At 67.6% G+C, this 47,541-nt stretch carries 43 protein-coding genes, 1 pseudogene and 1 riboswitch; of the genes and pseudogenes, 27 read left to right on the plus strand and 17 right to left on the minus strand.

Annotated features, from left to right (window positions below):
• Window positions 1-437: hypothetical protein (locus tag CRO07_RS16430; protein WP_235841067.1), on the plus strand; the 437-nt coding region annotated here is incomplete at its 5' end.
• Window positions 434-1,159, plus strand: coding sequence for a hypothetical protein (locus CRO07_RS16435; protein WP_097031742.1), 726 nt, complete (start codon window positions 434-436; stop codon window positions 1,157-1,159). The genes CRO07_RS16430 and CRO07_RS16435, both read left to right, overlap by 4 nt.
• A gap of 309 nt (window positions 1,160-1,468) precedes the next feature.
• Here the strand turns inward: CRO07_RS16435 and mtnA are convergent, their stop codons facing one another.
• From mtnA to CRO07_RS16450, 3 genes are all read right to left on the minus strand, one after another.
• Window positions 1,469-2,554 (minus strand): S-methyl-5-thioribose-1-phosphate isomerase, encoded by a 1,086-nt coding sequence (gene mtnA, locus CRO07_RS16440; protein ID WP_097031743.1) that lies wholly within the window; start codon window positions 2,552-2,554, stop codon window positions 1,469-1,471.
• 96 nt (window positions 2,555-2,650) lie between these two features.
• On the minus strand, window positions 2,651-3,085 hold the full coding sequence (locus tag CRO07_RS16445) for a DUF1178 family protein (RefSeq protein ID WP_097031744.1): 435 nt from the start codon (window positions 3,083-3,085) through the stop codon (window positions 2,651-2,653).
• A 73-nt stretch (window positions 3,086-3,158) separates the two neighbouring features.
• Window positions 3,159-3,665, minus strand: a complete 507-nt coding sequence (locus CRO07_RS16450; RefSeq protein ID WP_097031745.1) for an NUDIX hydrolase — start codon at window positions 3,663-3,665, stop codon at window positions 3,159-3,161.
• A gap of 254 nt (window positions 3,666-3,919) precedes the next feature.
• On the opposite strand from CRO07_RS16450, the gene CRO07_RS16455 reads away from it, so the two are divergent.
• Genes CRO07_RS16455 through thpR form a run of 3 tightly spaced genes read left to right on the plus strand, consistent with a single transcriptional unit; the run spans window position 3,920 to window position 6,119 of the window.
• On the plus strand, window positions 3,920-4,450 hold the full coding sequence (locus CRO07_RS16455; RefSeq protein ID WP_097031746.1) for a glutathione peroxidase: 531 nt from the start codon (window positions 3,920-3,922) through the stop codon (window positions 4,448-4,450).
• Window positions 4,447-5,568, plus strand: coding sequence for an acetoin utilization protein AcuC (locus tag CRO07_RS16460; protein ID WP_407919641.1), 1,122 nt, complete (start codon window positions 4,447-4,449; stop codon window positions 5,566-5,568). The genes CRO07_RS16455 and CRO07_RS16460 overlap by 4 nt, the downstream gene beginning before the upstream one ends.
• Complete coding sequence (gene thpR / locus CRO07_RS16465) at window positions 5,565-6,119, plus strand: RNA 2',3'-cyclic phosphodiesterase (RefSeq protein ID WP_097031748.1); 555 nt, start codon at window positions 5,565-5,567, stop codon at window positions 6,117-6,119. Before CRO07_RS16460 ends, thpR begins: the two co-directional genes overlap by 4 nt.
• A gap of 176 nt (window positions 6,120-6,295) precedes the next feature.
• Here the strand turns inward: thpR and CRO07_RS16470 are convergent, their stop codons facing one another.
• Together CRO07_RS16470 and CRO07_RS16475 are read right to left on the minus strand one after the other, a co-directional pair.
• Entirely contained in the window at window positions 6,296-6,853 is a 558-nt protein-coding gene (locus CRO07_RS16470; protein WP_097031749.1) for an NnrU family protein, read from the minus strand.
• 307 nt (window positions 6,854-7,160) lie between these two features.
• On the minus strand, window positions 7,161-8,384 hold the full coding sequence (locus tag CRO07_RS16475) for a 3-deoxy-D-manno-octulosonic acid transferase (RefSeq protein ID WP_097031750.1): 1,224 nt from the start codon (window positions 8,382-8,384) through the stop codon (window positions 7,161-7,163).
• Window positions 8,385-8,554: 170 nt separating this feature from the next.
• Here CRO07_RS16475 and CRO07_RS16480 point away from each other — a divergent pair, with 170 nt between their 5' ends.
• The 6 genes and pseudogenes from CRO07_RS16480 (at window position 8,555) to CRO07_RS16510 (ending at window position 15,285) form a co-directional block, all read left to right on the plus strand.
• The gene (locus tag CRO07_RS16480) at window positions 8,555-9,598 is read left to right on the plus strand and encodes a cytochrome-c peroxidase (protein ID WP_097031751.1); all 1,044 of its coding nucleotides are present in this window, start codon (window positions 8,555-8,557) and stop codon (window positions 9,596-9,598) included.
• A gap of 197 nt (window positions 9,599-9,795) precedes the next feature.
• Window positions 9,796-9,994, plus strand: a riboswitch (cobalamin riboswitch).
• 182 nt (window positions 9,995-10,176) lie between these two features.
• Window positions 10,177-12,038 (plus strand): annotated as a pseudogene (locus CRO07_RS18505) (TonB-dependent receptor plug domain-containing protein).
• Window positions 12,013-12,888 carry an ABC transporter substrate-binding protein gene (locus CRO07_RS16495; RefSeq protein ID WP_097031752.1) on the plus strand — a complete coding sequence of 292 codons (876 nt, stop codon included), beginning with the start codon at window positions 12,013-12,015 and terminating at the stop codon, window positions 12,886-12,888. The pseudogene CRO07_RS18505 and the gene CRO07_RS16495 overlap by 26 nt, the downstream one beginning before the upstream one ends.
• The gene (locus tag CRO07_RS16500; protein ID WP_097031753.1) at window positions 12,885-13,874 is read left to right on the plus strand and encodes a FecCD family ABC transporter permease; all 990 of its coding nucleotides are present in this window, start codon (window positions 12,885-12,887) and stop codon (window positions 13,872-13,874) included. The genes CRO07_RS16495 and CRO07_RS16500 overlap by 4 nt, the downstream gene beginning before the upstream one ends.
• Window positions 13,871-14,620 (plus strand): ABC transporter ATP-binding protein, encoded by a 750-nt coding sequence (locus CRO07_RS16505; protein WP_097031754.1) that lies wholly within the window; start codon window positions 13,871-13,873, stop codon window positions 14,618-14,620. Before CRO07_RS16500 ends, CRO07_RS16505 begins: the two co-directional genes overlap by 4 nt.
• Window positions 14,617-15,285: an adenosylcobinamide amidohydrolase gene (locus CRO07_RS16510; RefSeq protein ID WP_097031755.1), complete on the plus strand. Its 669-nt coding sequence runs from the start codon at window positions 14,617-14,619 to the stop codon at window positions 15,283-15,285. Before CRO07_RS16505 ends, CRO07_RS16510 begins: the two co-directional genes overlap by 4 nt.
• A gap of 80 nt (window positions 15,286-15,365) precedes the next feature.
• Here CRO07_RS16510 and CRO07_RS16515 read toward each other — a convergent pair whose 3' ends face one another.
• Both CRO07_RS16515 and CRO07_RS16520 read right to left on the minus strand, forming a co-directional pair.
• A complete protein-coding gene (locus CRO07_RS16515; RefSeq protein WP_097031756.1) occupies window positions 15,366-17,147 on the minus strand; it encodes an ATP-binding protein in 1,782 nt (593 codons plus the stop codon).
• A gap of 42 nt (window positions 17,148-17,189) precedes the next feature.
• Window positions 17,190-17,510 carry a DUF6476 family protein gene (locus CRO07_RS16520; protein WP_097031757.1) on the minus strand — a complete coding sequence of 107 codons (321 nt, stop codon included), beginning with the start codon at window positions 17,508-17,510 and terminating at the stop codon, window positions 17,190-17,192.
• Here CRO07_RS16520 and CRO07_RS16525 point away from each other — a divergent pair.
• The 4 genes from CRO07_RS16525 to CRO07_RS16540 all read left to right on the plus strand — a co-directional run bounded on the left by CRO07_RS16525 (window position 17,509) and on the right by CRO07_RS16540 (window position 21,290).
• The gene (locus CRO07_RS16525; RefSeq protein ID WP_097031758.1) at window positions 17,509-18,558 is read left to right on the plus strand and encodes an RluA family pseudouridine synthase; all 1,050 of its coding nucleotides are present in this window, start codon (window positions 17,509-17,511) and stop codon (window positions 18,556-18,558) included. The genes CRO07_RS16520 and CRO07_RS16525 overlap by 2 nt on opposite strands.
• 248 nt (window positions 18,559-18,806) lie before the next feature.
• Complete coding sequence (gene rpoH, locus CRO07_RS16530; protein ID WP_097031759.1) at window positions 18,807-19,703, plus strand: RNA polymerase sigma factor RpoH; 897 nt, start codon at window positions 18,807-18,809, stop codon at window positions 19,701-19,703.
• A gap of 415 nt (window positions 19,704-20,118) precedes the next feature.
• Window positions 20,119-20,694, plus strand: coding sequence for a DUF2585 domain-containing protein (locus CRO07_RS16535; protein WP_097031782.1), 576 nt, complete (start codon window positions 20,119-20,121; stop codon window positions 20,692-20,694).
• 155 nt (window positions 20,695-20,849) lie between these two features.
• Window positions 20,850-21,290, plus strand: a complete 441-nt coding sequence (locus CRO07_RS16540; RefSeq protein ID WP_097031760.1) for a host attachment protein — start codon at window positions 20,850-20,852, stop codon at window positions 21,288-21,290.
• A gap of 24 nt (window positions 21,291-21,314) precedes the next feature.
• On the opposite strand, the gene CRO07_RS16545 is transcribed toward CRO07_RS16540, so the two are convergent.
• From CRO07_RS16545 to CRO07_RS16555, 3 genes are read right to left on the minus strand one after another with little or no spacing between them, the layout of a single operon-like run.
• The gene (locus CRO07_RS16545) at window positions 21,315-23,135 is read right to left on the minus strand and encodes a M3 family oligoendopeptidase (protein WP_097031761.1); all 1,821 of its coding nucleotides are present in this window, start codon (window positions 23,133-23,135) and stop codon (window positions 21,315-21,317) included.
• Between the two features lie 51 nt (window positions 23,136-23,186).
• On the minus strand, window positions 23,187-24,788 hold the full coding sequence (locus tag CRO07_RS16550) for an ATP-dependent DNA ligase (protein WP_097031762.1): 1,602 nt from the start codon (window positions 24,786-24,788) through the stop codon (window positions 23,187-23,189).
• Window positions 24,785-25,825, minus strand: a complete 1,041-nt coding sequence (locus tag CRO07_RS16555; protein ID WP_097031763.1) for a ligase-associated DNA damage response exonuclease — start codon at window positions 25,823-25,825, stop codon at window positions 24,785-24,787. Before CRO07_RS16555 ends, CRO07_RS16550 begins: the two co-directional genes overlap by 4 nt.
• A 198-nt stretch (window positions 25,826-26,023) precedes the next feature.
• Between CRO07_RS16555 and CRO07_RS16560 the strand changes: the two genes are divergently transcribed.
• The 4 genes from CRO07_RS16560 to CRO07_RS16575 are packed head-to-tail and all read left to right on the plus strand — an operon-like array spanning window position 26,024 to window position 29,934.
• On the plus strand, window positions 26,024-27,415 hold the full coding sequence (locus tag CRO07_RS16560) for a circularly permuted type 2 ATP-grasp protein (RefSeq protein ID WP_097031783.1): 1,392 nt from the start codon (window positions 26,024-26,026) through the stop codon (window positions 27,413-27,415).
• 7 nt (window positions 27,416-27,422) lie between these two features.
• On the plus strand, window positions 27,423-28,373 hold the full coding sequence (locus CRO07_RS16565; protein ID WP_097031764.1) for an alpha-E domain-containing protein: 951 nt from the start codon (window positions 27,423-27,425) through the stop codon (window positions 28,371-28,373).
• Entirely contained in the window at window positions 28,370-29,179 is an 810-nt protein-coding gene (locus CRO07_RS16570; protein WP_097031765.1) for a transglutaminase family protein, read from the plus strand. The genes CRO07_RS16565 and CRO07_RS16570 overlap by 4 nt, the downstream gene beginning before the upstream one ends.
• A 29-nt stretch (window positions 29,180-29,208) precedes the next feature.
• Window positions 29,209-29,934: a proteasome-type protease gene (locus tag CRO07_RS16575; protein WP_097031766.1), complete on the plus strand. Its 726-nt coding sequence runs from the start codon at window positions 29,209-29,211 to the stop codon at window positions 29,932-29,934.
• A 114-nt stretch (window positions 29,935-30,048) separates the two neighbouring features.
• Here CRO07_RS16575 and CRO07_RS16580 read toward each other — a convergent pair whose 3' ends face one another.
• Both CRO07_RS16580 and CRO07_RS16585 read right to left on the minus strand, forming a co-directional pair.
• The gene (locus CRO07_RS16580) at window positions 30,049-30,990 is read right to left on the minus strand and encodes an alpha/beta hydrolase (RefSeq protein ID WP_097031767.1); all 942 of its coding nucleotides are present in this window, start codon (window positions 30,988-30,990) and stop codon (window positions 30,049-30,051) included.
• Entirely contained in the window at window positions 30,987-31,271 is a 285-nt protein-coding gene (locus tag CRO07_RS16585; protein ID WP_097031768.1) for an SCP2 sterol-binding domain-containing protein, read from the minus strand. Before CRO07_RS16585 ends, CRO07_RS16580 begins: the two co-directional genes overlap by 4 nt.
• 109 nt (window positions 31,272-31,380) lie before the next feature.
• Here CRO07_RS16585 and CRO07_RS16590 point away from each other — a divergent pair, with 109 nt between their 5' ends.
• From CRO07_RS16590 to CRO07_RS16610, 5 genes are all read left to right on the plus strand, one after another.
• Window positions 31,381-31,908 carry a tetratricopeptide repeat protein gene (locus CRO07_RS16590; RefSeq protein ID WP_407919642.1) on the plus strand — a complete coding sequence of 176 codons (528 nt, stop codon included), beginning with the start codon at window positions 31,381-31,383 and terminating at the stop codon, window positions 31,906-31,908.
• A gap of 9 nt (window positions 31,909-31,917) precedes the next feature.
• Window positions 31,918-34,767 carry a helicase-related protein gene (locus CRO07_RS16595; RefSeq protein ID WP_097031770.1) on the plus strand — a complete coding sequence of 950 codons (2,850 nt, stop codon included), beginning with the start codon at window positions 31,918-31,920 and terminating at the stop codon, window positions 34,765-34,767.
• A gap of 29 nt (window positions 34,768-34,796) precedes the next feature.
• Window positions 34,797-35,075: an RNA-binding S4 domain-containing protein gene (locus tag CRO07_RS16600; RefSeq protein WP_097031771.1), complete on the plus strand. Its 279-nt coding sequence runs from the start codon at window positions 34,797-34,799 to the stop codon at window positions 35,073-35,075.
• A 54-nt stretch (window positions 35,076-35,129) separates the two neighbouring features.
• Window positions 35,130-35,468, plus strand: a complete 339-nt coding sequence (fdxA, locus tag CRO07_RS16605; protein ID WP_096785256.1) for a ferredoxin FdxA — start codon at window positions 35,130-35,132, stop codon at window positions 35,466-35,468.
• 278 nt (window positions 35,469-35,746) lie between these two features.
• The gene (locus tag CRO07_RS16610) at window positions 35,747-36,256 is read left to right on the plus strand and encodes a CarD family transcriptional regulator (RefSeq protein ID WP_097031772.1); all 510 of its coding nucleotides are present in this window, start codon (window positions 35,747-35,749) and stop codon (window positions 36,254-36,256) included.
• Between the two features lie 64 nt (window positions 36,257-36,320).
• Here CRO07_RS16610 and cobS read toward each other — a convergent pair whose 3' ends face one another.
• Window positions 36,321-37,076 (minus strand): adenosylcobinamide-GDP ribazoletransferase, encoded by a 756-nt coding sequence (cobS, locus tag CRO07_RS16615; RefSeq protein ID WP_097031773.1) that lies wholly within the window; start codon window positions 37,074-37,076, stop codon window positions 36,321-36,323.
• A gap of 81 nt (window positions 37,077-37,157) precedes the next feature.
• Between cobS and cobT the strand changes: the two genes are divergently transcribed.
• A complete protein-coding gene (cobT, locus tag CRO07_RS16620; RefSeq protein ID WP_097031774.1) occupies window positions 37,158-38,174 on the plus strand; it encodes a nicotinate-nucleotide--dimethylbenzimidazole phosphoribosyltransferase in 1,017 nt (338 codons plus the stop codon).
• A gap of 433 nt (window positions 38,175-38,607) precedes the next feature.
• Here cobT and CRO07_RS16625 read toward each other — a convergent pair whose 3' ends face one another.
• Both CRO07_RS16625 and CRO07_RS16630 read right to left on the minus strand, forming a co-directional pair.
• Entirely contained in the window at window positions 38,608-40,479 is a 1,872-nt protein-coding gene (locus tag CRO07_RS16625; RefSeq protein WP_097031775.1) for a cation:proton antiporter domain-containing protein, read from the minus strand.
• A 409-nt stretch (window positions 40,480-40,888) separates the two neighbouring features.
• Window positions 40,889-43,720 carry a translation initiation factor 2 gene (locus CRO07_RS16630; RefSeq protein ID WP_235841073.1) on the minus strand — a complete coding sequence of 944 codons (2,832 nt, stop codon included), beginning with the start codon at window positions 43,718-43,720 and terminating at the stop codon, window positions 40,889-40,891.
• Between the two features lie 241 nt (window positions 43,721-43,961).
• Here CRO07_RS16630 and CRO07_RS16635 point away from each other — a divergent pair, with 241 nt between their 5' ends.
• Window positions 43,962-44,651 (plus strand): SIMPL domain-containing protein, encoded by a 690-nt coding sequence (locus CRO07_RS16635; RefSeq protein WP_097031777.1) that lies wholly within the window; start codon window positions 43,962-43,964, stop codon window positions 44,649-44,651.
• Between the two features lie 58 nt (window positions 44,652-44,709).
• On the opposite strand, the gene CRO07_RS16640 is transcribed toward CRO07_RS16635, so the two are convergent.
• Together CRO07_RS16640 and CRO07_RS16645 are read right to left on the minus strand one after the other, a co-directional pair.
• The gene (locus CRO07_RS16640; RefSeq protein WP_097031778.1) at window positions 44,710-46,002 is read right to left on the minus strand and encodes an O-acetylhomoserine aminocarboxypropyltransferase/cysteine synthase family protein; all 1,293 of its coding nucleotides are present in this window, start codon (window positions 46,000-46,002) and stop codon (window positions 44,710-44,712) included.
• An 87-nt stretch (window positions 46,003-46,089) separates the two neighbouring features.
• Entirely contained in the window at window positions 46,090-47,085 is a 996-nt protein-coding gene (locus tag CRO07_RS16645) for a hypothetical protein (protein ID WP_097031779.1), read from the minus strand.
• Window positions 47,086-47,340: 255 nt separating this feature from the next.
• Here CRO07_RS16645 and CRO07_RS19225 point away from each other — a divergent pair, with 255 nt between their 5' ends.
• Window positions 47,341-47,484, plus strand: a complete 144-nt coding sequence (locus CRO07_RS19225) for a hypothetical protein (RefSeq protein ID WP_235841075.1) — start codon at window positions 47,341-47,343, stop codon at window positions 47,482-47,484.
• The last annotated feature ends 57 nt before the right edge of the window (window positions 47,485-47,541 follow it).

Below are 47,541 nucleotides of genomic sequence, written 5' to 3' on the forward strand. Positions count from 1 at the left end.
TCTCCCGACGCGTCAGGCCGCTGCTCAGCGCAAGCCGCACCGCTTCACGCCGAAACTCCGGCGTCGGTCTGTTCCCGTTCCCCATAGAACACCTCCTGGTTCCTCAGATGGTGCTCTCCACATTTCCCGGGCAAGTCCAGTTCGAGGTGCTGGGGCCTTCGCTCATCGTGCCGTTCCTCCTGGCCTTCGGCGGGGCGGAACTCTACCTCGCGAAGGATCCGAAGGGCCGCTCGCGCCTTGAGGCGCTGGTGGGCCACGAGAAGGCCGCCGGGCTGGCGGAAAAGGTGGGGGATCTGAAGATGCGCATCCCGCTTGCAAAGCCGTGGCTCGCGGCGGTCTTCGCATGGCAGGGCGAGTCCACGGCCCAGATCGCACGCCGCCTGCATGTGATCGATTTGTCGGTGCGGAGGTGGCTCCGGGCAGCGGGGATGCGATGAGCCGCCGCGCCCGGATCACGGATGCCTTGACCGAGGCCCGGCCGATCGCCGCGCTTCTCGTCACCGCCCGTGACCGGGCCGCGCGCCTTGCCGACGAGCTGCAACGGGCCGTTGAAGAGGATGTTGAACGGGGTGTTGAAGCCCTGCCTGAACCGTCCGCGCCGCCCTGCGATCACCGTCGCGAGCATCGCTCCGGCATCCCGGCGAAGATCGACAACGACCCGGAGCTTCAGGCCTTCATCCGGGCGCGGATCGACCGCATGACGTTCGAGCAGTGCGCCGCCGCGGTGGCCGCCCACTTCCCGCCCGAACGGCACGTCAGGAAGTCGGCAATCCACCGACTGGTGGCGCCGCGACCGAGCCGCCCGCAAGCCCCGCTTGCGGGGTGGGCACCCCGAACCAGCCCGTTCTGGCCGGGGCGCAGGGTGAAGAAAAAATCTTCCCACGCGCGGAACCGGCTTTGTCCAAGGACGTTTCACCCCCGACAGGAGGGCTATGGCATGTATTTCATGATGATTCTGGTGTTTGTCGCGCTGCTGGCGCTGTGCTGGTTCGGCTTCATGGGCACCACGCGACAGGCAGGCATCCATGCACCAAACCGCGAGCGGGCCGCGACGCCGCCCGCCCCGGCCCCCGGCGCCACGACCGAGCGCAGCACCTCCGTCGAACCCGCGAAACCGGGTCCGGGCAAGCCGGCCTCGCCCGCCCCGGACAACGCCTGACGTTTCCCCGTTCCCGGGCGCCCAGTCCCTTGCCCGGGCATTCCGGGCGCAGCCTTCCCCCCGAAGGATGCGTTCTTTTCATGCGATGCCTGACGTTTCCGCGGTTCCCGGGCGCCCAGTCCCTTGCCGGGCATCCCGGGCGCAGCCTTCCCCCCGGAGGCTGCGTTCTTTTGATGCGATGCCTGACGTTTCCGCGGTTCCGGGGCGCCCAGACCCTTGCCCGGGCACCCCCGGCGCAGCCTTCCCCCGGAGGCTGCGTTCTTTTCATGCGACGTGCGGGCGGGACCGCCCCGCCCGACCGTTCCGCTGTCAGCGAGCGAGATCGGGGAACATCGCCGCCATCGCTGCCGGGTCCGCCGCACAGATCCCGCGTTCGGTGATCAGGCCTGTGACCAGCGCGGCCGGCGTCACGTCGAAAGCCGGGTTCCTTGCGCCGGTGCCGTCGGGCGAGATCTGCACCGACAGCACGGTGCCATCCGGCGCCTTGCCCTGAACATGGGTGACCTCGGCGGGGCTGCGCTCCTCGATCGGGATTTCCTTGACGCCATCCCGCACCGTCCAGTCGATGGTGGGCGAGGGCAGCGCCACATAGAACGGCACCCCGTTCGCCTTTGCCGCCAGCGCCTTCAGATAGGTGCCGATCTTGTTGCAGACGTCGCCCTGCGCGGTGGTGCGGTCGGTGCCGACGATCACCATGTCCACCTCGCCGTGCTGCATCAGATGGCCGCCGGCATTGTCCACGATCAGGTCGTGGCTGACGCCGTGCCAGTTCATTTCGCAGGCCGTCAGCAGCGCGCCCTGATTGCGGGGGCGAGTTTCGTCCACGAAAACATGGACATCGATGCCGTCTTCGATGGCATGATAGATCGGCGAGGTGGCGGTGCCCCAATCGACCGTCGCCAGCCAGCCCGCGTTGCAATGGGTCAGGATGTTCACCCGGCCCTGCTTGCGCGCGGCGATCTGGCGGATCACCTCAAGCCCGTGCAGACCGATGCGGCGGTTGATCTCTACATCCTCGTCGCAGATCTCGGCCGCCCGTTGCGCCGCGGCCGCCGCACGGGTCGCGGCTGGCAGCGGGGACAGATGGCGCTTCATCTCGTTCAGGGCCCAGCGCAGGTTGATCGCGGTGGGGCGGGTTTCGTGCAGCACCTCCCATGTCTCGGCCAGCGAGGCATCGGACGGATCCTGCGCCATCTGCACCGCCATCCCCCAGGCGGCGGTGGCCCCGATCAGCGGCGCACCGCGCACCCACATGTCGCGGATCGCGGTGGCAAAATCGGCGCGGTCGCGTAGGGGGACGATGCGCAGCTCGTGCGGAAGCCAGCGTTGGTCGATGATGCGGACCTCACCCTCCTCGAACCAGATCGAGCGGAAAGGGGTGCCGTTGATCTTCACGGGATGTCTCCTGTTGGCGCGGGAACGGGGGCGACAGAAGGCCCCGGCCGCGCCCGCGCGTCAAGGCGCCCGCGGTGGGGCGCGACGATCCGCGCGTCAGTTCACCTTGCGTGTGGGCAGGAACGGCAGCGGCGCCACCGGCACGCCGTCTTCCAGCAGGCGGCGGGCCTCTTCAAATTTCGCCTCGCCGTGGATCGAGCGTTCCGGGGCCTCGCCGGCATGGATCCTGCGCGCCTCGGAGACGAAGTTCATCCCGACATATTCCGAGTTTTCCTCGATCTGGCGGCGCAGCGCGACAAAGGCTTCCTCGATCTCGGATGCGGGCGTGGACAGCGGCTTTTCCGCCGGCGCCTCGGCCCCCTTGCGCGCGGGGCGGACGGCGGGGGCCATCAGCGTCTTGCCCACCTCGGCCGAGCCGCAGACCGGGCAGGCCACATGCCCCGCCGCGGCAAGGCTGTCGAAGGCATCGGCCGACTGGAACCAGCTTTCGAAGCTGTGTTCGGCATCGCAACGAAGGGTATAGCGGATCATGTCAGGCACCCGGCGGCACCGCGAGAGCCTCGCGGCAGGTCAGTCTTGCATTTGAACGACCCGCCGGCAGGCTTCAATAGGGCCGCAGCGGCAAACTGTCCGGATTGGTGTCGGCGGGCGGCGAAAATGAGGCAAGGAGCGCCGAAAGATCGGGCTCGCAGACCCGAAGGGCGGCCGCGGCCGGGGTGAACCAGCGCCGGTCGCGCTGTCCTTCCTCGGGGAAGCGGTCGCGGATTTCCTGCACCTTCAGCGCGAACACCGCCACGTCGCAATCGACATCCGAACCGCTGCGCAGCCCCTTGCGATAGGTATAGTGCCCCAGCGGCGTCTCGAGGACCGTGCCGCGCACGCCGGCTTCTTCCCAGGCTTCCTGTGCGGCCGAGCCGGGATCGTCCAGCCCGTCGATCTGACCGCCCTTCGGGATCACCCACCGCCCGGTGTCGCGGCTGGTGACCAGAAGCACCTGCACCTCGTCCGCCTCGCGCCGCCAGCAGATCGCGCCGCACTGGCTGCGGATCTCGCGCGGGCCGCGCATCCGGAAAACGTTTCCTCCTGCCATCATGAAATGCCCGTCGGCCATTTGCCTCTCCCGCCGGGCCTGAAAGCCCGTTTCTCTCTGATTGATCTCCTCCGGCCCGGGCCGGTCGGAACGTAACGCGCCGATCGGTGCCCCGGTTTGTTCACATTGGCATGGCCGGTGGAAAAATCCACCGCCAAGCGGAAAAATTCGCGCAGATTTGACGAATTGTTCAAACCGACTATCCTGAACGGGCAGGCGGCCCACGGCGCGGGGGCCGTCGCGGGGGGCAGGGTTCGACGCGCCAGGAGGCTGCCATGTTCCTTCGTCTGTTTGCCTTCCTGTGTCTTGCACCCGTGGCGCTTTCGGCCCAAGCGGCCGAGCTGCCCGCCTTCCGTTTCGATGCGATCGAGGGCGGAGAGATCCGGCTGGACGATCTGCGCGCCCACGGCCCGGTTCTGGTGGTCAATACCGCGTCGCTGTGCGGATATACCCCTCAATATGACGATCTTCAGGCCCTGGCCGACCGCTTTGGCCCGCGCGGCCTGACGGTGCTGGCAGTGCCCTCGGATGATTTCCGGCAGGAACTGGCCAATGCCGATGAGGTGCGCGACTTCTGTGCGGTGAATTTCGATCTGACCATTCCGATGACGACCATCACCCCGGTGACGGGCAAGGGGGCGCATCCGTTCTATCGCTGGCTGGCCGAGCGGCACGGCTTCGTTCCCGGCTGGAACTTTCAGAAGGTGCTGCTGTCGCCCGCGGGCGAGGCGGTGGCGACATGGGGCTCGCCGGTTCGGCCGACCTCGGGTGCGATCACCGATCGGGTCGAGGCGTTGCTGCCGTGACCGTGACCGTGACCGCGGGCGCCGGGCCGCTGTTCATCGGCTCTGACATCTATCGCGGGTCGAGTTATGGCGCGCACCATCCGCTGCGGGTGCCGCGGGTGTCGGTGGTGATGGATCTGGCGCGCAGCCTTGGCTGGCTGCCGCCTGCGCGCTTTCGCTGCGCGCCGCGGGCCAAACCGGCGGCGCTGACGCTGTGGCACGACCCCGGCTATCTTTCGGTGCTTCAGGCGGCCGAGAACGGGGCGGCCGATCCGTCGGCGCTGGCCGGGTTCGGGCTTGGCACGCTCTCCAATCCGGTATTCCCCGAGATGTTCCGCCGCCCTGCCACCGGCGCCGGCGGCGTGATGCTGGCGGCCGAGCTGTTGCGTGATGGCGGCGCGATCCATGTGCCGGGGGGCGGCACGCATCACGGCATGCCGGGGCGGGCCAACGGCTTTTGTTACCTGAACGATCCGGTGCTGGGGATGCTGGTGCTGCGCCGGATGGGGCTGGGGCGGGTGGCCTATGTCGACATCGACGCCCACCATTGCGACGGGGTGGACCACGCCTTCGCGGGCGATCCGGCCATGCTGCTGATCTCGGTGCATGAGGAAGGGCGCTGGCCGTTTACCGGCCGGCTGGACGATGACGGTGGCGGCAACTGCTTCAACCTGCCGGTGCCGCGGGGGTTCAACGATACCGAGATGCGCGCGGTTCTGCATCGGCTGATCCTGCCGAGGCTTCAGGCATTCCGGCCCGATGCGCTGGTGGTGCAATGCGGGGCCGATGCGCTGGCGGAAGATCCGCTGTCGCGGCTGTCGCTGTCCAACAACGCCTATTTCGAGGCGGTGTCGGCGCTGCGTCCGATGGCGCCGCGGGTTCTGGTGCTGGGCGGCGGCGGCTATAATCCATGGTCGGTCGGGCGCTGCTGGGCCGGGGTCTGGGCGGTGCTGTCGGGGCAGGAAATCCCCGACCGCCTGCCCGCCGAGGCGCAGGCCGTGCTTGCGGCGCTGGACTGGGGCAGCGGCACCCGGCCCGCGCCCGCGCCCCACATGATCGACAGCCTGCGCGATCCCCCGCGCGAAGGCCCGATCCGCCCCGAGATCCACGAGCGGCTTGCCCGCCTTGCCGCCCGATGATCCGCGCCTTTGTCGCCATTCCCTTGCCCGAAGCCGTCCGCTCGGCGCTGGCGGTGCAGCAGTTCCTGTTGCCGCTGCCGCGCAAGGTCGAGCCAGAGACCTTTCACCTGACGCTGTGCTTTCTGGGCGAGGTGCCCGATGCGGTGCTGGAAGCCGCGCATGAGGGGTTTGCCGCGATCGTGGCGCCCTCGTTCCCGCTGGAGATCGCCGGGCTTGGGATGTTTGGCGGCGAGCGTCCCCGCGTGGTCTGGGCCGGCGTGCGCGCGGGCCAGCCGCTGGAGCGGCTTCAGGCCAAGGTCGAACGCGCCGCCCGCGTTGCCGGGGCCGAACCCGACAGCCGCAAGTTCACGCCTCACATCACGCTGGGCCGCTTTGCCCCACCCCCGCCCGAGGACCGGATGCGGCTGGAGCGCGCGGTCGCCGCAGGGGCGGGGTTTCACGCCGGCGGGTTCGAGGTCAACCAGTTCGTGCTTTACCGCTCTGATCCTGGGGGCAAGGGGCCGCGTCATCAGGAACTGGCGCGCTATCCGCTGGGGCCGGGCTGCACATAGCGGCGCAGGAACGGGCCGGGCCTTGTTTGCGTGCCGATGCGCCTGATGGGGGGACGCTGCCGATGAAGGGCGGTGCCTTTGAATGTGTCAGCCGGGGGCGCGTTTGCAATGTCTCTGCCCGGCCCCGCCCGCGCCGATGAAGGGCGGTGCCTTTGAATGTGTCAGCCGGGGCCGGCCTAGAAGTAATTGCCCATGAAGGGGTTGTGGTTCAGATAAATGTGGGTCGAGGTGATCGCGCCGTAAAGTGCCAGCCCGATCCCCACCAGCACCGCGTCCCGCATCAGGGGGCCGGGCGGCGGGCGCACCCATGCGCCTTCCTGCCGGTTGATCAGCAGGATCGACACCGCCGCCCACAGCCACATCGAGCCGAACAGCAGCACCGCCGCCAGATCGCCGTTCACCAGCAGATGCGCGGTGGCCCAGATCATGGTGGCAAGGAATTGCGGATGGCGGATGCGGGTCCAGATCACGCCTTTCAGCACCCCCGCCCCCAGCAGCACGACGGCAATCGCCATCAGAAGGTTGTTCAGATAGCCGATCTCGGGCAGGGGGGTGTAGACCGGCACATGGTCGGCTGTGCGATAGCCCCAGACCATCAGCACAAGGCCCAGGGTGATGATGACAGTGACAAGGCCCTTGCCGGGGTCACCCATCCGGGCGCGCAGATCGGGCGCGACCCGCTTGAACATATGCCCCCCGACCCAGAGCACGATCCCGAGCGACAGCAAGACCATGGCACGGCAACTCCGGCAGACTGACAAGATGTATTGAATATACATGAAATGGCCGGAAGGTTCCCTGTCCGTCCTGCTGCCGTAGGGTCAAAGGACCGTCAGTGCACCCGTCGGCGGGTGTGTGGCGGCCCGGTTTCTTGCCGGGCAGCGAATGGGGCAGCCCATTGCCCTGCGATGCAGGTTCCGCACATCAGGGCGAACCTGTCGGATCAACCGGCTGCCGTATGGCGCGCTGCCGGTCCTGCGGGGCGTAAGGAGGGTGTCCAGGGTGTGGTGCCGTTCCCTGTGAAGTTGGGCCTGCGTGCCCTCAGCCGGCAGGCGCCAGACGGTCGAGCGCGTCAAGGATCGGGCCGGCATCCGCCCCCTGCGGCAGTGCCGCCGCCGCCGCGACAAGGCGGGCCTGTGCCGCCGCGTCCAGCCCCGCCAATACGCGGGCCAGCCCGGCCCCGTCCGCCACCGCCCGCGCCGCGCCCGCCGCATCCAGCGTGGCGAAGGTTTCGGTGAAATTGTGGACGGATGGGCCGTGGATCAGTGCCGAACCGGCCGCCATCGGCTCGAACGGGGTATGGCCGCCCTTTGGCACCAGCGTGCCGCCGATGAAGGTGACACCGCACATCCCATACCACAGACCCATCTCGCCCAGCGTGTCGGCGATATAAACCGCGGTCTCCGCAGTTTCGTGGCGCGAGCGCAGCCGGGGGTGCAGGCCGCGTGCCTCGGCCAGTGCGGCGATGGCGGGGCCGCGCTGCGGATGCCGTGGCGCGATCACCAGCAGGTCGAACTGCCCGCGCGCCGCGGCGAAGGCGTCCAGTATCGCCGCATCCTCGCCCTCATGGGTCGAGGCCGCCAGCACGCAGCGCGCCCGCGGCGGGGCGGGGAACGGGCGGGCGACAGGCGCGGCGGTGGTGCGGGCCTTCAGCAGCAGGCGCGGACCCAGCCTTTCCACCGGCAGGCCCGCGGCGATGAAACGCCCCTCGGACCCGGCATCCTGCGCCGACAGCCAGCTGACCGCGCCCAGCATCCGGCGCAACATCCCCGGCGCCACCCGCCCCCACATCCGGGCCGAGCGTTCGGACAACCGTGCCCCGATCGCCAGCACCGGCACGCCCGCGGCGGCAAGGCCCGCCAGACGTTCGGGCCACAGTTCGTTTTCAAGGATCAGGCAGGCCCGCGGCCGCCAGCGCCCAAGAAAGCGACGCACCGCGCCCGGCGTATCCCACGGCGCCAGTGCCGCGCGCAGCCCCGGCACGCCCCAGCCCTGCACCATGCTGCGCGCGGTGGGGTTGTTGCAGGTGACAAGGACGGTCAGGCCGGGCTCTCGGCGCAGCAGATCCTCGATCAGCCAGCGGGCCGAGGTGATCTCACCGTTCGAGGCCCCGTGCAGCCAGATCACCGGCTGCGACGCGCCGTCGCACAGCGCCAGCCGTTCGGCCGCCTCATGCGCCACGCCGCGCCCCCGCAGCCTGCGCCACAGCACAGCCGCCAGAAGCCCCGGAACCAGCAGCGTCCACAGGATACGATAGATCGTCACGCGCGTCCCCTTTCCCCGCTTTCTGGCGCCGATCCGGGCCAAGGGCAAGCGGTCGTCCCGGCCGTTCGATTCCCGCCCTTGGCATATTAGAATTGATCTAAGTCAATGCATCCGGGCTAGGCGCCTCTACCGTCACGGGGGAAGCGCGAACAAGTTACAGGAGACCCCCTATGCGCCTGACCCTTTCAGCACTCGTCGCCTCGACGGCCCTTGCCGGCGCGGCGCAGGCCGATGCCCTGCGCGACGAGGCCCTGCAATATTTCGCGCCGCTGCCCTCGACCGTTCCGGCCGTCAAGGACAACCGGATCACCCCGGAAAAGATCGACCTCGGCAAGGCGCTGTTCTTCGATCCGCGGCTGTCGGCCTCGGGGGTGTTTTCCTGCGCCTCGTGCCACAATCTGGCCACCGGCGGCGACGACAACATGGAAACCTCGGTCGGCCACGGCTGGCAGAAGGGGCCGCGCAACTCGCCCACCGTGCTGAACGCGGTGCTGAACGAGGCGCAGTTCTGGGACGGCCGCGCCGATGACCTGAAGGCGCAGGCCAAGGGCCCGGTGCAGGCCGGCGTCGAGATGGCGAACACGCCCGCGCAGGTCGAACTGACGCTGAACTCGATGCCGCAATATGTCGACTGGTTCAAGGCCGCCTTCCCCGGTGAGGACAGCCCGGCCAATTTCGACAACATGGCCAAGGCGATCGAGGCGTTCGAGGCGACGCTGATCACGCCCGCGCCGTTTGACGCCTTCCTGAACGGGGACGATCAGGCGCTGACGGCCGACGCCCGTGCGGGGCTGAAGCTGTTCATGGACAAGGGCTGTTCGTCCTGCCATTCGGGCGTGAACGTGGGCGGGCATGGCTATTATCCGTTCGGTCTGATCGAAAAGCCCGGTGCCGACATCCTGCCGGCGGGCGACAAGGGCCGGTTCTCGGTCACGGCGACGGTGGACGACGAGTATGTGTTCCGCGCAGCGCCCCTGCGCAACGTCGCGGTGACGGCGCCCTACTTCCATTCGGGCAAGGTCTGGGATCTGCCGACGGCGGTCTCGATCATGGCGGAAAGCCAGCTGGGCGAGCAGATGTCGGATCAGGAAGTCGGGCAGGTCGTGGCCTTCCTGCAAAGCCTGACCGGCACGATGCCTGCGGTGACGGTGCCGGTGCTTCCGGCGGAAACCGCCAGCACGCCGCGCCCGACCTCGGAGGTCATGCCCGAGTAATCGGGGCAGAGGAAAGCGGGGGGCGGCCTTCGGGCCGCCCCTTTCTGCATTGCGGGGGCCCTTGGTTCGGGCGGGCCGCCCGTGACGGGCAAGAGGAGCCGCCCAGTGTCCGCCCGGTGTTCGCCCAGTGTCCGCCCGTCAGGACGCCCGATGGCCTTCGGTCGCAGTCCCTGCGCTTGACAGCGGCCAGCTTTGTCTTATTGAGGATCTGCTTCGGTTTCCGGCGTCTTCGCCGGATGAAAAGGGAACGCGGTGCGGCCGTCCGGCCAATTCCGTGGCTGCCCCCGCAACTGTAAGCGGCGAGCGACGGTCGACTATGCCACTGGGCTTGCCCCGGGAAGGCCGGCCCAAGCAAAGACCCGCGAGTCAGGAGACCTGCCGAAGAGATCACCCATCCCATGGCGCGGGGCGTGCCGAGGGAGGCGGGCCAACCGCTTCAGGTGACACACTCACCGTCGGCGGAGGGGACGACCCTTTCCAAGGACATTTCAGGACGAACGCCGGGCACCACCCGCCCGGCCGGAGAGGGACAGATGACAAAGACCACCGTTTCCGTTCTGGCGCTGCTGGCCGCAGGCATGCAGCCGGCCGTGGCGCAGGACATCCAGCTTGAGGAAATCGTCGTCTCGGCCAATATCGCGCCGACCGAGGCCGCGCGCGTGGGCGCCTCGGTCGAGACGATGTCGGCCGAGGATCTGAAACAAAGTGGCGCCACGCCGTTGGGGCGGGCGCTGGCGCAGCTTCCGGGGCTGTCGTTTTCGGATACGGGGCCGATCGGATCGGCGGCGGCGCTGCGCCTGCGCGGGCTTCCCGGCGCATATATCAAGGTGCTGGTTGACGGCATCGATGTGTCGGACCCGGCCAATACCCAAACCCAGTTCGATTTCGGCACGCTGGGCACCGCCGATGTGTCGCGGGTCGAGGTTCTGTCCGGGGCGCAGTCGGCGCAATACGGCAGCAGCGCGGCCGCGGGCGTCATCAGCATCACCAGCAACCGGCCGGAAAAGGAAGGTATTTCCCACGCGGTCGCGCTCGAGGCGGGCAGCCACGAAACGCTGTCGGGATCTTACACCTTCTCGGCGCTGGGTGACCGGCATGAGGTTTCGGTTACCGCCGCACGGGTGCACAGCAAAGGCTTTTCGGCCGCCGACGACAGCGCCGGCAACCGCGAGGATGATGGCTTCGATTCCGAACGGCTGTCGTTCTCGGCCGCGTATGATGTGACCGACGTGCTGACCGTGGGGGCATCGGGCTTTTATCACCACGCCGAAAGCCAGATCGACGAATGCTGCGAGATCGATGGCGATTTCCATGACGGCGTCACCCCCGACGACGATCGTTCGCGGCTTTATTCCCGTGGGGGGCGGATTTTTGCCACGCTGAACGGCGACCGGCTGACCCAGACGTTCTCGATCTATCGGTTCGTGAACGAGCGGGTGACGAAGGGCACCGAGCTGAACTTTTTCGGCGTTGATCCGGCCCCTTACCAATGGGCCTATGACGGCACCCGGACGGCGATGGAATATCGCGGCAGCTATCTGGTTCACGACCGCGTCACGCTGGGCTTCGGCGCCACCCATGCGCGCGAGACCTTGTTCAGCACGACGGCGGATCAATGGTCCTCGAACACTGACAGCGGCAAGCGCGATGTCGACGGCCTGTTCGGCGAGGCGACGTTTGCCGTGACGCCGGCGCTGGATGTGACGCTGGCTGCACGCCATGACGACTATTCCGGCTTTGGCGGCCACACCACCGCCCGGGTCGCCGCGGCGTGGCGGCTGGATGACACGCTGCTGCTGCGCGCCTCGGCCGGTTCGTGGCGCCTTCGCTTTATCAGCAGTTCTCGGCCCAGTATGGCAACCCCGATCTTTCGCCGGAACGCAGCCGGTCCGCCGATCTGGGTCTTGAAAAGACCTTCGGCAATGGCGCCGAGGTGAAGGCCACACTGTTCTATCAAGAGATTGACGACCTGATCGAATTCGTCACCCTGACGGTCTATCCGGAATACACCGGGCAGTATCGCACGTCAGAGGGCACGTCGCGGTCGTCGGGGATCGCGCTGTCGGGCTCGCTTCCGCTGAGCGACCGGGTTCGGCTGAACGGTGCGCTGACCTACACGCACACCAAGGCGTCCGATGGCGATCAGCTGGCGCGCGTGCCGGAAACCGATCTGCGGATCGGGCTGGATGCGGACCTGACCGACCGACTGGCGGCAGGGATCTCGGTCCATGCGGTGCGCAACCTGTTTGACGAACGCGCGAACGTGCTGATCCCCATGCGCGACTATGAGACGGTCGATGCGACGGTCAAGTATGACCTCGGGCAGGAGGCGCAGATCTATCTGCGGGCGGAAAACCTGCTTGACGAGGACTATCAGGTGGTCGAGGGCTTCGGCACATCAGGCAGGGCCTTCCATGTCGGTTTGCGCAAAAGTTTCTAAGGCAGTCCTTGTGGCGGCGGCGGGCCTGTGGCTTGCCGCCTCTGCGGGGCTGACCGATCCGGCGCCGCGGCGGGTGGTGTCGGTCAATCTTTGCACCGACCAGCTTGCGATGATGCTGGCTGCGCCGGGGCAACTGGTGTCGGTGTCGCATCTGGCGGCCGATCCGCAATCCTCGGCCATGGCGACAGAGGCGCGGGCCTATGCGCCGAACATGGGGCAGGCCGAGCAGGTGTTCCTGATGCGCCCCGACCTTGTTCTGGCGGGCACGTTCAGCGCACGGGCGGGGATCGACCTTCTGCGCCGCCTTGGGGTGAGGGTGATCGAGATCCCGCCCGCCGCGACGCTGGACGACATTCCCGGCCATCTGCGCATCATCGGGCAGGCGCTGGGCCGCGAGACGCAGGCCGAGAGTCTGGCGGCCGAGTTCGAGGCAAGCCTTGACCAGCTGAAGATCAACGCCCCGCCGGCCCGCGCGGCGCTTTATTATCCCAGCGGCTACACCACCGGCGCGGGCACGCTGGCCGATGCGATCCTGCGCCATACCGGCTTTTCCAATGTCGCGGCCGATCTTGGGCTGGCGGGCGGTGGGAACCTGCCGCTTGAACGGCTGGTGATGGCCGGTCCCGACGTGGTGGTGACCGCCACACCCTATCCCGGAGCGTCGCGCGCCGAGGAAATCCTTGTTCATCCGGCGCTGAAGGCGGTGCAGTCGCGCGCCGGTTCCGCCGAGGTGACCGACGCCGACTGGATCTGCGGCACGCCCCATGTTCTGCGCGCGGTGCGGGCCATGGCCGAGGCGCGCGAGGCGCTGGGCGGCCCGCGGCTGACGCAACGACAGGAGATCCGGTGAGATATCGGCTGCTTCTGGCCGGGCTGTCGGCGCTGGTGGCGCTGCTGTTTGCGGTCTCGTTGCTGGTTGGCCCTGCGGCGCTTGGCCTGACCGAGTCGCTGTCGGCGCTGTTTCGCGGTCAGGGCGAGGCGGTGGTTCTGGTCATGCGCGAGATCCGCCTGCCGCGCGCGATCCTTGCGCTGATGGTGGGGGGCGTGCTGGGCCTGTCCGGCGCGGCCATGCAAGGGTTTTTGCGAAATCCCTTGGCGGAACCGGGTCTTGTCGGCGTTTCCTCATCCGCCGCATTAGGGGCGGTGATCGCGCTTCAGACCGGGATCGCCGCCAGTTTCACGCTGGCTCTGCCGCTGTCGGCGCTGGCGGGGGCGGCGTTGTCGGTGGTGCTGATCGTGGCGCTGGCCGGTCCGCGGGGCGGCGCGCTGGCGCTGATCCTGGCCGGGATCGCGATTTCGGCACTGGCGGGCGCGGGGGTGGCACTGGTTCTGAACCTGTCGCCCAACCCCTTTGCCGCGGCCGAGATCGTGTTCTGGATGATGGGCTCGCTGGCGGATCGCTCGATGACGCATGTCGCGCTTGCGGTGCCGTTCATGCTGGCGGGGGCGGCGCTGTTGCTGATGCTGGGTCGGGGGCTGGACGCGCTGACGCTGGGCGAGGACGCGGCCGAGTCGCTGGGTGTCCGGCTGGGCCGGCTGCGGATGGTGGTGATCCTTGGCACCGCGCTGTCGGTGGGGGCGGCGGTGGCGGTGGCGGGCACCGTGGGCTTCGTGGGGCTGGTGGTGCCGCATATCCTGCGTCCGCTGGTGGGGGCGCGGCCGTCGCGGCTGCTGCCGGCGGCGGCACTCGGGGGGGCCGCGATGCTCTTGGCCGCCGATATCGCGGTGCGGGTGATCGCGCCCGACCGCGACCTGAAGCTGGGTGTGCTGACGGCGCTGGTGGGCGCGCCGTTCTTCTTGCACCTGATCTGGCGGATGCGGAGGCTTGAGGCATGAGCCTGCTGTCGCTGTCGCATCTGACGGTGCGCCGGGGCTGCTGCCCCGTGGTGGATGATGTGACGCTGACCGTGTCCGGGGGAGAGTTCGTCGGCCTGATCGGGCCGAACGGCGCCGGCAAGACCACGCTTTTGCGCGCGGCGATGGGGCTTTTGCCGCATGACGGACAAAGCAGCCTTGCCGCGCTTCCGGCCCGGCTCAGGGCGCGGGCGGCAGCCTTCCTGCCGCAATCGCGCGAAATCGCCTGGCCGGTTTCGGTCGAGGCGCTGGTGGAACTGGGCCGGGTGCCGCATCCCGGCGCAGGCGCCGAGGCCGACCGGCAGGCGGTGGACCGGGCGCTGGCGCGGATGGGGCTTCAGGGTTACCGCGGCCGTATCGCCACCGCGCTGTCGGGGGGCGAGCAGGCGCGGGTGCTGATCGCGCGCACCCTTGCACAAGAGACGCCGCTGCTGCTTGCGGACGAGCCGGTGGCCGGGCTGGACCCGGAAAGCCAGATCCGGGCGATGCAGGTCTTTGCGGCGCTGGCGGCCGAGGGGCGCGCGGTGGTGGCCTCGATCCACGATCTGGGGCTGGCTGCGCGGCACTGCACGCGGCTGGTGATGCTGGCGCGCGGGCGGCTGGTGGCCGACGGGGCGCCGGCCGTGGTGCTGACCCCTGACAATCTGGCAGAGGTTTTCGGCGTCCGGGCCTATTTTGCCCAGACCCCGGACGGGCCGGTGTTTCAGCCGCTGGGCGTGATCCGGTGATCCGGGTCTCGCTGGACCGGCCGTGGCTGGTGGCGGATCTGCCGCGGCCGATGCGGGTGACAAGCTGGGCGCCGCACCGCCCCGGGCTGGTCGAGACCAACCGGATCGTCTGGCGCGAGGTGCGCGACGAAGATCTGGGGCCGGGGTTCGACGCCGAGGGCTGGCTGGGCGCGGCGATGGCGGCCCGCGGCTGGGCAGGGGCGGTGGGGCTTCTGACCTCGCGCGATCTGTCGGCGTATCATCTGGCGCAGGCTGCGGCGGGCGGGGTCAGGGCGGCCTGTCTGGCGACTGTCGGCCTTGGCAATGCCGAAAGCGTGGGGCGCCGGATCGGCACTGCGCCGCATGTCGGCACGGTGAATATCGCCGTCGCGGTCGATACCGCGCTGACGCCGGCCGCCCAGCTTGAGGCGCTGTCGATCGCGGTAGAGGCGCGGACGGCGGCGATCATGGCGCATGGCCCCGATCTGCCGACCGGGCGGGCGACCGGGACCGGCACCGATTGCGTGGCACTGGCCTGCGATCCCGGCGAGGGGCGCTATGCCGGCCTGCACACCGCAGCGGGCGAGGCGGTGGGCGCGGCGGTCCTTGCCGCTGTGGCCGAAGGGGTGCGGGCATGGTTGAAGGTGAAGGCCGACGATGCCCTGATGGCCGCCCGCCCGGCCTGAAGCCCCGCTGTTGTCCGACGGGGCCAGGGTCTTGAACGGACCCGCGGACCAATCCCGGCCCATGCGCAGGGACTATGCCGTCAGCCCGGCGGTGGAGCGTCCGCTGACGTGGACCGGCCCAGCACGCGCAGCAGTTCGGCGGCGATCCGGTCCGGGGTCACCGGCTTGGCCACATAGCCGTCGATGCCGTGGGCAAGGTAGCCGTCGCGCTGATCCTCCATCGCGTCGGCGGTCATGGCGATCACCGGCGCACGGGCGTTGGTCCCCGGCAGGGCGCGGATGCGGCGGAAGGTTTCCACCCCGTCCATTTCGGGCATGTTCATATCCAGCAGCACCGCATCCACCGCCTCGCGCGTCAGATGCTCCAGCGCCTGCTGGCCGCCGGCGGCTTCGGCGGTGCGGATGCCGAACAGGTTCAGGTAGGCCACCGCCACCAGCCGGTTGGTGGCGATGTCATCCACCACCAGAACCGCGCGTCCGCGCAGCGTCTCGGCCGTGCCGGGGGCAGGCGCCGGTGCCGCGGACGGGATCGGGGTCGGGGTCGGGGGCGGCGCCACCGCCACCGGATCTATCGCCAGCGTCAGCGCCAGCCGCGCACCCCGCCCCGAGGGCGGCAGCACCCGCAGATCGCCCCCCATCTGCCGCGCCAGCGCCCGGCTGATCGACAGGCCAAGGCCGTTGCCCGGCGCGCGGGACGAGGTGCCCGCCGCGGCACCGGCGCTGCGGGTGAACGGCTCGAAGATCGCTTCGGCTTCGGCCATGGGGATGCCGTCGCCGGTGTCGCTGACCTCGATGTGCAGGATCGGGCGCGCATTGCTGCCCTCCATCGTCGCCTCGACGCGGATGCGCCCGCTGTGGGTATGTTTCAATGCGTTCGACAGCAGGTTCGTCAGGCATTGCCGCAGCCGCTGCGGATCAAGCCGCGCCCGCGCCGGTATGCCGGACAGATAAAGCTGAAGCGCCAGCCCTGCCTCTTCGATCAGTGGGCGGAACAGCTCGACCGAGGTGGTGATCTCGTCGCGCGGGTTGACGGTCGCCGGGCGGATCGGCATCCGCCCCTGCTGCACCGCCGACATGTCGAGGATGTCGTCAAGGATGGTGGAAAGCCCCTCGGCCGAGCGGATCAGCACCCCCAGCCGGTCGCGGCTGACCGGATCGGCGGTGCGGCGCAATTCGGCATGGCCCATGCCAAGGATCGCATTCAGCGGGGTGCGCAATTCGTGGCTCATCTGCGCCAGAAAGCGGTCCTTGGTGGCGTTGGCGGCCAGTGCCGCGGCGCGGCCGGCGGCGGTTTCGCGGTGCAGCCGGTTTGTCAGCACGATGGCGCCAAAGGAATAGGCCAGCGCCACCAGCGCGCACAGCGTTGTCAGCGCCAGCGCCGGCAGGTCGTCGCGCGGCAGCCAGTAGGCGGCATTGCTGGTCAGCACCAGAATGGTCAGCGCCGAGGCCCCCGCCAGCCCCATCGGCAGATGGATCGACCGCACGGTGGCGATATGCAGCATGGTGCAGACCATCAGCCCCACGGCAAAGGCCTTCACATACTGATCCTCGACATGCCACATCAGGGCGGCGGGCAGGCCGAAACCCAGTTGCAGCAGGAAGGCCGCGCCGATGTAGGTCCGGTGACGCCAGCCCTCGGTGATGCGTTCGGGGCGGGCGTCAAGGCTGTGCAGAACCGTCTCGCAGATGGCAACGATGGTGGCCGAGCCAAGCACAAGAGCCGGCGGCAGGAACATCAGAGACACCGCGAAGGCCAGCGTCAGGGCCGGGATCCGCACCGCCGCCTCGCGCCGCAAAAGCGAGGCCTGCCGGGCGACTTCCTGTTCAAGGTCGGACGGGGGCAGGCTGGCTTTTGGCGTCATGGCGTGTTCCTGCGCGGTGTCCTGCCCGATCCGGCGCGTCGGTCAGTTTCCGGTGGGGGGCGACACATGCAGTTCCTGCCGGAAGCTGCCGTCGCGGTTGAAGATCAGAATGCGGCTGTCGTCCGTCACCACGGCCAGCCAGTCGGCGGCCTGCGTGAAGGCCGCGGGGCGTGCGCCTTCGGGCAGGGCCAGTTCGGCCGGAAGGCTGGGCGGGGCCTTCAGCGCCGCCGGCATCCGGGTGACAATCACCGCAACCACCGTTATGACGCCCCCGATGGTGGTGAGCGTCAGGATGAAGACGAGCGCCCTGAGAAACCTTAGGCTGGGCGGAAGCTGCCCATCCCGTTCCGGAGCCTGCTGCATGGTCCTTCCTTTCGCCCCTGCGGGCATCCTTCTGGTGACGATCGGGGAAGATCCCCCCGACCGTCTTGATAAGGCGCTTGCGCGCGAGGTGCCAGAGGAAGCCTGCCTGTCACGCTCGCGGCTGATGAAGCTGATCGCCGCGGGTGCGGTCAGTCTGGACGGCCGGCCCGTGACCGACCCCAAGGCCCGCGTGGCCGGGGGGCAGGTCTATCACCTGACGCTGGCCGATGCCGCCGAGGTCGAAACCCTGCCCGAAGACATCCCCCTGCAAGTGGTCTGGGAAGATGCCGACCTGATCGTGATCGACAAGCCGGTGGGGATGGTGGTCCATCCCGCGCCGGGGCAGTGGACGGGCACGCTGGTCAATGCCCTGCTGTTCCATTGCGGCGACAGCCTTGCCGGCGTGGGGGGGGGAAAGCGCCCCGGCATCGTTCACCGCATCGACAAGGACACCTCGGGACTTCTGGTCGCTGCCAAGACCGACCGCGCCCATCAGGGCCTTGCCGCCCAGTTCGAGGCCCATACCGTCGATCGGCGCTATCTGGCGCTGGTCCATGGCGTGCCCGAGGCGTCCGATCCGCGCCTGCGCGGCACCCGCGGCATCAGCTTTGAACCGGGCGGCGTGCTGAAGATCGCGACCCATATCGCGCGCCATCGCACCGACCGGCAGCGGCAGGCGGTCTGTTTCGACAGTGGCCGACATGCCGTCACCCGCGTCCGGGTGCTGGAACGGCTGGGCGAACCGCCTGCCTGCGCGCTGGTGGAATGTCGGCTGGAAACCGGGCGGACCCATCAGATCCGGGTGCATATGGCCCATGCCGGCCACGGTCTGATCGGTGACCAGACCTATGGCGGGCGGCGCAAGCTGTCGCCAAAGGCGGTGGGGGCGGTGGCGGCTGCGGCGGCGGATGGGTTTCCGCGGCAGGCGCTTCATGCGGCCACGCTTGGTTTTCTGCATCCGGTGACCGGCGAGGCGCTGTCCTTCGAAAGCCCGCCGCCCGCCGACATGGCGGCGCTGCTGGATTTGCTGCGGGTGCGGCAGGACTGACGGACGTTGATCGTGATCGCGCGGTGCGGCCATGCCCTTGCTGTCGCGGCGCAGGGGCATGGCCGGGCGTGAGACAAGACCGAGGGTGGATTACATTTGCGTGAAAATCCGCAACAATCGTGGCAGCGCGACGGTTACGACAACATCTCTCGTTAAACTGTCGATGATAGCGCACATCCATGCGCCTTGGACGGCAACAAACGTCCTGCGCCCGGGCGACCGAGGCGAAGGCCAGAGGGGGTCAAGGAATGAGCACCTACACCAATCTTCCCGCTCCGAGTCCCGAACAGGGGCTTAACCGTTACATGCAGGAAATCCGCAAGTTTCCCCTGCTGGAACCGGAAGAGGAATTCATGCTGGCCAAACGTTGGGTCGATCATCAGGACACCTCGGCCGCGCATCGGCTGGTGACCTCGCACCTGCGTCTGGCCGCCAAGATCGCCATGGGCTACCGCGGCTATGGCCTGCCGCAGGCCGAGGTGATCTCGGAGGCGAACGTCGGTCTCATGCAGGCGGTCAAGCGGTTCGATCCCGACAAGGGGTTCCGGCTTGCGACCTATGCGATGTGGTGGATCCGCGCCTCGATCCAGGAATATATCCTGCGATCCTGGAGTCTGGTGAAACTGGGCACCACCTCGGCGCAGAAGAAGCTGTTCTTCAACCTGCGCAAGGCCAAGGCCAAGCTGGGTGCGCTGGAAGAAGGCGACCTGCGTCCCGAGAACGTGGCCCAGATCGCGAAGGATCTGAGCGTGTCGGAATCCGAGGTGATCGACATGAACCGCCGCCTTTCCGGCGCGGATGCCTCGCTTAATGCCACCATCGGATCGGACGGTGACGGCTCGACCCAGTGGCAGGACTGGCTGGAAGACGAAGACAGCGATCAGGCCGCCGACTATGCCGAGCGCAACGAACTTGAGATGCGGCGCGAACTGCTGGCCGAGGCGATGTCGGTGCTGAACGACCGCGAAAAGGACATTCTGGTGCAGCGGCGTCTGTCCGACGATCCGGTGACGCTGGAAGAACTGTCGGATGGCTATGGCGTCAGCCGCGAGCGTATCCGCCAGATCGAGGTTCGCGCCTTCGAAAAGCTTCAGACCAAGATGCGCGATCTTGCCCGCGCACGGGGGATGCTGATGCCGGCCTGATCGGCACCTGGACAGGGCGGGGCCGGTGTCCGATCCGCGCCCCGTGCTGGACAGGAATGCGTCGGACACGACGACAGTCCCCGGCGCGCGGGAAGCCCGAAGCACACGGGCTGTTCATGCCGCACGGCTCACCGACAGCCCCGGGCGCGTGGGCAACTGGGCCTGTCTTGCGACGGAAAGCAACGCGCTCCCGGTCGTGCGAGATTGCATGAACCGCGCGCGGGAAACGGGGCCTGTCTTGCGACGGAAGGGCCGGGGCCCGGCTTCAGGTCAGGGGTCTTCCATTGGCGGCAAAGCGACGGCCCGTGGAACGCATCGAAAGAAATGCGGATTGGGCCTTGGATGACCGTCCGTCCCATGCGGCCAATGCGCGGGCCCGGTGGACTTCACCGGGCCTTCGGTGTTTGCTGGCGCCATGATCAGAACGCCGCCCGTCGCGCTTGCCCCCGCCATCCTTGCAACCCTTGCCATTGTCCTGGCCGCGGCGGTGATCCTGCTTGCGATGGGGCGAGAACCGATCTGCACCTGCGGCCATGTCAAGCTTTGGCATGGCGAGACCATGAGTTCGGAAAATTCGCAGCATCTGGCAGACTGGTATACGCCGTCGCATGTGATCCACGGTCTGCTGTTCTACGCGCTGCTTTGGCCCCTTGCCGGGCGGCTTGGCTTTGGCTGGCGGCTTGCGGTGGCCGCACTGATCGAAGCGGCGTGGGAAGTGGTCGAGAATTCGAACGCCGTGATCGAACGCTATCGCGCCGTGACCATATCGCTGGATTATTACGGTGATTCGGTGGTCAATTCGGTGGCCGACATTGGCGCCATGATCGCGGGTTTCTGGCTGGCACGACGCCTGCCTGTCTGGGTCAGCGTCCTGTTGGCGCTGGGTCTGGAGGTTCTGACGCTGTGGCTGATCCGCGACGGGCTGGCGCTGAACATCCTGATGCTGCTTTGGCCACTGGATGCGATCAGGCTTTGGCAGGCCGGCGGCTGAAGCCGGCCCTGATGCGGCTGATCGCTTTCCGGTTGGATGTCGGTCCTGGCACACAACCGATGCTCGACAACACCACGCAGGTGGCGCAGGCTGTGACCGGCTGAGGGGTCGATCTTCCGGCCCCGGCCGCGTTTCAGTGGAAGGGAGGACCATAGATGAAGACCCCGCGCATGCTGATCCTGCTTGCCTCGGACAAGCTTTGCCGGCTGATCGCCGCCGAAGCGGGTCGGTTCACCGAGATCGCAAGCCACAGTGCCGCCGACTTCCCCGATGTGGATGTTGAATTCACCAGCCCGCCGCCGCGGGGGCAGTCGCCCGCCGGCACCGCATCCTTCACCATCGACCCCCGTCAGTCCGAAGCCGAGCAGGAGCGTGGCCGCTTTGCCGCCCATGTGATCGCGGCGCTGGAAAGCCAGTGGGCCAAGGGCGGGCATGACCGGATCGTGATCGCGGCCGGGCCGAAGATGCTGGGCGTCCTGCGCGACCGGCTGCCGAAGGCGCTGGCCGCGCAGGTCATGGCGGACATGGACAAGGATCTGGTCAAGATCCCCGTCCATGAGATGTCCCCCCATTTCGCCGAGGTGTTCGCACCCTGAAAGGCCGGGCGGTGGGGGGGGCGGTCAGTCCTCCATCGCCTCCAATTCGTCGATGAAGCCCGCGATCATGCTGAGGCCCTTGTCCCAGAAGCTTGGGTCGCTGGCATCCAGCCCGAACGGCGCCAGCAGTTCCTTGTGGTGCTTGGATCCGCCTGCGGAAAGCATTTCGAAATACTTTTCCTGAAAGCCGGGGGTGCCCTCGGCATAGACGGCGTAAAGCGCGTTCACCAGCCCGTCACCGAAGGCATAGGCATAGACGTAGAACGGCGAATGGACGAAATGCGGGATATAGGACCAGAAGGTTTCATATCCGTCCATGAACTCGAACGCGTCGCCAAGGCTTTGGGCCTGAACGCTCATCCACAGGGCGTTGATGTCGTCCGGGGTCAGTTCGCCCTGACGGCGGGCGTCGTGCAGCTTGCATTCGAAATCGTAAAAGGCGATCTGGCGCACGACCGTGTTGATCATGTCCTCGACCTTGCCGGCGAGAAGGGTCTTTTTCTCGGCCGGGGTTTTCGCCGCATCCAGCAGTTTGCGGAAGGTCAGCATCTCGCCGAAGACGCTGGCGGTTTCGGCAAGCGTCAGCGGGGTCGATGACAAAAGCTCGCCCTGACCCGCTGCCAGCACCTGATGGACGCCGTGGCCCAGCTCATGCGCCAGCGTCATCACGTCCCGCGGTTTGCCGAGATAGTTCAGCATCACATAGGGATGGACGGTGGTCACCGTCGGATGGGCAAAGGCGCCGGGCGCCTTGCCGGGTTTCACGCCGGCATCGATCCAGCCCTTGGTGAAAAACGGTTCCGCAATCGTGGCCATCTGCGGCGCGAAGGCGCCATAGGCCGACAGAACGGTGTCTTTTGCTTCATCCCAGCCGACCAGTTTCGGGGTCTCGGTGGGCAGGGGGGCGTTGCGGTCCCAGACCTGAAGCTTGTCCAGCCCCAGCCATTTCGCCTTCAGCCGGTAATAGCGGTGCGACAGTTTCGGATAGGCCGCGACCACGGCATTGCGCAGCGCCTCGACCACCTCGGGTTCGACATGGTTGGCAAGGTGGCGGCCATATTGCGGCGTGGGCATCTTGCGCCAGCGGTCGTGGATTTCCTTTTCCTTGGCCAGCGTGTTGTGGATGCGGGCGAACAGCTTGATGTTCTTGCCAAACATCTCGGCCAGTGCGCGGGCGGCGGTCTCGCGCCGTGCCCGGTCGGGATCGGTCAGCAGGTTCAGAACCTGTTCAAGCGCCATCTCCTCGCCTTCCAGCGTGAAGGTCAGCCCGGCCATCGTCTCGTCGAACAGCCGGTTCCAGGCGGCCGCGCCCACCACGGATTCATCATGCAGGAAGCGTTCAAGCTCGTCCGACAACTGGTGCGGGCGCATGGCGCGCATCCGGTCGAACACCGGCTTGTAGCGGGCAAGGCCCGCGCTTTCGGCCAGCAGGCGGTCCAGATGCGCATCTTCCAGCCGGTTGAATTCCAGGCTGAAGAACACCAGCGAGGTGGTGTAATCGGTCACCTTGTCCTGCGCATCGGCCATGAACTTGGCGCGCTCGCTGTCCATGGTGTTCTGATAATAGCGCAGGCCGGCATAGGACATCAGCCGCCCGGCGGTGATGTCGATCTTTTCATAGGCCTCGACGCAGGCCAGCAGCCCGTCGGCATCCAGCCCGGCCAGCTTGCCTTCGTAGTTTGCCGCAAAATCGGTGCAGGCCGCTTTCAGCCATGCCATGTCCTGGGCGAATTCGGCCGCATCGGGGGCGGGATAAAGATCGCGCAGATCCCATTCGGGCAGGTTGCCCAGCGCCCCGGCGCTGGCGTTGGCATCAAGGACCGGACGGGGCAGGGGCAGGGTCATGGGAACTCCTTACAAGGTTTGGGGCCAAGGTGGCGCGGCGCGGCGGCGACTTCAACCCCGGGGGGGCTGGGTTTCGGCCAGCAGGGCGCGCAGCGTGTCCAGCGTGTCGATTTCCGAGGCGGGTTTGTCCTGCCGCCAACGCAGCATCCGGGGAAAGCGCAGCGCGATGCCGGATTTGTGCCGCGGGCTGGCCTGTATGCCTTCGAATGCCAGTTCGAACACCAGGTCCGGCGGCACACGCCGCACCGGGCCAAAGCGTTCCAGCGTGTTGCGGTGCACCCAGTCGGTGATCTGACGAAATTCGGCGTCGGTCAGGCCAGAGTAGGCCTTGGTGAAGGGAACCAGATCCTCGCCATCCCTGACGGCGAAGGTAAAGTCGGTAAACAGGGTCGCCCTGCGCCCTGCGCCCTGCTGGGCATACAGCATCACCGCATCGATCGTGTAGGGGTCCAGCTTCCATTTCCACCAGTCGCCGCGTTTTCGGCCGACGAAATAGCCCGAGGCGCGGCGCTTCAGCATCACGCCTTCGGCGTTGCGGTCGCGTGCGGTCAGGCGGGCGGCGGCCAGTGCGTCCCAGTCGTCGAACGCCACCAGCGGCGAGGCCGAGATCGGCAGCCCCGCCGGCATTGCTGCCAGCAGCGCCTGAAGCCGGGCACGGCGGTCTGACAGCGGGCGGTCGCGCAGGTCTTCGCCGTCGGCTTCCAGCAGGTCATAGGCCAGAAGATGCGCGGGGGCCTCGGCCAGCAGTTTTTTCGGCAGGCTCAGCCGTCCGATCCGTTTTTGCAGGGCCGCGAAGGGCAGGGGCGCGCTGCCCGACCATGCCACCAGTTCGGCGTCGATCACGCAGCCCGGGGGCAGGAAATCCCGCAAGGGGCCAAGGTCGGGGAAGCGGTCGGTCACCAGTTCCTCGCCGCGCGACCACAGCGCGAAGGCACCGTCGCGGTTGACCAGCTGGCCGCGGATGCCATCCCATTTCCATTCCGCGAGCCACTCGGCCGGGGCGCCCAGCGCCTCGATGCGTTCCAAGGGCGAGGCCAGCGCGAACGGATAGGGTTTCGAGGCGTTGGCGCCGGGATCCTGCGCGCCGGTCAGTGTGTCAAAGTCGATCCGGTCGGGGGTCCAGTCCCCCATCAGCCGGTGGGCAAGGGTCGCCTCGTCCACGCCTGTCGCCTGTGCCAGCGCACGGGTCATCAGGCCCTGACTGACGCCCATGCGAAAGCCGCCGGTGATCAGCTTGTTGAACAGAAAGCGGTCCTGTGGCGCCAGCCGATCCCATGCATCAAGGATCGCCTGCCGGCGCAGATCCATCGGCTGGCCCGTCAGCGCCAGCAGCCTGCGCATCCAGTCGTCCAGCGTGTCGTCGGATGTCCGGCGCGGCGCGGGCAGGATCAGCGCGATGGTTTCGGCCAGATCGCCGACGATGGGGTGACATTCCTCGGCCAGCCAGACCGGCAGGCCCGCGGCCTCGGCCGCCCATGTGCGCAGTTCGGTGGTGTTCACCGCGCGCTTCGGGCGGCGGCCTGACAGAAGGGCGATGGTCCAGACCCGGTCGGGGTCCGGGGCGTCGCGGAAATAGGCGGCAAGGGCCGCGACCTTTTCCGTGGTCCGGGTGGTGCGATCAAGCGCCTCGAACAGCGCCGCAAAGCGTTTCATTCCATCGTCCCGGGCAAGGCAGGGTCGGATTCGGCCTCGGCGTCGGCGGTTTCGCCTTGGTATTCGGTGGCGACGATGCCGGCGTCATAGCCCTGATCTTCCAGCCAGCGGCGGAAGATCGCGGTATAGCCATGGGTGACGAAGACCCGTTCCGCCCCGGTGGCGCGGATTGCGCTATTCAGCCCGTCCCAGTCGGCGTGATCGGACAGCACGAAGCCGCGGCCGTGGCCGCGCCGGCGCCGCACCCCGCGCAGCGCCATCCAGCCCGAGGCGAAAGCCTCGGACGCCGGGCCGAAGCGGGCGGCCCAGGGGGTGCCCAGCGCCGAAGGCGGCGCGATCACCAGTGCGCCGGGGTGGCTTTTCGCATCGATCCCCGCGCCTGCGTGCCGCGTGGGCGGCAGCGTGATGCCTTGGGCGCGCAGGACGGCCGTCGTCGCCTCGACCGCGCCATGGGTCAGGATCGGGCCGATGGCGGGATCGACCGCAGCCATCAGGCGCTGCGCCTTGCCCAGCGCATAGGCGCCCAGGATCGACACCCGCCCCTCGGCGGCATTGCCCGCCCACCATGCGTTCAGATCGGCCGCGATGGCGGCCTGCGGTTGCCAGCGGAACACCGGCAGGCCGAAGGTGCATTCCGAAATGAAGGTGTGACAGGCGACCGGCTCGAACGGTTCGGACAGGGTGTCGGGCTCGGTCTTGTAATCGCCCGAGACCACCCAGACCTCGCCGGCCCCTTCAATCCGGATCTGGGCCGATCCCGGCACATGGCCCGCGGGATGGAAGGACACCGTGACGCCGCCGATCCGCCGCCTTTCGCCATAGGCGATGGTGTCAAGCCGGATCGCGCCCAGCCGGTGGCGGATCACCGGCGCCGCGGCAACAGTTGCCAGATAGGCGCCGTGGCCTGGCCGGGCGTGGTCGGAATGGCCGTGGGTGATCAGCGCCCGATCCACCGGGCGCCACGGGTCGATGAAGAATCCGCCCCGTGGGCAGCAGATTCCGCGGTCGGTGAAGGTCAGAAGAGGCTCGGACGGCATGCGGTGAAGAATAGCGCAGCGCAGACCGCCTGCCAGCAGAACAAATCGCCTAATCTTTGTGCAAATGTGGTGGATCGGGCAGCAAAGCGCCGGTCCTGCCCTTTCCGGCCGCGAATCCGGCTGATTAAAGTCAAGGCAGGACGGCGCGAGATCGGTCGGGGGGCAATTGGCGTGGCGGCAAACGGCTATTTCAACGAGATGTTCGAGAAGGGCCGGGTGCGACCGCCCTACCGTCAGCTGGAAGACTGGACGCGCTCGATGCCGGCCGAGCTGCGCGAGATGAAGCAGGCCGAGGCCGAGGCGCTGTTCCGCCGCATCGGCATCACTTTCGCCGTCTATGGCGAAGGCGGCGACCCCGATCGGCTGATCCCGTTCGACATGTTCCCCCGCGTCTTCACCGCGCGCGAATGGGCGCGGCTGGAACGGGGCATCAAGCAGCGGGCGCGGGCGCTGAACGCCTTTCTGGTCGATGTCTATGGCCGGGGCGAGATCGTGCGCGCGGGTCGCATTCCCGGCCGGCTGGTCTATCGCAACGCGGCCTATGAAAAGGCCGTGGTCGGCTTTGTGCCGCCCAAGGGGGTCTATTCCCATGTGGTGGGCATCGATCTGGTGCGCACCGGGCCGGACGAATTCTTCGTGCTGGAAGACAACTGCCGCACGCCATCGGGCGTGTCCTACATGCTGGAAAACCGCGAAATCATGATGCGGATGTTCCCCGAACTGTTCCGCGAGAACCGGATCGAGCCGGTGGACAGCTATCCCGAAAAGCTGCGCCGCACGCTGGCAAGCGTTGCGCCCGCCAAATGCGAACGCGACCCTACGGTGGTGCTGCTGACGCCGGGGCATTTCAACTCGGCCTATTATGAACATTCGTTCCTTGCCGATCTGATGGGGGTGGAACTGGTCGAGGGCGCGGACCTGTTCGTGGAAGGCGAATATGTCTACATGCGCACCACCGAAGGGCCCAAGCGCGTGGATGTGATCTACCGCCGGATCGACGACGCCTTCATCGATCCCCTGTGCTTCCGGCCCGATTCCATGCTGGGGGTGCCGGGGCTGATGGATGTCTATCGCTCGGGCGGGGTGACGATCTGCTCGGCGCCGGGGGCGGGGGTGGCCGATGACAAGGCCGTCTATACCTACGTTCCCGAAATGATCCGCTTCTATCTGGGCGAAGAGCCGCTTCTGAACAATGTGCCCACCTGGCAATGCGCCAAAGCCGACGATCTGGCCCATGTGCTGGCGCATCTGCCGGATCTGGTGGTGAAGGAGGTGCATGGATCGGGCGGTTACGGGATGCTGGTGGGGCCTAAATCCTCGTCTGAACAGATCGCGGCCTTCCGCGCCCGGATCGAGGCCGATCCCGGCAACTACATCGCCCAGCCGACGCTGGCCCTGTCGACGACGCCGACCTTTGTCAACGAAGGCATCGCGCCGCGCCATGTCGATCTGCGGCCCTATTGTCTGGTCGGGGAGCGGGTGGAACTGGTGCCGGGCGGGCTCACGCGCGTGGCGCTGACGGAAGGCTCGCTGGTGGTGAACTCGTCCCAGGGGGGCGGGGTCAAGGATACATGGGTTCTGGCGGAGTGACCAAGACATGCTGAGCCGGACCGCCGACAACCTTTACTGGATCGCCCGCTACATGGAGCGCGCCGAGACCATGGCCCGCCTGCTGGAAGTGGGGGCGCGCATGTCGCTTTTGCCCTCTGCCCATGGCTATCGGAATGAATGGGACAGTCTGCTGCATGCCTCGGGGACGGCCGGGGGCTATGCGCAGAAATACGGGCAGGCGCATCAGCGCGACATTGAAAGCTATCTGTTCTTCGATCAGGACAACCCGTCGTCGGTGGCCTCCTGTCTGGCCAAGGCGCGCGAGAATGCGCGGATCGTGCGCACCGCGCTGACGGCGCAGGTCTGGGATGCGATCAACACCGCCTTTCAGGAATTGCGGGCGCTGGAAAAGACCCCGCGCGACCGGCTGGATCTGGCGCGGCTGATCGACTGGACGATGAAACAGGCCGCCGTCATCCGCGGATCGATCGACACGACGCAGCTGCGCAACGACGGCTGGGATTTCCTGAACCTCGGCTATTACCTTGAACGGTCGGACAACACCGCCCGGCTGATGGATGTGAAATACTATGTCCTGTTGCCGCGGGTGGAATTCGTGGGCTCGGGGATGGACAATTACCAATGGGCGACGTTGTTGCGGGCCACCTCGGCGCATCGGGCGTTCCACTGGGCCTATGGCGGCGAGGTGACGGCAAGGAAGATTGCCGATTTCCTGATCCTGAACCCGCAGTGTCCACGCTCGCTGACGTCCTGCATCGACGGGGTCTGCACCCATCTGAACCGGCTGGAACGCGCCTATGGCCGCGCCTCGCGCCCGCATGAGGTGGCGGTGCGGATCGCCGCCGAGCTTCAGCGGCTGAGCGTCGATGACATCATCGAGGAAGGCCTGCACGAGTTCCTGAGCCGCTTCATCCTTGAGGCCGCGAACCTGTCCGGCGTGATCTTCGAAACCTACCTGAGCGGAGACCTGCGATGATCCTGACGGTCGATCATGTGACCTGCTATCGCTATGTCCGGCCGGCGCGGGCACTGGTGCAAAGCCACCGGCTGATGCCCTCGAGTTGCGCCGGGCAGCGGGTGGTGGACTGGACGGTGACGGTGTCCGACGGGATCGCGGGCGGGGCGTTCCGCGACGGCGCGGGCGACTGGATTCAGGGCTGGACGGTGCCGGGCCCGGTCAGCGAGGTGACGGTGTCGGTCAAGGGCACGGTCGAAACCTCGGATCAGGCCGGCGTGCTGCGCGGGCATCGCGAACTGACCCCGGCTGAATGCTATCTGCAATCCACCACGGCCACAAAGCCCGATTCGGCACTGGCGGCACTGGCGGGGCAGGGTCAGGCTGTGGCCGAACCGCTTGATCTGGCGCATCTGCTGTCGGATCTGGTGGCGGATGCGATCCAGTATCAGCCGGGCGCGACCACGCCCGCAACCACTGCCGCCGAGGCGCTGGCACTGGGCCGCGGCGTCTGTCAGGACCATGCCCATGTGCTGATCGCGGCGGCGCGTTTGGCGGGGCTGCCGGCGCGCTATGTCTCGGGCTATCTGTTTGCCACGGCGGACGGGCGCGACCACGATGCCGCCCACGCCTGGGCCGAGGTTCATGTGCGCGGTCTGGGCTGGGTGGGCTTCGATCCCGCCAACCGCTGCTGCCCCGATGATCGGTATATCCGGCTGGGATCGGGGCTTGATGCGCAGGATGCGGCGCCGATCCGTGGCATTGCGCGGGGGCCGGGGGGCGAACGGTTGGAAGTGCAGGTTGCGGTGCAGGCGGTGCAGCAATAGGGTCGTTCGACCTGACACGGAACGGAACGATGACTTATTGCGTGGGCCTGCTGCTGAACGACGGGATGGTGCTGCTGTCCGACACCCGCACCAATGCGGGATTTGACAACATTGCCGTCTACAGGAAGATGTTCACCTTCGAGGAACCGGGCGAAAGGGTGATCACCATCCTGACCGCCGGATCGCTGTCGGTGACGCAGACCACCATCGCCCGCCTGAAAGAGGTGCTGCACGATCCCGAGGCGACGGAAGACACCTCGATCATGCTGGCGCCCACGATGCTGAAGGTGGCCGAGATCATCGGCAACATGCTGGCACGGGTGCGGCTGGACATCGACGAGAAGCTGTCGGCGCAAAAGCAAAGCGCCTCGGCCAGCCTGATCGTCGCGGGCCAGCGGCGCGGCGGCGAGATGCGGATGTTCCTGATCTATCCCGAAGGCAACTTCATCGAAGCGACCGAGGACACCCCCTTTCTTCAGATCGGCGAGCATAAATACGGCAAGCCGATTCTTGACCGGGTGGTGAAGCCCGCGACATCGCTGGCCGATGCGCAGAAGGCCGTGCTGTTGTCGATGGATTCGACGCTGCGTTCGAATCTGTCGGTGGGGATGCCGCTGGATCTGGCGGTGATCGAGCGCGATGCCTGCCGTGTCACCGAACGCCGCCGGATCGAGGCGGGGGACGAGAACTTCCGCGCCATGTCTGACGCATGGTCGCGCGCCCTGCGCGAAGGCTTTGGCCAGATCCGGGTCTGACCGCCATCGACGGCCGGTCCCTCTCGGCGGGATCCGACCTTTGACATTGCGTGCAGGCGGGGCGCCCCGGCCCTCTCCTGTGGCGTGCCGCGCGCCCGGTGTCGGCCGCGCCGCTCAGCCGCCCGCATTCGCGCGAAAATGCGCGGCTGCCGCGTTGTGGAACGCGCGGCGAAGCGCCGGGCGTTCCATCATCAGTTCATGTTCGGCGCCCGGGACGATTTGCAGGCTGCCCTGCGGCCAGTCCGTCATGCGGCGTTCGATCTCGTCCAGCGCCACCACCTTTTCGGCCGAACCCACCACGCACAGCGCAGGCACCGCCTCAGGCGCGGGCAGGGGGCGCAGCCGCCGCGTTTCCGCCAGCGCGGCGCGGAACCAGCCAAGGCTGGGCCCGGCAATGCCAAGGTCGGGAACCTCGGCCAGATGGCGCTGCATCCAGCCGAACATCTCCGGGTCCGAGGTCAGCACGTTGCCGTCAAAGGCGGTGGACAGGACATAGCTGCGGGTGCCGGTGCCGGGGACATAGCGGTGGGTCTGGCCCAGAAGCCGGGCCACTTCGGCCAGTCCGCTCGCCACCAGCCGCAACGCCGCCGGCAGCCGGATGTCCCACATCGGCGCGGAAAAGCAGACGGACCGCACCGGCAAGCCGTCATGCAGCGCCCTCAGGGCGATGCAGCCGCCCATGGAATGGGCCAGAAGGTGAAGCGGCTCTGGCAGGCCCCTGTCGCGCAGCAGCGCCAGAAGCGCCGCCACGTCGTGCTGATACTGGGCGAAGTCGTCGACATGGCCCACCAGTCGGTTGGCGGTCGCGCGGTCCGACAGGCCCTGACCGCGCCAGTCAATGGCGACCGAGGCAAAGCCCGCCGCGGCCAGCGCGGCGGCGGTGGGGCCGTATTTCTCGGCGTATTCGGTGCGCCCGGTGAAGAACAGCACCGTGCCGTGCCGCCCCTCGGGCCAAAGGACGGCGCGCAGCCGCACGCCGTCCGAGGTGGTGATCCACTGCGCATGGCCGCCCGGTGGGCCATCTGCCAGCGCGGCGTGGAAGGGCGCGGCGGTCAAGACAGCGCCGCGCCGACCTTCATCGCCATCGGGATCGAGCCCTCGACCCCAAGACGGCCCGACATGAAGGCCGTCGTGGCGTTCAGATCGCCTTCGAGAATCGCTTTGAACACATCGGCCGAGGCGGTCATCGTCACCGCAGCCTCGCCATCGCCTTCGCGCACGCCATCGCCATCCATCATGATCACGCCTTCGTCGCGGATGATGAACTTGGCGCTGCCGTCAAAGTTTGCCACCTTCCGGCTCAGCGCCTCTACCGCCGCGTCGATCACCTTGCTCATTCCAGCCTCGCTTCCGTTCCCGTTTTCTTGACAGCCGGCCTCTGGTGTTCGGCCCGGCCTGCGCTACAGTCCGACTATGAAAGCGCCTCGTCCGTTTCACAATGTTATCGTGGCGGCAATTCTGCCACTGATCCTTGCCTTTGGCCCGGCCGTGGCCGAGGCGCCGGGGTTGGACGACCTTTTCAGCCGCCTTAAAGAGGCCGACGCCGCCGCCGCGGGCCGAATCGAACGCGAGATCTGGATGGAATGGTCAAAGTCGGGCTCGGCCAGTGCCGATCTGCTGCTCGATCGCGGGCGCAAGGCGATGGCGGCCGGCGACACCAAGCTTGCGATCGAACATCTGACGGCGCTGGTCGATCACGCCCCCGATTTTGCCGAAGGCTGGAATGCGCGGGCCACCGCCTATTTCCGCGCCGGCCAGTTCGGTCCGTCGATGGCCGATATCGCCCGGGTGCTGACGCTGAACCCGCGCCATTTCGGCGCGATGGCGGGCCTTGGCGCCATGCTTGAGGCGACCGAGCAGCGCGACCGCGCGCTGGCGGCCTATCGTGCCGCGCTTGCTATACATCCGCATCTCGACGGCGTAGAGCAGGCGGTGGAACGGCTGGAAGCCGAGGCGGCCGGTCAGAAGCTTTAAGGCAATCCCATGCGTGCGACCGCAAGGGTGACGGCGGTCCTCGGGCCGACCAACACCGGCAAGACCCACTATGCGATCGAGCGGATGCTCGGCCACCGGACCGGCGTGATCGGCCTGCCGCTGCGCCTGCTTGCGCGCGAGGTCTATGACCGGATCGTGTCGCAGCGCGGCCCGTCGGTGGTGGCGCTGGTCACCGGCGAGGAACGCATCGTCCCCGACCGCACGCAATACTGGGTCTGCACCGTCGAGGCGATGCCGCAAGAGATCGGCGCCGATTTCGTCGCGGTGGACGAGATCCAGCTGTGCGGCGATCCCGAACGCGGCCATGTCTTTACCGACCGCCTGCTGCGCGCACGCGGGCTGGTCGAGACGATGTTTCTGGGGTCCGACGTGATGCGGGGCGCGATCGCCGCGCTGGTGCCGAACGTGACCTTCCTGCGGCGAGAGCGATTCTCGACCCTGACCTATACCGGATCGAAGAAGATCAGCCGGATGCCGCCGCGCGCGGCCATCGTCGGCTTCTCGGTCGACAGTGTCTATGCCATCGCCGAACTGATCCGGCGCCAGAAGGGCGGCTGTGCGGTGGTGATGGGGGCGCTGTCGCCGCGCACGCGCAACGCGCAGGTGGCGCTTTATCAGAATGGCGATGTGGATTATCTGGTGGCGACCGATGCCATCGGCATGGGGCTGAACCTTGACATCCATCATGTGGCCTTTTCCTCGACGGTGAAATTCGACGGCCGGCGGATGCGGCATCTGTTCCCGCACGAACTGGGCCAGATCGCCGGCCGCGCCGGCCGCCATGTCGAGCCGGGAACCTTCGGCGTCACCGGCGAGGCGCATCCCCTGGACGAAGGCGTGGTGGATGCGATCGAAAACCACCGTTTTGCCCCGATTCAGCGCCTGCAATGGCGCAACGAGCGGCTGGAATTCGGCACGGTCGAACGGCTTGTGGCCTCGCTGGAAGAACCCACCACCAACGAATGGCTGATGCGCACCCGCGAGGCCGACGACCTGCACGCACTGAAGGCGCTGTCCGAGATGCCGGATCTGCGCGACCGGCTGCGCACGCCGCAGGCGGTGAAGCTGCTGTGGGATGTCTGCCGGATTCCCGATTTCCGCAGCATCTCGGCCGCCGAACACACGACCCTGCTTGCCCGGATTTTCGGCTTTCTGTGCGACGGGCGGGTGCCGAATGACTGGCTTTCGCGCGCCATTGCCCGGATCGACCGCCCGGCCGGCGATATCGACACATTGTCGAAACGGCTCGCCTATATTCGGACATGGACCTATGTGGCGCAGAGACGCGGCTGGGTCGAGGATGAAAGCCATTGGCGCGACGAGACGCGCGCTGTAGAAGACCGCCTGTCGGATGCGCTTCATGCCGCTCTGACGCAGAGATTTGTCGACCGGCGCACTTCTGTGCTCATGCGGCGGTTGAAACAGAAGGAGAGCCTTGTGGCCGAGGTCAACGACAAGGGTGAAGTGACGGTGGAAGGCGAATTCGTCGGCCGTCTCGAAGGGTTCCGTTTCCGGCAGGATGCGTCGAACTCGCCCGACGAGGCGCGCACGCTGCGGCAGGCGGCCGTTCAGGCGCTGCGGCCGGAATTCCACCTGCGGGCGGATCGGTTCTACAATTCGCCCGATACCGAGATGGATTTCACCGAGCAGGGCGGCCTCATGTGGGGCGAGCAGGCGGTGGGCAAGCTGGTCGCCGGACCCGAGCCGATGCGCCCGCAGGTCGAGCCCTTCGTCGATGAGGATGCCGGCCCCGAAGTGGCCGAGAAGGTCCGGCGCCGGTTGCAGCATTTCATCGACCGCAAGGTGTCGGCCCTGTTCGAGCCGCTTCTGGCGATGGGCCGCGACGAGACGCTGACAGGTCTGGCCCGCGGCTTTGCCTTCCGGCTGGTGGAAAATCTGGGCGTCATCCCGCGCGACATGGTGGCCGAGGATGTGAAGGCGCTGGATCAGGAAGCGCGCTCGGCCTTGCGCAAGCATGGCGTGCGCTTCGGGCAGTTCACCATCTTCCTGCCCTTGCTGTTGAAACCCGCCCCGACGCGGCTGCGTCTGGTGCTGTGGTCGCTGTCGAACGGCTTGCAGGAATTCCCCGAAAGCCCGCCGCCCGGTCTTGTCACCATCCCGCATATCGCGGAGGTGCCGAAGATGCATTACACGCTGGCGGGCTATCATCCGGCCGGGCAGCGTGCGATCCGCATCGACATGCTGGAACGTCTGGCCGATCTGTTGCGTGCCAAGGACAGCCGCGCGGGCTTTGAGGCCACGCCTGACATGCTGTCGATCACCGGCATGACGCTGGAACAGTTCGCGGGTCTGATGCAGGGGCTGGGCTACCGCGCCGACGCGGGTGAGCGTCCGAAGCAAAAGCCCGTCGCTGCGGTGCCGGCGCCCGAGGCCCCCGAAGCGGTGGTGGTCGACCCGTCCGAGGCCGCCCCGTTCGACGCCGAGGCCCCCGCCGAAAGCGAAGCCCCGGCCGAACCCGCCGAGATGGAGCATTTCTACACCTTCACCTGGGCGCCGCGTCGTCCCGATCGCGGTCCGCGTCGGAATGATCGTCCGCAGGGCGAGGCGCGTGGCCGCGGCGACCGCGGTCCGCGGTCCGCACCGGCGCAGGCCGATGCCCCGGCCGAAGGAGGCGAGGCGCGTCCGCCTCGTGGCGATCGTCCCGACCGTGGGGCCGAGCGTCACGGCAAGCCCAAGGGCAAGGGCGGCAAGCCCGACCGCAAGGGCGGGCCGGATCGCAATCAGCCCAAGTCGTTCGAATCGCGCCCGCCGCGCAACGACAAGATCGATCCGGACAATCCGTTCGCCGTGCTTGCGGCGCTGCGCGACCGGACCTGACCGGATTGGCCGGACCCGCGTCAACCGGGATGCGGCTTGACAAATGGCTGGTTCAGGCGCGCTTCTGCAAGACGCGCGCCTTGGCCGTGGCACTGATTGAAGCGGGCCGGGTCCGCTTGAATGGTCAGCATGTCGCCAAGCCCGCGCAAGCGGTGGCGCCGGGCGACACGCTGACCTTTCCGCAGGGCGCACGCATCCGGGTGATCCGGGTCGTCGCGCTTGGCACCCGGCGCGGCCCCGCCTGCGAAGCGGCGCTGCTTTATGACGATCTCGACGCACCCCCTGCGGCCGCTTCGCCGCTTGAATGATCCGCTCTGCTGCATTAACAGACCCCGAAAAGACAAGATAGCAAGGTTCCTCTGATGACCTATGTGGTGACCGACAACTGCATCGCCTGCAAATATACCGACTGCGTGGAAGTCTGCCCGGTGGACTGCTTCTATGAGGGCGAGAACATGCTGGTCATCCACCCGGACGAGTGCATCGACTGCGGTGTGTGCGAGCCCGAGTGCCCCGCCGACGCGATCCGTCCGGACACCGAACCGGATATGGAAAGCTGGGTTGAACTGAACCGCAAATACGCCGAAATCTGGCCGGTCATCGTCACCAAGAAGGACGCGCTGCCCGACGCGGCTGCCCTTGATGGCCAGCCCGGCAAGCTTGCCACCCACTTCTCGGAAGCGCCGGGCGAGGGCGGTTAAGGCGCGGCGCATCGCCGCAGGCGCGGCTCTGCCCGCCTGTTGCGCAAATTGATAACGCTTTCGTGGAACCGAAGGCGTCTGCCCCGGTTGGAATCAGTTGCTTTTTGTGATACAAGGTTTTCACAAACAAGCACGGAAGCCTGATACACCACATCAGATCTGCTCGTCTGAGGTGGAATTTCCAGCGACATGTCATCGTATCGCCCGGACCTGAAAGCTCCGGGCGTTGGGGTGTGTGAACGCTGGAACGAAAGCTGCCGCATCGAGGAAGCGACTGGATGACCAAGACCAAGAAGCCCGAGTTTCGTCCCAACGAATTCGTTGTCTACCCGGCGCATGGCGTCGGCCGGATCATCTCGATCGAGGAGCAGGAGATTGCCGGGATTCATCTCGAGCTGTTCGTGATCTCGTTCGAGAAGGACAAGATGACGCTTCGCGTGCCGACCCACAAGGCGACCGAGGTCGGGATGCGCTCGCTGTCGACGCCGGATATCGTGACCAAGGCGCTTGATACGCTGAAGGGCAAGGCCCGCGTGAAGCGCGCGATGTGGTCGCGCCGGGCGCAGGAATATGAGCAGAAGATCAACTCGGGCGATCTGATGTCGATCGCCGAGGTCGTGCGCGACCTGCACCGCACCGACGATCAGCGCGAACAGTCCTATTCCGAACGTCAGCTTTACGAAGCCGCGCTGGAACGCCTGACCCGCGAAGTAGCGGCCGTGTCGGGTGTCGACGAGGCCGGCGCGCAAAAGGCGGTGGATGCGGTTCTTGTATCGCGCGCGGCCTGATTTTCGGATCTTCGGCTGGTAGACCAGAAACCGCGGCCTTGGCCGCGGTTTTTTCATGCCGGGGTCAGCCGATCAGGGCAGCGGCCGCGACCAGCGCCGCAGCCTCTGACAGTTGCTGCGATGCGCCCAGAATATCACCGGTCTGCCCGCCGATCTTGGCCCGCGCAACCAGCCCCAGCGCCAGCGCCGCAGCCCCCGCCGCGCCCGCCATCGCCAGCCCCGGCCCGCCCGCCACCGCCAGCGCGACGCCAAGGCCCACCCCCGCCGCGGTCAGCGCCTGCCTGAGATCCGGCCGGCCCAGCGATTGCGACAGGCCCGCCCCGCGGGCATTGGGCAACCAGGCCATCAGCACCACCATCGGCACCCGCGACAGCACCGCCACCGCCAGCGGAAGCGCCCATCCGCCCGCTTCCAGCACGGCGGCAAGCGCCGTCCAGCGCAGCAGCGTCACCAGCACCAGCGCCGCGACGCCATAGCTGCCGCTGCGGCTGTCCTTCATGATCTCCAGCCGGCGTTCCCGCGTCCAGCCGCCCCACAGGCCGTCGGCGGTGTCGGCCAAGCCGTCTTCGTGCATCGCCCCGGTTGCCAGTGCCTGCCCCCCCAACGCCAGGGCGGCGGCGATCCCCGCGGGCAACCCCAGCGCCTGGGCCGTTCCTGCGACCAGCGCGGCCAGACCGCCCACGGCGATGCCTGCCAGCGGCCAGGCCCAGGCGGCCCCCGCGCCCCGGTCGGGCAGGGCGCGCCCCGGCAGGGGCAGCCGCGTCAGCAGCGCCAGCGCCAGTTGCACGTCTGCCAGTCTTTGCGACAGCCTTTCTTTCAACGTCCCGCTCCGTGCCACTGGTCTCTTGCGTCGGTTCCCGATACCGAAGCCGCGTCACCTGAGCAACCGGAAGGACCACAGATGCAGGCCCCGTTCACCTCGCTTGACGGTTTTCGCGCCGTCTTCAACGCTCTGCCGCAGCGCGATGCCAGCGCGGTTCAGACTGCCATCGCCCGCAACGAACAGCTGACCAAGCCCAAGGGCTCGTTGGGCCAGCTTGAGGATCTGGGCTTCTGGTATGCCGGCTGGCGCGGCGACGGGCGGCCGTCGCTGGAACGGCCGCAGGTGGTGATCTTTGCCGGCAACCATGGCATCGCCGCGCGGGGGGTGTCGGCTTTTCCGCCCGAGGTGACGGTGCAGATGGTGGCGAACTTCCGCGCCGGCGGTGCCGCGATCAATCAGCTTTCGCGCGTGGCGGGGGCCGCGATGTCGGTGGTGGAACTTGACCTGGACCGTCCGACAGCCGATTTCACCAAAGCCCCGGCCATGACCGAGGCCGAACTGGTTGCGGCCCTTGCCGCCGGCTGGGAAGCGGTGGACGATGACGCCGACCTTCTGGTGGTGGGCGAAATGGGCATCGGCAACACCACCGCGGCGGCGGCGGTGGCGGCGGGGCTGTTCGGCGGCAGTGCGGCCGATTGGACCGGCTGCGGCACCGGAGTGGTCGGCGATGCGCTGGCGGGCAAGACCCGCGTCGTGGCCGAGGGGCTGGCGCTGCATGCCGAGCATCTGGCCGACCCGGTCGAGGTTCTGCGCCGGCTTGGCGGGCGCGAACTCGCGGCGATGGCGGGGGCGATCCTGCGCGCGCGTGCGGGCCGGATTCCGGTGATCCTTGACGGCTTCATCTGCACCGCCTCGGCCGCTGTTCTGGCGCGGATCGCGCCCCATGCGCTGGATCATGCCGTGGCGGGCCATGTCAGCGCCGAGGGCGCGCATCGCGCGCTGCTGGACCGGCTGGGGAAAGAGCCGCTGCTGAATCTGGGGCTGCGGCTGGGCGAGGCGACGGGCGCGGTGCTGGCCATCGGCGTCTTGCGCGGCGCTCTCGCCTGCCTGTCGGGCATGGCGACCTTTGCCGAGGCGGGCGTCTCGAAGGGCTGAGGGGCCCAAGGTCTGACCGTAGCTTATTCCGGACTCCGGGACATGTCGGCCGAGGACAGGTAGGTTCTCGGCCGTGGTCAAAGGCTGACGGCTTTCCATGGCAACGTCTACCGATCCTTGAACTTTCCCCACCACGGCCTGCCGTGGTGGCGTCAGGGCCGGTAGAGAATGCGCCTCGGATCGGATGCGATCTTCGGTGGTGATCGGCGTTCAGGAAGGCCCCCGGAAGCGGACGGGATATCGGCCGTTTCGGACGGCGCAGACGTCCCGCAGCGATTTCTCTGGTCAGTGCTGCGGCGGGGCAAAACTTCCGCCATCTGCATGCGATGCGCCGATGAATAGCCCCATAAAATCAAACGGCTGCCGAGAGATATCCCGGCAGCCGTGGCAGTTGTGCCCCAAAACCCGGAATGGGCAAGCCCGAGGCGGGCGGCTATTCGGCCGCCTCCGGACTGGGGCGGGTTCTGGCGGCCTCTTCCTGCATCAGCGCGATTTCCAGATCGGTATCAAGCTGGCGGGCGCGGGCGACATAGGCCTCGTTCAGATGGGCGGGCTGGCCGGGCACCCACAGCTCGGCCAGATCGCGCATCGCGGCCCGGTCCACCCGGTAATAGGTGCGCGACCGCTGCGCGGCCTCGTATTCGCTGAACCCCATGTTTTCAAGGACATAACGGCCTGCGCGCACGGAGCTGTCAAAGGTTTCGCGCACGATGTCATCCGCGCCGGCCTGATAGAGTTCATAGACATGCACCCTGTCGCGGGCACGGGCGACGATGTGGATGTCGGGGCGGACATGGCGGGCATAGCGCACGATCTTGATCGCATTCTCGCGGTCGTCCACCGCCACAACGATCACCGAGGCCTCGGCGATGCCAGCGGCATGAAGCAACTCGGGCCGGGTGGGATCGCCGAAAAATCCCTTGATGCCGAAACGCCGCATGATCTGAACCGCCGCCATGTCATGGTCGAGCACGACGGTCTGGATCCCGCTCATCCGCACCAGCCGGTTCACCACCTGCCCGAAGCGGCCGATCCCGGCGATGATGACCGCACCCTTTTCGTCGATGGTGTCGGGGTGGTGGGGTTGTGCCTCTGGCCTGCGGCGGGAGAGGCGGTCGCCCATGGCGAACAGAAGCGGTGTGACCAGCATCGACAGGCTGATGACGATCAGCGCATATTGGGCGACGGGGCGGGCAAGGATGCCCTCCTGCGCGCCGAAGCCCACAAGGACAAAGCCGAACTCGCCGGCTTGGGCCAGCCCCAGCGTCAACAGCCAGCGGTCGCTGCCGCGAAAGCCGAAGCCCTGTGCCAGCACCGCCAGCACCAGCGCCTTCAGCACCACCACCCCCAGCGTCAGCGCAAGGATGGTCCACGGGTCGGCCAGAAACAGCCGGAAATCGATCCCTATTCCGACCGCCATGAAGAACAGTCCCAGCAGGATGCCTTTGTAGGGACGGATGTCGGCCTCAAGCTGATGGCGGAATTCCGAGTTGGCGAGAACCACACCGGCAAGAAACGCCCCCAGTGCCGGGGACAGCCCCACCGCCATCATCAGGAAGGCGGTGAAGGCCACGGTGAACAGCGCGATGAAGCTGCCCATGTCGGGCAGCCGCGAGGCATGGACAAAGCGGAACACCGGCCGGGTCAGGAAATGGCCTGTCAGAACGATGCCAGCGATCACGCCCAGCGTGACCAGCGCACCCGCCCATCCCGGCAGCGAGTGAAGAAAGCCGATGATCGGCTCGGCCGGGCCTTCGGTTGCGTGATGATCGGTGGTGCCGGAGGGGCGTGCCCCCGACGCCAGCAGTGGCATCAGCGCCAGCATCGGAACGATGGCGATATCCTGCGCCAGCAGCACCGAAAAGGCGCCACGCCCCCCCGACGTGCGCAACAGCCGCTTTTCACTAAGCGATTGCAGGACGATGGCGGTCGAAGACACCGAAAACACCATGCCCAGCACAGCCGATTCCTGCCAGCCAAGGCCAAGCCATCCCAGCGCCCCCGTGACCGCCGCAGCGGTCAGAACGATCTGCAAGCCGCCAAAGCCCACCAGCGACCGCCGCATGGCCCAAAGGGCTGCCGGTTCAAGTTCAAGCCCGACAAGGAACAGCATCAGCACCACGCCAAATTCGGCATAGTGGCGCAGGTCGTCGGTCTCGGCGCCGGCAAGCCCCAGCACCGGCCCCATCAGGATGCCCGCCGCCAGATAGCCCAGCACCGAGCCAAGCCCAAGCCGCACGGCCAAGGGCACGATCAGCACCGCTGCACCCAGATAGATGCTGGCCTGAAGAAGAAGGCTTTCCATGATTTGGGGGCACTCCGCAGGGTGAGCAAAGCTATAGTCGCCGGGGGGGGCCTGTCCAGAGCGGGCCGCCCGTCATGCTGTCGCTGTCGCTGTCGCGATCGCGGTTACCGGGCCCGCCCTTGCAGCGCCGGTCTGTGCCGTGGCGCCCTTGCGTCGGCCCAGCTCGTCATCGGGGTTTGGGCCACCCGTTGCTGCGGCAGAGGCGCTGTATTCGACCGCCGGCGCGCGTTCTCGACGGTGGCTGCCGCTTGCAGGCGGGGCATGTATGGTGGTTGCCCGCTCTCAGCTCTCAGCTCTCAGCTCTCAGCTCTCAGCTCTCAGCTCTCAGCTCTCAGCTCTCAGCTCTCAGCTCTCAGCTCTCAGCTCTCAGCTCTCAGCGTATCGCACGGCGGCAGCGGGAGATGGCGCCTTAGCCGCGCGGCATTCCCAGCGCGACCATCCGGCTGCCCTTGCGATAGCGCAGTTCGTTGGTGGTGATCGCGGCGACCACGCCCCCGTCAAGCCGGTCCCCGACGCGAACCTTGACGTAGCGCCCGTTTGCCTGCCGTACCAGCGCATATCGGTTCGAGGGCGTGCCATAGACCCCGATCAGGTTCATCTTCGACAGGTTGATCGCGTTGTCGAACGTGGCCTTTTGCGCGACATTGGCCTTGGTCGGGATGCGCGGCGCGGCGGCGCGGGCAACTTCGGGTTCGTCCTCGGGCTCGGCTTCGGGTTCGGGCTGGACGCGGATTGCGGCAGGCGGGGTGGGGGTCTGGACCACCGCCGCCACCGCGGCCTCGATGGCACGCGAGAAATCGTTCGGCCGCGCCGCGGGCTTGCGCGATACGGCAATCGCCAGCGGGCTGATCGCCCCCGATGTCGGCACGATGGCCTGCGGTTCGGTCTCGGGCCGGGGGGCAGGCGCGACCAGCGATGCCGACTGCACTGATGCCGCCGCGGGCGCAGGCACGGCATCTGCCGGTCGGGCGCGGGGGCGCAGGCTGGCGGTGCGGGGGTCACCCGGGTCTGCCGGGGGCGGGGCGATGGCTGCATCTTCGGCCGGGCGTTCCGGGCGGGGCTTGGGTCGTTTTCCGATCAGCGCGGGATCGGCGGCGACCGGCGCGGGTTCGGGCGCGGTCTGGGCCGGGGGCGGAAGCGTGGCGCGGGCCGCGGGCGCCGTAGCGCCGGGAAAGATCGAGCCCGGAGACGGCTGCGCCGCCGGTTCTGCGGCGGCGGCGGCGGTCGGCTCGGCGGGGGGTTCTTGCGATGCGGGATCTGGGGCGGGGGTCTCGGTTCCGGGTCTGCGGGGCGGCAGGATCGGCGGCTTGCCGGCGATCAGCAGGAAGTCCCCGGGGGCAAGGATCCCTTCGGGGGTCGGCCGGATCAGCCCGGCCTCGTCGAATTCATAGCTGATCCCAAAGGGCGGCGGCGGCAGCGGCGGCCCGGGCGCGGCGTCGGGGGCGGCCGCGGGCGGCGGCAGGGCCAGCGCATCCAGAGACGGCGGCGGCGTGTCCATCGTCGTCAGGAAAATCTCGTCCTGCGGTGTTTCGGTCGGGTCGGCTGCCCTTGGGGTGGCGCCGCTGGCTGCGGTTCGGGCGGCGTCCGGCGCGGTCTCGGCGGGGGGAGTTGCTGTCTCTGGCTGCGTCACCGTCGCGGCCGGTTCGGCCATCGGTGCAAGATCGGCCTCATCCTCGGGCGGCAGGTCGGCCAGCATCTCCGCCTCGATCGCGGCAGGGTCGTCGCCCTCTGCCAGCGCGACCGCGGTCTCTGTCGGCGCATCGTCCGCGGTCAGATAAAACGACGACCATGCCGCAACGGCCGCCAGCACCAGAAGCAGGACCGCCGTCAGGATCAACCCCAGATGGCGCGGCTTGCCGCGCTGTGCCGGCCGGGTCGGGAAGGTGCCGAAGGGTTGGCCCGCGCGGGCGGTGGCAGGTTCGGGCGGCGCAAGGGGGGCTGCCGCGGGTTGCGGCTTGCGGTTCCTTACGCCCGGAATCCCAGGGGCCGTGACAGACAGTTCTGGCAGGGCCGCGCCCGCAGGTGCGGGGCCGGCCGGAAGCGTCCGCGGCCTTGCCGAACGGCCGGTGCCGGGGCGGAGCGGCGGCTCGGGCGGCTGCGTTCCGGCGCGTGGCGCCTTCGGCTCGGCCGTCAGCCGCGGCGAGGGCCGGGCGGTTGCCGGTTCGGCCACAAGGCGGCGGCTGGCAAAGGCGCCGGGCGGCAGATCGGGCACATCGTCGTCGGCATCAAGCTCGACATAGGGCGCTTCGGGAATTTCCGGCGCGGTCACATCCGGTTTCGGCGCCGCGAACGGGGCCTGCTTTGCCGTCGTATCCGGCTGCGATGGCACGAACGGGGGCAGATCGCGTGCATCCACGATGGGGCGATCCTGCGGATCGTCCTCGGCGGGGATGCGGTCCGTGCGGACCAGGGGCGGCGGCACGAAGTCCTCGGCCGGCGACGGCGGGGCGGCGGGGCCTTCATCGGGCGGCGGGACATCCGCCAGCGTCTCGGGTTCCGGCTCTGGCGCGGGCAGGGGGGCGGCGGCCTCGGACGGGGCAAGGCCCGCCAGCGGATCTGAAGGGGCCGGCATTTCCTCGCCGGCAGGCGCCGCTTCGGCCAGCGGTGCCGCGGTGTCGAACGATGTTTCCGCGGCCCGGGGCGTCACGGCCTCGGGCTGGTCGGCGACAGGCTCTGGTTCCGACGCGGGCACAGGCTCCTGCGTGGATTCCACGGCGGGCAGCCATTCGTCGTCGGCCGTGGCTGGCGCTTCGTCCATGACATCCGCGACCCCCGAAGCGGCAAGCCGAATCGGCTCACTGTCACGCTCGACCCGTTCGCCTTTCGGCAGACGCCTCTGCACATTGGTGACGGTGCCGAACCACGGCTCGCGCGGGAACTGGCCTTCGGGGATCGCCACGAAGCAGACCGGGTTCAGGCCGTGCTGATCGGCGAAACCCTCGGCCTCGTCCAGCGTTTCGCGCGCGACGACGGCAAGGCGGACCTGATCCCCATCGGTCTCGAAATCATAGACCAGATCCTTGACTTCATAGGGGGTCAGCCCGTCCAGACCCTCGCGGATCTGCGCCCGGCGGCTGGTGCGGTCGGGGCCAGGGGCGGTCAGCGTGGTGTAAAGGATCTGCGAATTCGGGATCACGACCTTGGTCGCAAGCGTCTCGTCGCCGGCCATCTCGGTGGCCTGCGCAGCAAGTGCGGCCATGACCTCGTCCATGTCGGGCGCATCGAAGCGCGCCGCGCCCATGTCAGTCCACCCGTCCGGCTGGCGCCGGAGCAGAACGGCGGCCTCGGACGTCAGGTTGAGAGCAAATCTCGGTTTCATTTCGCGGATCTAGCACAGTTGGCGCAGCCACGGGGAGTCCGCGCCGCAGCGCCCACGGTGTTACAGCAGGATTTTGCCGAATGAAAGGAAAACACCCAAGGATCGGCTTGCCGGAAGCGTCACAGAGGGCGAACCTTCAACGCAGCAACAAGGAATCCCACAGATGCGCATTGCCAAAGTCCTGACCGTCGCCGCGCTGCTTGCGCTGCCCGCCGCCGCGACCGCGGCCGAGACAGCCCGTCTGACCGTGACCGGCACGGGGGTTGTGGCGGCCCGCCCCGACATGGCCACCATCTCGCTGGGGGTCACCACCGAGGGCGAGACTGCCACCGAGGCGATGGCGCGCAACTCTGAAGAGCTGGGCCGGGTGCTGGCCCGCCTGCGCGAGGCCGGGATCGCAGAGCGGGATCTTCAGACCTCGGGGCTGTCGCTGAACCCGAACTGGACCCATCCCGGCGATGGCGGCGCGCCGCAGATCCGCGGCTATGTCGCGTCAAACCAGTTGACCGTTCGGGTCCGCACGCTGGATCGGCTGGGCGAGGTGCTGGACCGGGCGGTGTCGGACGGGGCGAACACGCTGCATGGTGTCACCTTTGGGCTGACCGATCCCGAGCCGGCGCTGGACGAGGCACGCAAGCGCGCGGTAGCCCGTGCGCAGGCGACGGCGCGGCTTCTGACCGAGGCCGCGGGCGTCAGGCTTGGCCCGGTGGTGTCGATCAGCGAGGGCGCGGGCCATGAACCGCCCCAGCCGATGTATCGCGAGGCGGCGATGTCCGCCGCCCCGGTTCCGGTGGCCGAAGGCGAGATCGAGACCATGGCGCGGGTGACGATGGTTTTCGCTCTTGATCAGTAGGTTAAGGGACGACTCTGCGACCGCACCTTAACTTTGCAGCCTGGACCTTTTGCAGATCTCAGGCGGTGGCCTTGGCCAGCGCCTGATCCAGATCGGCGATCAGGTCGTCGGCATCCTCGATGCCGATCGACAGTCGCACCACGTTCGGCGCGGCACCGGCCGCCACCTGCTGTTCGGGCGTCAACTGGCGATGGGTGGTCGAAGCCGAATGGATCACCAGCGAGCGCGTATCGCCAAGGTTCGCAACATGGCTGAACAGGTGCAGCGAATCCACCAAGCGAACGCAGGCGTCATAGCCGCCCTTGATCGCGAAGGTGAACAGCGCACCTGCGCCCTTCGGGCAGATCCGCGCCACACGGTCATGCCAGGGCGACGAGGGCAGCCCGGCATAGGTCACATGGTCCACCCGCGGGTCGGCCTCAAGCCAGGCCGCGATTTTCTTCGCGTTCTCGACATGGCGCGCCATGCGCAGGCTGAGGGTCTCAATCCCCATCAGCGTGTAATGCGCGCCCTGCGGGTTCATCGTCATGCCCAGATCGCGCAGACCGACCGCGATTGAATGGAAGGTATAGGCCATCGGCCCCAGCGCCTTGTGGAAGACAAGGCCGTGGTAGGCGGGCTCGGGTGCGGACAGGCTGGGGAACTTGTCCGAGGCCGACCAGTCGAACTTGCCGGAATCGACGATCACGCCGCCGGTGACGGTGCCGTTGCCGGTCAGGTATTTGGTGGCGGAATGAACGACCAGCGTTGCGCCATGTTCGATCGGGCGGCACAGCCACGGCGTGGCGGTGGTGTTGTCCACGATCAGCGGCAGGCCCACGCGGTTTGCGACCTCGGCCACCGCATCCAGATCGGTGATGACGCCGCCCGGATTGGCGATGGTCTCGCAGAAGATCGCGCGGGTGTCGTCGTCCACCGCGGCCTCGATGGCGGCCGGATCGTCGAAATCGACGAATTTGGCCGACCAGCCAAAGCGTTTGATGGTCTGGCTGAACTGGGTGATCGTTCCGCCGTAAAGCCGGGTCGAGGCGACGATGTTGCGCCCCGGCCCCATCAGCGGAAACAGCGCCATGATCTGCGCCGCGTGCCCCGACGAACAGCAGACCGCACCCGCGCCGCCTTCCAGCGCCGCCACCCGGTCTGCCAGCGCCTGCACCGTGGGATTGGTCAGACGCGAATAGATATAGCCCACCTCTTCAAGGTTGAAGAGCCGTGCGGCATGCTCGGCATCGCGGAACACATAGGCGGTGGTCTGATAGATCGGCACCTGCCGCGCGCCGGTGGCCGGATCGGGTTTGGCGCCGGCATGGATCTGAAGCGTGTCGAAGCCAAGTTTGCGGTCGTCGGTCATGGGTGCCCCCTGCTGTTGTGGCGCGAAAGCTAGGGGAAAGCCCGCGGCCGCACAACCGGCGACGCAGGCTGTCTGCGCCCGGCCGGGTCAGCGCAGCCAAAGCCCGGCGCGGCGCAGCATATGACGGATCGCCTGTTCGCGGCGCGGCAGGTCGGCGCGGTCGAACAGCGCACGGGCCTCGGCGCCCTTGCCTTGATAGAGAAAGCGCCGGAACGGCTCGTGTGCCTTCAGCACCTTCTTCACCGGGTTGGGCGCCGAGACGCGCAGCGCGGTTTCAACCGCAAGATCGCTTTCGCGGGCGAACAGCAGCGGCATCAGCCGCCAGTGGCAGGTCACCGCCCCGTCCAGTCCGGACAGCTCGGGCCCGGGGCGGCCGCCCCCCAGCGCATGAATGACCAGCGGCAGCGCGATCTGGTCAAGCCAGGGGTAAAGCGGCTGCCCCAGAAGTTCCGCCGGCGGGTCGTCGCGAATGGTGCGGGCGATGTCGTGAAACAGCGCGCCAAAGCGGCGCGGGCTTTGGTGAAAGAACCAGCCGGCATTGAAATAGAGATGCCGGCGCCAGTGGTCTTCGGGCTGCGTCCGGTCGAGTGTCGGCTCGATATCCAGCCCGAAGCGGTCGTAAAGCGCGGCCCAGATCCGTCCCAGCGGTGGGCCATAGATGTCCGGATCGGGCCATGAGCCCTCGCACCGGACCGAGGCCGAGGGACGGGCAAAGTCAAAGGAAACCTGCGACAGGCCCCCCGTCACCAGCGTGTCGGTGTCGAGAAACAGGAACGGCTCGTCCGGCAGGGCACGCAGGGCCTCGATCTTGTTGCCATTGGGGTAGCTGGCACCGAATGTCGTGTTCTCGAACGGCAGGATCGTCGCGCCCAGATTGTTCAGCAGCGCCCTGACCGCGGGATCGTCGATGCGGGGATCGTCCGCCCACAACGGGCCGGGTTGCGGTTCGGCCAGATAAAGCCTGCCGGCAAAGTCCGGATCGGCTGCGCGCAGCGATGCCGCCAGCAGGACGGCTTCATATTGCAGCCGGCCTTTCTGCACGACCGCAAGAATGTTGAAGCGGGACGGGACGGCAAGCGTCATGGCATTTCCGGGCAAGGGGCCGCGCGACTATAGAAGCGCACCGCCCCGATCACAATTCAGGTGCGTCGCCAACGACCGATCGACCGCAGGCTGTCGCCATTTGTATTGACCCAGTGGAAATCTGCTCCTGCTACAAGGAGGAAGGTGGCAATGAGTGTGATGATGGACGACCCGATCAAGCGGTGGACGGCGAAGCGCAGTTGAAGGAGACCGTGGCGCCAGTGGCGCCGCGTAAGCCCCGGAAACGCGCTCGTGGTGGAGATCATTCAAGGCAAGACAACGGTGGCCGAGGCCAGCCGCGCCTATGATCTCTCGCCTTCTGAGATCGAGGGTTGGGTTGAGGACGCGAAGCGAGCCATGCTGAACCGCGCCGGGTTTGCCGGAGGCTCCAACTCGTGAGAAGGATGGAGCATCATGAGCAAGACCACGAACAAGTTCTCCCCTGAGGTGCGCGAG

The organism is Cereibacter ovatus, from assembly GCF_900207575.1.
GTDB lineage: Bacteria > Pseudomonadota > Alphaproteobacteria > Rhodobacterales > Rhodobacteraceae > Cereibacter_A > Cereibacter_A ovatus.

What these genes read in the sequence shown, in the direction of transcription:
- CRO07_RS16435 (WP_097031742.1), top strand. Translation starts at nt 434, where the DNA reads ATGAGCCGCCGCGCCCGGATCACGGATGCCTTGACCGAGGCCCGGCCG.
- CRO07_RS16445 (WP_097031744.1), bottom strand. Translation starts at nt 3,085, where the DNA reads ATGATCCGCTATACCCTTCGTTGCGATGCCGAACACAGCTTCGAAAGC.
- CRO07_RS16450 (WP_097031745.1), bottom strand. Translation starts at nt 3,665, where the DNA reads ATGGCCGACGGGCATTTCATGATGGCAGGAGGAAACGTTTTCCGGATG.
- CRO07_RS16455 (WP_097031746.1), top strand. Translation starts at nt 3,920, where the DNA reads ATGTTCCTTCGTCTGTTTGCCTTCCTGTGTCTTGCACCCGTGGCGCTT.
- thpR (WP_097031748.1), top strand. Translation starts at nt 5,565, where the DNA reads ATGATCCGCGCCTTTGTCGCCATTCCCTTGCCCGAAGCCGTCCGCTCG.
- CRO07_RS16470 (WP_097031749.1), bottom strand. Translation starts at nt 6,853, where the DNA reads ATGGTCTTGCTGTCGCTCGGGATCGTGCTCTGGGTCGGGGGGCATATG.
- CRO07_RS16480 (WP_097031751.1), top strand. Translation starts at nt 8,555, where the DNA reads ATGCGCCTGACCCTTTCAGCACTCGTCGCCTCGACGGCCCTTGCCGGC.
- CRO07_RS16495 (WP_097031752.1), top strand. Translation starts at nt 12,013, where the DNA reads ATGTCGGTTTGCGCAAAAGTTTCTAAGGCAGTCCTTGTGGCGGCGGCG.
- CRO07_RS16505 (WP_097031754.1), top strand. Translation starts at nt 13,871, where the DNA reads ATGAGCCTGCTGTCGCTGTCGCATCTGACGGTGCGCCGGGGCTGCTGC.
- CRO07_RS16515 (WP_097031756.1), bottom strand. Translation starts at nt 17,147, where the DNA reads ATGACGCCAAAAGCCAGCCTGCCCCCGTCCGACCTTGAACAGGAAGTC.
- CRO07_RS16525 (WP_097031758.1), top strand. Translation starts at nt 17,509, where the DNA reads ATGGTCCTTCCTTTCGCCCCTGCGGGCATCCTTCTGGTGACGATCGGG.
- CRO07_RS16520 (WP_097031757.1), bottom strand. Translation starts at nt 17,510, where the DNA reads ATGCAGCAGGCTCCGGAACGGGATGGGCAGCTTCCGCCCAGCCTAAGG.
- rpoH (WP_097031759.1), top strand. Translation starts at nt 18,807, where the DNA reads ATGAGCACCTACACCAATCTTCCCGCTCCGAGTCCCGAACAGGGGCTT.
- CRO07_RS16535 (WP_097031782.1), top strand. Translation starts at nt 20,119, where the DNA reads ATGATCAGAACGCCGCCCGTCGCGCTTGCCCCCGCCATCCTTGCAACC.
- CRO07_RS16540 (WP_097031760.1), top strand. Translation starts at nt 20,850, where the DNA reads ATGAAGACCCCGCGCATGCTGATCCTGCTTGCCTCGGACAAGCTTTGC.
- CRO07_RS16545 (WP_097031761.1), bottom strand. Translation starts at nt 23,135, where the DNA reads ATGACCCTGCCCCTGCCCCGTCCGGTCCTTGATGCCAACGCCAGCGCC.
- CRO07_RS16550 (WP_097031762.1), bottom strand. Translation starts at nt 24,788, where the DNA reads ATGAAACGCTTTGCGGCGCTGTTCGAGGCGCTTGATCGCACCACCCGG.
- CRO07_RS16555 (WP_097031763.1), bottom strand. Translation starts at nt 25,825, where the DNA reads ATGCCGTCCGAGCCTCTTCTGACCTTCACCGACCGCGGAATCTGCTGC.
- CRO07_RS16560 (WP_097031783.1), top strand. Translation starts at nt 26,024, where the DNA reads ATGTTCGAGAAGGGCCGGGTGCGACCGCCCTACCGTCAGCTGGAAGAC.
- CRO07_RS16565 (WP_097031764.1), top strand. Translation starts at nt 27,423, where the DNA reads ATGCTGAGCCGGACCGCCGACAACCTTTACTGGATCGCCCGCTACATG.
- CRO07_RS16570 (WP_097031765.1), top strand. Translation starts at nt 28,370, where the DNA reads ATGATCCTGACGGTCGATCATGTGACCTGCTATCGCTATGTCCGGCCG.
- CRO07_RS16575 (WP_097031766.1), top strand. Translation starts at nt 29,209, where the DNA reads ATGACTTATTGCGTGGGCCTGCTGCTGAACGACGGGATGGTGCTGCTG.
- CRO07_RS16585 (WP_097031768.1), bottom strand. Translation starts at nt 31,271, where the DNA reads ATGAGCAAGGTGATCGACGCGGCGGTAGAGGCGCTGAGCCGGAAGGTG.
- CRO07_RS16595 (WP_097031770.1), top strand. Translation starts at nt 31,918, where the DNA reads ATGCGTGCGACCGCAAGGGTGACGGCGGTCCTCGGGCCGACCAACACC.
- CRO07_RS16600 (WP_097031771.1), top strand. Translation starts at nt 34,797, where the DNA reads ATGCGGCTTGACAAATGGCTGGTTCAGGCGCGCTTCTGCAAGACGCGC.
- fdxA (WP_096785256.1), top strand. Translation starts at nt 35,130, where the DNA reads ATGACCTATGTGGTGACCGACAACTGCATCGCCTGCAAATATACCGAC.
- CRO07_RS16610 (WP_097031772.1), top strand. Translation starts at nt 35,747, where the DNA reads ATGACCAAGACCAAGAAGCCCGAGTTTCGTCCCAACGAATTCGTTGTC.
- cobT (WP_097031774.1), top strand. Translation starts at nt 37,158, where the DNA reads ATGCAGGCCCCGTTCACCTCGCTTGACGGTTTTCGCGCCGTCTTCAAC.
- CRO07_RS16625 (WP_097031775.1), bottom strand. Translation starts at nt 40,479, where the DNA reads ATGGAAAGCCTTCTTCTTCAGGCCAGCATCTATCTGGGTGCAGCGGTG.
- CRO07_RS16630 (WP_235841073.1), bottom strand. Translation starts at nt 43,720, where the DNA reads ATGGGCGCGGCGCGCTTCGATGCGCCCGACATGGACGAGGTCATGGCC.
- CRO07_RS16635 (WP_097031777.1), top strand. Translation starts at nt 43,962, where the DNA reads ATGCGCATTGCCAAAGTCCTGACCGTCGCCGCGCTGCTTGCGCTGCCC.
- CRO07_RS16640 (WP_097031778.1), bottom strand. Translation starts at nt 46,002, where the DNA reads ATGACCGACGACCGCAAACTTGGCTTCGACACGCTTCAGATCCATGCC.
- CRO07_RS16645 (WP_097031779.1), bottom strand. Translation starts at nt 47,085, where the DNA reads ATGACGCTTGCCGTCCCGTCCCGCTTCAACATTCTTGCGGTCGTGCAG.